The sequence below is a fragment of the Alsobacter sp. R-9 genome (assembly GCF_054612375.1).
In genome coordinates, this window is record NZ_JBTSWJ010000005.1 from 209,432 (window position 1) to 264,677 (window position 55,246).

Here is a 55,246-nt window from a genome sequence, read left to right on the forward strand (position 1 = left end):
CGAGCGGATCGGTGACGATCCCGCCGGCATGATGGAGGCGCTGCAGGCGGAGGGCCGCCTGTGGTTCGGCGGCACGGGCGGGGACGGGATGCACGTGGTGCACGTGCTGGTCGACGAGAGCCCCTCCCCGGAGCCTGCCGCCCATGCGGTCCGCACCGTGGGCGAAATCGACATCCCCGGCGGACGGCTCTGGGTGTGCGGGGCGGAGTACCTGGCGCTGGAGCCGCGGAGAGGCAGCGCCTTCACCCCCGGGGGCGGCCTCGGCCGCTACCGGATGGGCCGGAGCGTGAAGGTGCCGAAGGGGCGGTACGCGCTGGAGACGATCTTTCCCCGGGGCATCGACGGCCCGTCCCGCCCGGTCACGCGGGCCCAGTGGCTCATGACCGTTCCCGTCGTCATGGTGATGCTGGGCGCCGTCGCGGCCGTCATCCTGGGCTTCGTGACCCTCGTCCTCCTCGGCATCTCGGCGTGGCAGTACGCCACCGGGAGCCCGCTCGCGGGGCGGACGTGGAACCAGATCTGGATCATCCCCGGGCTGGCGCTGGCGGGGGCCGGCGTGTCGCTGGCGGGCCTGAAGCTCGGCAACTGGCTCGACCGGCGGCTCGGCGGGACGGCCGGGCGCGCCGACGGGGACGAGGCGCCGGACGTGATCCTGCGCCTGACACGCCTGCCGGCGGCCTGACCGCGGACGGCCTACCGGATCAGCGCGTCGCGCCTGCGCAGCTCGGGGAACAGCTTCATCCAGGTCGCCACCACCAGCAGGGTGCCCACTCCGCCGAGGACGACCGCAGCAACCGGGCCGAAGGCCGCCGCCGCCAGGCCGGACTCGAACTCGCCGAGTTCGTTCGATGCCCCGATGAAGACGGAGTTCACCGCAGACACCCGGCCGCGCATGTCGTCCGGCGTCTCCAGCTGGACGAGCGTCTGGCGCACCACCACGCTGACCATGTCGGCGGCGCCGGTGACGAAGAGCGCCGCCATCGACAAGTAAAGGTTGGTCGAGAGGCCGAACACGATGATGGCGATGCCGAAGATCGCGACCGCCATGAACATGCGCATGCCCGCCTTCCGCCGCAGAGGGAACCACGCCATCAGCATGGTCATGGCGATGGCGCCCGTCGCGGGCATGCTGCGCAGCAGGCCGAGGCCCCACGGCCCCACCTGCAGGATGTCCTTGGCGTAGATCGGCAGGAGGGCCACCGCGCCCCCGAGCAGCACGGCGAACAGGTCGAGCGAGATGGCGCCGAGGATCGCCGGCCGGGACCGGATGAAGCTCACCCCGGCGAACAACGTGGCCAGCGTCGGCGGCTCGCGCGTCGCCGGCGGGTGGTGGCGCACCTTCAGCGAGCCGATCAGGGTGGCGCCGATGGCGAACGCAGCCGCGGAGACGGAGAACACCACGCCCGGTCCCAGCGCATACAGGAACCCGCCAACGGCCGGACCCAGGATGGACGAGCTCTGCCACGCGGACGCGTTGAACGTCACCGCCGCCGGGAAGTGGGTGCGCGGCACGAGGTTCGGCAGCAGGGCCTGCGTCGCCGGATTGCCGAAGGAACGGCAGGCGCCGACCAGCATCGTCAGGCCGAAGATCGGCCAGACGGGCGTCTCCGGATGGGTGGCGAAGTAGAGGAGGCCGACATCGGCGACCGCGATCACGCTCCAGCACGTGGTGACGATCAGGCGGCGGTCATACCGATCCGCGACGACACCGGCCACGAGGGCCAGGAGCAGAGCCGGCAGGAAGGCCGCCAGACCGACGAAGCCCAGGGCGAGCGCGCTGCCCGTCCGGTCGTAGACCAGCCAGCCCAGGCCCACATTGTGGACCTGCATCGCCACCCCGGTCATGAAGCGCGCACTGAAGAAGCGTCGGAAGCCCGGGAAGCGGAACACCTCCCAGTTGGACTTCACCGCGGTGGTCATCGCCAGGGCTTCCTCGGGTCGGGCGGGAGACGACCGGTGCTATCACGGCCGGGAGCGGAGGCGAAATCCGTTCGATCCGCCAGGCGGAAGGAGGCGAGGAGCACGGGACGGACGGCACCGCCCCACGCGTCGCCTCACGCGTAGCCCGTGGACCCGTCCGGCTTGACCGGCACCTTGCGCTCCCAGTGCACGTAGTCCTCCTTGCCGAGGACCTCCATGTCCATCTCGACTCCCCAGCCGGGGCGGTCGGGGCGCAACTCCAGGTGGCCGTCCTTCGGCAGATAGGGGTCGGCGACGTACCAGGCGCCCTGCAACTTCTGGTCGGCGGTCGGCGCCTCTCCGGCGCCGGTGCCGAAGACGTAGCCCGGCCCGTGCGGGAGCCGGTACTCGAGGAAGCGGAAGTTGCTCGCCGCCGCGCAGAAATGCACGTTCACCGCCGTCGCCAGCGGCCCCATCGGGTTGTGCGGGGCGATCGAGACGAAGTGCGCTTCGGCGAGCGCATTGATCTTCTGCATCTCCATGAGACCGCCGACGACGCAGATGTCGGGCTGGATGATGTCGGCGCCGCGCACCTGCAGCAGGCGCAGGAACTCGAAGCGGCTGTAGAGGGACTCGCCGGTCGCCAGCGTGCACTGCAACCCTCGCTTGAGCTCGCCCCAGGCCTCGAAGTTCTCGGGGCGCAGCGGCTCCTCGAAGAACAGCGGGTCGTAGGGCGCCAGCGCGTTGCCGAGCTGCATGGCCTGGCCCACCTCGAAGATCTTGGCGTGGGCGTCGAAGGCGATCTCGTAGTCGGAGCGGACCGTCTCGCGCAGCGAGCGGAAGTAGTCGGCCGAGGCCTTCACCACCTCGCCCCAGCGGTTGCGGTGCTGGTCGACCCGCCAAGGCGAGAGCTTGAACGCGGTGAGGCCCCACTGCTCGTTCAGCCGGTCGAACTCGTCCTTCGCGGCGGGCGCGTCCGGGGCGGTGTAGACGCCGGCATAGACCTTCACGCGGTCGCGGACATTGCCGCCGATGAGCTTGTAGACGGGGACGCCGAGGGCCTTCGCGGAGATGTCCCACAGGCAGTGGTCGATGGCGGCGATGGCGGCGAGCCCGAGCGCGCCCGGCGGGAAGCGCGTCTGCTGCATCAGGTAGTGGACGATGTACTCGATGCGGGTCGGGTCCTTCCCCTTCAGGAAGGTCATCAGGTAGTCGAGGAGCGGCAGCAGCGCCTTGTCGGGGCCGTGGTTGTAGCACTCGCCCCAGCCCGTCAGCCCGTCGTCCGTGTCGATGGCGATGACGAGGCGCGGACGGTCCTTGTCGCGCGTCATGAAGGCGCGCAGGCGGTCGATCTTCATGGCATTCCCTTTCCCGGCGCGGCCGGCGCGCGGCTCAGCCGCGGCGCGCCTTCCAGGCCTTGTACTGCTCTTCCGTCTTCGGGTCGGTCGGCGGATAGAGGCCGAAGATGCCGCGGCCGCCCTTCACCTCTTCCATGACGAAGGTCTCGAAGAGGTCCTGCTCCCTGGCCTCCACCGCGACCTCCTCGGCGATGGCCGCGGGAATGACCACCACCCCCTCGCCGTCGCCCACCATGATGTCGCCGGGGAACACCGGCACGTCGCCGCAGCCGATCGGCACGTTGATGTCGACGGCGTGGTGCTTGATGAGGTTTGTGGGGGCCGACGGCGCCTTGCAGTAGCTCGGGAAGGGCAGCGCCGCGATCTCCGGGCTGTCGCGCAGGCCGCCGTCCGTCACCACGCCCGCCGCGCCGCGCACCATCATGCGCGTCACGAGGATCGACCCGGCCGAGGCGGCCGAGGCGTCGCCGCGGCAGTCCATCACCAGCACGTGGCCGGGCGGGATCTCCTCCACGGCCTTGCGCTGCGGGTGCGAGTGGTCGCGGAACACGCCGAGGTGGTCGAGGTCCTCGCGCGCCGGGATGTAGCGCAGCGTGTAGGCCGGCCCGACGAGCCGCGGCCCGCCCGGGTTGAGCGGCCGCACGCCCTGCAGGAAGGCGTTGCGCAGGCCCCGCTTGAACAGCAGCGTGGTGAGCGTGGCGGTCGAGACCTGCTTGTAGATCTCGCGGGCGGCGTCGGAGAGCGGCGCGGTCATGGCATGGGCCCTAAAGTGTCAGGTCTTGGGAAAATAGACGCCGCGGCGGGTGCGGGTCTGGACGTAGAGGTGCTCGCGGTAGGTGCCCGGCGCGTAGCTGCCGGAGGCCTCGGAGACGGGGATCGAGACGTTGGCCTCGCTCGGGAACTGGGCCACGAAGTCCTCGTCGATGTCGACGCCGAGCCCCGGCGCGTCCGGCACGGCGAGGTGGCCGTCCTTCTGCACGGGGTGCGGGACGATGGTCTTCGCCCGGCCGTCCCAGTCGTCCTCGATGCGCTCGAGGATGTAGCCGTTGGGGATCGCGGCCAGCACGTGCAAAGCCGCGTACTCCGCCACCGGGCCGAGCGAGCCGGAGTGCGGCGCCATCATGATGTGGTGCGCCTCGGCCATCGCAGCGATCTTCTTCATCTGCGTGATGCCGCCGGCCCGGCCCGTGTCGGGCTGGATGACGTCGACAAGCTCCTCCTCGATGAGCTCGCGCTCGCCGAAGATCGTCGCCTGCCGCTCGCCGGCTGCCAGCGTGACGCTGGAATGCTGGCGGATGCGGCGGAAGCCCTCCAGGTTGTCGGGCGCCACCGGGTCCTCGACCCACATCATGCGGTAAGGCTCCAGCGCCCGGCACACCTGCACCGCGTCGGCCGGGGTCAGCCACGGCGGGCCATGCAGGTCGATGGCGATGTCCATCTCGTCGCCCACCGCCTCGCGCAGCGCCGCGACCTTGCGGACGGGGTCGGAGACGCCGCCGCACTTGAAGGCGGTGAAGCCGCGCTCCTTCAGGCTGAGCGCCACCTCGGGCGTGTTGGCGTGGGCGTAGATGCGGATGCGGTCGCGCACCTTGCCGCCGAGCAGGTTCCACACCGGAACGCCGAGCTTCTTGCCCTTGATGTCCCACAGCGCCATGTCGAGGCCGTTGATGGCGCCGGCGCCCACCGTGCCCGTGAGCCCGTGGCCCATGATGGCGATGTGCATCTTCTGCCACAGGCGCTCGATGTGCGTCGGGTCCTCGCCCACGAGGATGCGCGAGAGGTCCTTCACCGCGGTCTCGATGACACGCGGCCAGCCCGAGCATTCGCCGATGCCCGTGATGCCCTCGTCGGTGAAGATCTTCACGAACAGCCAGTTGCGCGAGCCCGTGAGGTTCTTCGAGTAGGACTGGCTGCCGAACGAGCCGTCCGCCGCCCAGGTCTTCAGGTTGGGCGCGCCGGCGTGCATCAGGTAGGTGCGGACTTCGGTGATCTTCATCGGAACCTCGGTGGTGCTCCTTGGCAGTGTCTCGGGCAGTGTCTCGCCGTCATCCCCGGCGGCGCGAAGCGCCGGGAAGGGGATCCAGAATCGGCCGGCCGCGCCTGGATCCCCTTCCCGCCCGGCTCTGCCGGGCGCCGGGGATGACGGCGGGGCAAGTCATTCGCCTACCCCGTGTAGCGGTGGCGCTTGTGCATCGAGCGGGCGCGCGGGTCGGGCCGCGGGATCGCCGAGAGCAGGGCCTTCGTGTAGGGGTGGTCGGGGTGGTCGCAGACCTGCTCGGTCGAGCCGGTCTCCACGACCTTGCCGCGGTACATCACCGCCACGCGGTCGCACATGTAGCGGATGACGCCGATGTCGTGGCTGATGAAGACGTAGCTGAGCCCCAGCTTGTCCTGCAGGTTCATCATCAGGTCGAGCATCTGCGAGCGCAGCGACACGTCGAGCGCCGAGGTCGCCTCGTCGGCGACGATGACGCGCGGGTTCAGCGCGATGGCGCGCGCGATGCCGATGCGCTGGCGCTGGCCGCCGGAAAAGGCGTGCGGGTAGCGCTCGCGCCAGTCGGGGTTGAGCCCCACCTGCTGCATCAGGTCGGCGACGCGGTCGTCGAGTTCCCGGCCCTGGGCGATGCCGTTGACGAGCAGCGGCTCGCCGATGACCTGCGACACCGTCATGCGCGGGTTCAGCGAGCCCACCGGATCCTGGAAGATCATGCGGATCTCGCGGCGGCAGTCGCGCAGCGTCTGCTTGTCCGCGCGCACGAGGTCGACGCTGGAGCCGTCGGCGCGGCGGTAGACCATCTCGCCGCCCGTCGGCTGGTAGACGCGCAGCAGGCAGCGGCCCATCGTCGTCTTGCCGGAGCCCGACTCGCCGACGATGCCCAGCGTCTCGCCGGGGAGCACCTTCAGCGACACGTCGTCCACCGCCTTGATCGGCGCCTTCGGCGAGCCGAAGTGCATCATCAGGTTCTTCACCTCGACGACGGACGTCGCGGTCTCGTCGATCGGCGGGCGCTTCAGCCGGATCTCGGCCTTCTGCTCGAGCCGCAGCACCGAGCCGATGAGCATCTTGGTGTAGTCGTTCTGCGGCGCGTGGAAGATGGTGTCGACCGGCCCCGACTCCATCACCTTGCCGTGGTACATGACGATCACGTCGTCGGCGATCTCGGCCACCACGCCCATGTCGTGGGTGATGAACAGCACCGCCATGCCGTGCTGCTGCTGCAGCCGCTTGATGAGGTCGAGGATCTCGGCCTGCGTCGTCACGTCGAGGGCCGTCGTCGGCTCGTCGGCGATCAGCAGCATCGGGTTGCAGGCGAGCGCCATGGCGATCATGACGCGCTGGCGCATGCCGCCTGAGAACTCGAAGGTGTAGCGGTCGACCGCCTTGTCGGGGTTGGGGATCTCGACCTGGCGCAGCAGCTCGACGCAGCGCGCGCGGGCCTCCTTCTTGCCCATGCCGATGTGGAGGCGCAGCACCTCCATGATCTGGTCGCCCACCGTGTGGACGGGCGACAGCGAGGACATCGGCTCCTGGAAGATCATCGCGATCTCGGCGCCGCGGATGGCGCGGATCGCCTTGCCGCGCGGATCGAGCGTGGCGAGGTCGACGGTGCTGCCGTCCTCGCGGTGCAGGACCATGGAGCCCGAGACGATGCGCCCGGGCGCATCGACGATCTGCAGGATGGAGCGCGCCGTGACGCTCTTGCCGGAGCCGGATTCACCGACGACGCAGAGCGTCTTGCCGCGCTCGATCGTGAAGGACACGCCGTCGACCGCCTTCACCACGCCGGTGCGGACGGGGAAGTGCGTGACGAGGTCCTTCACCTCGAGGACGAGGCGGGGCGGGGCTCCGGCGGCGCCGGCCGTGCGGGGGGCGAGGTCGGTCAGCGTCATTTGTTGTACGGATCGGCGGCGTCGCGCAGACCGTCTCCCAGGAAGTTGAGGGCGATGACCGCCAGGACCACGGCGGCGCCGGGGGCGAACAGCCACGGGGCCGTCGCGATGGAACGGATGTTCTGGGCCTCGCGCAGCAGCACGCCCCACGAGATGGTGGGCGGCTGCAGGCCGAGGCCGAGGAAGGAGAGCGACGTCTCGGCGAGGATCATCGCCGGGATGGCGAGCGTGATCGACGCGATGATGTGGCTGAGGAAGCTCGGCAGCATGTGGCGGAAGATGATCCGCCCCTCGCTGCAGCCGTCGAGCCGCGCGGCGGTCACGAACTCCTCGGTGCGCAGGCTGAGGAAGCGGCCGCGCACCACGCGGGCGAGCTGGGCCCAGCCCGTCAGCGACAGGATGAGCGTGATCATGAAGTAGTTGAGCACCGCCGGCCAGTCCTGCGGCAGCGCGGCGGCGAGCGCCAGCCAGATAGGGATCGTCGGCAGGGCGAGCACGAACTCGATGGCGCGCTGGACGACGAAGTCGATGCGCCCGCCGAAGTAGCCGGAGATGCCGCCGAGCACGACGCCCAGCGTCAGCGACAGGAACACGCCGACGAGGCCGACGGAGAGCGAGATCTGCGCGCCCTGCATGATGCGCGACCAGACGCAGCGCCCGAGCCGGTCGGCGCCGAAGATGAAGAGCGGATAGCTCGGGTTCTCGGAGGCGATCAGGTGCGTCGTCGTCGGGATGAGGCCGAAGAGCTTGTACTCGTAACCCTGGCCGAAGAAGCGGATGGCGACCTTGCGAGCGGGGTCCTCGGTGTAGATCGCCGCCAGCGTCTGCGGGTCGCGCTTGAGCTGGTAGGGCCGGAAGTAGAGGCCCACCGACAGGTTGCCGTCGGCGTCGCGGTCGAACAGGTGGATGGACTGCGGCGGGTAGTAGGCGGCGCGCGCGTTCTGCCGGTTCGGGTCGTTGACCGCGAAGAAGCCGGGCACGGCCGCGATGATGTAGAGGAAGACCGTGATCACGAGGCCGATCATGGCCAGCCGGTGGCGGCGGAAGGCCCACCACATCAGCTGCCACTGGGAGGCGACGGCCAGTCGCTTCTGGTCGACGACGGCGAGGGCTGCGTCGGTCATGGGGCGCTCCTGATCCGGACTATTCGAGCCGGATCCGCGGATCGGCGAGGGCGAGGAGGATGTCGCTGATCAGCGCGCCGACGAGCGTGAGGGCACAGATCAGGAGCACGAAGGCACCGGCGAGGTACATGTCCTGGCTCATCAGCGACTGCAGCAGCAGCGGGCCGGCGGTCGGCAGGCTGAGCACGATGGCGACGATGATCGAGCCGGAGACGAGGTTGGGCAGCAGCCAGGCGATGGTGGAGATGAACGGGTTCAGCGCGATGCGGACCGGGTACTTCACCAGCAGGTGGAACTCGGAGAGACCCTTGGCCCGCGCCGTGGTGACGTAGGGCTTGGCCAGCTCGTCGAGCATGTTGGCGCGCATGACGCGGATCAGGCTCGCCGTGCCCGACACCGCGAGGATGATGACCGGGATCCACAGGTGGTGCAGCAGGTCGACGACCTTGCCCATGCTCCACGGCGCGTTGACGTACTGCTCGGAGAACAGCCCGCCCACCTCCTGCCCGAACTGGACGGCGGCGATGTACATCAGCACCAGCGCCAGCAGGAAGCTCGGGATGGCGAGGCCGAGGAAGGAGAAGAAGGTCACGATGTAGTCGCCGATCGAGTACTTCTTCACCGCCGAGAAGATGCCGATCGGCAGCGCGATGCCCCAGGTGGCGAGCAGCGTGGAGAAGGTCAGCAGCAGGGTCAGCGCCATGCGCTCCCAGATCAGCTCGGAGACCGGCTGCTGCCACTCGAAGCTGAGGCCGAAGTCGCCGCGCAGGACGATGCCCGATATCCACTTGAAGTACTGGACGATCATCGGCTGGTCGAGGCCGAAGCGCTGGCGCAGGTCCGCGGCGGTGTTCTGGTCGACCACCTCATTGGAGGCCGCGAGCGTGGCGATGTAGGTCGTCACGTAGTCGCCCGGCGGCAGCTGGATCAGCACGAACGCCATGAAGCTGACGACGAACAGCGACGGGATCATCCAGAGGGTGCGGGAGACGATGAAGCGCAGCATGGCGGCGTCCGTGGGGATGGCCCCGGTGCAGGCAAGGTGCCCGTCGCCGCGGGCGGAGGCCCGCGGTCGGTCGCGAAGCGCCCGCGCCGGGGCGCGGCGCGGGCGGTGAAGGAAGGGCCGGCGGCGACGGGAGGGGAGCCGCCGCCGGCGTTTGCTCAGGTGAAGAAGAACTGCTGCGGCAGGGCCGGACCGGGGTTCGGCCACGACCAGGCGTTCGGGTACTTCTGCGGCACGTTGTTGAGGTTGGTCTTGACGATGCCGAAGGCGTTGACGGCGAGGCAGACGCCGATCGTCTCGAAGGCGTCCGCCGTGAGGTCGAACACCTGCTTCATGATCTCGCCGCGCTTCTTCAGGTCGGCGGTGGCGAGCGCCTCGTTGAACAGCTTCATGCGCTGCTTCTGGCTCTCCGGCGGCTCCTGTCCGTCCTTGCCGTTGGACACGTACCAGAGCGTCCACGGAATGGCGTAGCGCGAGCCCTGCGGGTGCTGGGCGAACCAGTCGCGCGGGTCGAGCATCGGGTCGAGCCCGCCGGGGCCCGGCCACACCGCCGCATCGTGGTCGTTGTTGTCGCCGCGCGTGTAGTAGAGCGCGCGCTCGATGGTGTTGACCTTGATGTCGACGCCGATCTCGGCCCAGTGGCGCTTCACCAGCTCGAGCGTGTCCACGGCGTCCGGATAGAGCGTCGGGATCACGTCGATGGCGAAGAACACCTTCTGCCCGTCGGGACGCAGGCGGAAGCCCTGGGCGTCCTTCTTGTTGTAGCCGAGCTTGTCGAGGATCTCGTTCGCCTTCTTCGGATCATGGTCCGTGAACTGCGAGGAGAGCTGCTTGTGCTCCCACGGGTGGCCGGGGCGCGGACCCGTCTGCCACGGCTGCGACTGGCCGAGGTAGACGATGTCGATGATCTCCTTGCGGTTCATGCCCATCGAGAGCGCCTGGCGGAACTCCTTGTTGGCGAACATCTCCCGCATCTTCGGGTCCTTGTGCGTGATGTTCAGGTAGATCTGAACCTGCTGCGACGAGGACGCGATGAGCTCGACGAGGCGGTAGCCGCCCTTCTGCATGTTCTGCGAGAGGGTGGGCTTGTTCTGCAGGGTGTCGATGTGGCGCTCCTGGATGTCCAGGCGCCCGGAGATCGCGTCGAGCATCAGCGACTCGACGTCCTGCGAGATGTTGAACGTGAGCCGGTCGATGTAGGGCAGCTGGTTGCCGGCCTGGTCGACCTGCCAGAAGTAGGGGTTGCGCTCCATCACCACGCGGGTGGCGCCGCCGGTGTAGGGCTCCTTGATCACCCACGGGTCGAGGACCGGCTTCTCCGGGTTCGACCAGCGCGAGGGGATCTCGATGTCGCCGTTGCGGGCGCGGAAGAGGTCCGGCCAGCTCGACAGGTTTGCGGCCTTCACGAGGTCGCCGACCTTGTCGTTGTACTTCGGGTGGAACTGGCTCGCGTAGTGCTTGCAGAACAGCGTCGGGTGCTGCCCGAGCGGCGTCGCCAGGATCTCGAGGAACAGCGCATAGGGCGAGGCGAAGGTGAACTTCACCGTGTTGTCGTCGATCTTGGTCGCCGTGCCCGGCTTGCCGCCGATCACCAGCGTCGAGGGCACCGACTTGTAGAGCTCGGAGTTCTTGGCGCAGTCCTCGATCGAGAACACGACGTCGTCGGCGGTGAACGGCTTGCCGTCCGACCACTTCATGCCCTTGCGCAGGGTGAACGTGAACTCGGTCGAGTTGGCGTTGACCTCCCACTTCTCGGCGACGTTGGGCAGCACCTCGGTGAAGGCGAGGTTCCAGCGCACGAGGCCCTGGTTGCCGACGAGGCGCAGGATGCCGTTGTGGTCGGCCGAGCCGCGCAGGCCGCGGCGCAGCGAGCCGCCGTACTTGCCCACCTTCTCGGCGTTGATCACCAGCGGATTGGCGGGGAGCCGGTCCGCGAGCTTCGGCAGCTTGCCGTCGGCAGCCAGCTTGGCGAGGTCGGGCGCCTCGGCCTTCGCCGCCTGGGCGAGCGCGCTGCCCGCGAACATCGACACGGCGGCGGCGCCGGCCATGCCCTTCAGGACGTCGCGGCGGTCGACCCCGCGTCCCGTCGTCTCGTTCTTCTTCATCGTCGTCTCCTCCCAAGGACCTTGGCGGTCCGCTTGCCTGGCGGCAGCGCCCCGAGGGGTCTGCCGCCCCGTCGTCATGCTAGACCCAACCGCACCAGCCCGGCGAGGGTCTCGCCCGGCTGGAGAACCCGCGCGCCCGTGCCCTCGACCCCCGCCGCGGCGAGGTTGAAGGCGTCGGCGACGTGCGTGACCGGCTCGATGCACGCGTAAGGCGTGCCGGCCGGGACGTGCAGCACCAGGTGGTCGAAGGGCGCGCCCGTCTCGATCACCACCCGCGACCCGTCGCCGCGGGCGAGCGAGGCGATGCCGCCGAAGCCCGCGAGAAAGCGCGTGTCGCCGCCCTGCCCGAGCACCGCGTCGTGCCGCGCCTCGCGCGCCGCCAGCGCCACGGCGGCATGGCCGCAGCCGTCCGCGTCCGCCGGCCAGAGCGTGTCCGCGGTGAAGCGGAGACGGTCCCCGGGAGCCGCCGCGAGGAAGGGGTGGACGCCAAGGCCGGCCGGCATCGGCCGGTCGCCGGTGTTGGTCACGGAGAGCTCGAGCGTGAGCCCGGCGCCGTCGAGCGAAAGACGCTGCAGCGCGCGGAACGGCCATGGCCAGCCGGCCGGGGACCGTCCGTCGGGGGCGTGGATGAATGCCATGGAGAGACTGTCCGGGCCGCTCTCCACGATTTCCCACGGCATCTCGTGGGCGAAGCCGTGCAGCGCATGCGGCGCGCAGGCCGGGTGGGGCTGCAGCGCGACGGCGCCGCCTTCGGTCTGCAGTTGGGCGTTGCGGATGCGGTTCGACCAGGGGACGAGCGGGTAGATGCCGGCCTTGGGCCACGCGAGCGGGTCGAAATCGCCGTCGGGAAGGGGAACCACGACGTCGGTGCGCCGGTTCTTGGGCTCCTCGCGCCACAGCGCGGCGACCCGGCCGCCCTTCGCCGCGCGGACGGTGGCCCGCATGGGCCCCGACGCCAGGAGGCGGTCCCCGTTCGCCGCCCCCGCGGCAACGGTCTTCAAGGCAGCACTCAAGGCGCCACTCCCCCCGCCCGTTCCCGGACGGCGTTTCCCCCGAGCAGGCCGCCGGTTCTCCGGCTCCGCTCTTTTCACGTGTGGCGGAAGCTAAGGGTGGAGCGTGATGCCTGTCAACGGCGATTCTCACTATGTGCGACACAAGGGCTCATTTCGCACCTGCAGCATCGATTGTTCTCAAAATGTGAGAAAACGAGTTGCTGTCGCCTGCGGCGCGGCCGTAGTGTGCGCGCAACCAGCGGTGACGGGTTGTCATGCGACGGATCGAACAGGGGGAGACGGCCGAGGCCGCCGGGGCGCCGGGGACGGGGCTCGTGGTCAAGGCGCTGACGCTGATCGACCTCATCGCCGGCGCGCCGGGCCACCACCGCGCCCAGTCTCTGGCGGAGGAGACGGGCCTGCCGCGCAGCACGGTCTACCGCATCCTGCAGACCCTTCAGCAGCGCGGCATGGTGCGGCTGGACCCCTCGACGCAGGGGTATTTCCCGGGGTTCAAGTTCCTCGACTACGCCCAGGCCGTGTGGCCGGCGCAGGACCTGCCGCTTCTCGCCATGGCGGAGATCCGCCGGCTGCGCGAACTCACCGGCGAGACGGTCTACTTCGCCGTCCCCACCGGTGCGGACATGATCATCCTGCAGAAGGCCGAGAGCGCCTACCAGATGCGCACGGGCGCGCCGCTCGGCAGCCGCCGGCCGCTCTACTGCACCGGCATGGGGAAGGCCTACCTCGCGCAGCTGCCCGCGGCGGAGCGGGACGCGCTGATCGGGCGGATGGCGCTGGAGCCGCTGACGGCGCGCACGATCACCGACCCGGCGCAGCTGCGCTCGCAGCTCGATCTCTTCCGGCTGCGCGGCTACGCCATCGACGACGAGGAGTTCATGGAAGGCGCGCGCTGCGTCAGCGCCGCCGTCCCGGCCGAGGGCGAGGGCGCCGTCGGCGCCTTCACCGTCTCGGGCCCGATCTACCGCATGACCTCCGACCGCGCCCACCAGCTGGGACCGGAGGTGGCCGCAGCGGCCCGGCGGCTCGGCGACGCCCTGCGCCAGCGCGGCGGCGGACGCGGGCGCGGCCGGATGGAGGCGGGCAGCATCGCGACTGTCGCGCCGGAGAAGGCCTTCTACGGCAAGAGCCCGTGCTGGGACGAGGGCGCCGGGCGCCTGATGTGGCTCGACGCGCTGGCCCCCGCCGTGCTGCGCGAGGCCGACGGCGGCGCCGAGGTCCTGGCGCGCTTCGACGGCCCGGTCACCGCGATGGCTCCCGTCGGCAACGGCTGCTGGTTCCTGTCCGCCGTGGACGGCATGCGCACGATCGACCGGCAGGGCCGACAGTCGGCGCCCGTGGCGCAGGCCGGCGCCGGCCTCCTCGCCGCCGTGACCGCCGCCTGCCGCGGCCGGGGCGACGACCTGTGGATCTCGGTCGGCGAAGGCCCCGCGGCGGCAGAGCCGGCGGGCCTCTACCGCCTGCGCGAGTCCCGGCTGACGCTGGCGGCCCAGCCGGAGGGAGCCGTGACCGACGTCGCCTGCGACGCGTCGGGGCGCGTACTCTACGCTGCCGTGCCGGACCGTGGCGAGATCCTCCAGTGGGAGATCGACGGCGAGGGCCTGCCGTCCCGCCCCCGCACGGTGGCCCGGATCGACCCGATCCACGGCCGGCCGACGGCGCTGTGCATCGCCGAGACCGGACACCTGTGGGTCGCCCTGTGGGACGGCTGGGGCGTGGCGCGGCTGGCGCTCGACGGCGGCGACATGCGTTTCCTGCCTCTCCCCGTTCCCCGCCCGACCGGCCTCGCCTTCGGCGGGCGCACCGACGACACGCTGTTCGTCACCTCTAGCCGCATCGGCCTGTCGCCGCAGCAGCTGTCCGAGGCCCCCGCCTCCGGCAGCGTGTTCGCGCTGCCGGCCGACCTGCGCCAGTCCCTTCTTCGCTGACACGAAAGACCGGAGGTTCCCATGAAGCTTCTCATCACCGGCGGGAGCGGCGGCGTCGGCCGCAAGCTGCGCAAGGAATTCGCCGGCGAATTCGACCTCATCCGAATCCTCGACCGCGTGACGCCCGACGACCTGCGCCCGGGCGAGGAGATGGTCGTCGGCGAGATCGCCTCGATGGCCGACGTCTCCGCCGCGATGGAGGGGATGGACGCCGTCATCCATCTCGCCGCGATGCCGGTGGAGGGCGCGTGGGAGGATATCCTCCAGTCCAACATCATCGGCACCTGGAACGTCTACGAGGCGGCCTATCGCAAGGGGACGAAGCGGGTGATCTTCGGGTCGTCGAACCACGCCGTCGGGTTCTACACGCGCACCGACAAGATCGACGTGAACGCGATCTGCCGCCCCGACAGCCGCTACGGGCTGAGCAAGTGCTGGGGCGAGGACGTGGGCTCGCTCTATGCCGACAAGTACGGCGTGAAGAGCATGCACATCCGCATCGGCAACGCCTTCGACCTGCCGGCCAGCGAGCGCGCGCTCGCCATCTGGATCAGCGCGCGCGACCTCGCCCAGCTGGTCCGGATCGGCCTCACGCATCCGGCGATCCACAACACGATCGTCTTCGGCGTCTCCAACAACTCGCGCTGCTGGTACGACAACGCGGCGGCGCTGGCGCTCGGCTACAAGCCCCAGGACAGCGCCGACGACCACGTGGCCCACGCCATGGAGGCGGAGAAGTCCGTGAAGCTCGACGCGGTCGGCAAGTACTACCAGGGCGGGCCGTTCTGCTCCATCGAATACGACGGCGCCCCCGTTCCCGGCGCCTGACCCGCGCAGCGCGACCGGTGCCGGGCGCCCCGCACCGACGAGACCACCGCCACCCGTCCGAGGACCCGCCATGCGCATCGCCGACGTCCGCGTCACCCCCATCGCCTTCCGCGACCCGCCCTTGCTCAACGTCGCCGGCGTCCACGAGCCGTGGGCGCTGCGCTCGATCATCGAGGTCGAGCTCGACGACGGACGGATCGGGCTCGGCGAGAGCTACGGCGACCTCGAGACGCTCGGCAACATGGCGAAGGTGCAACCGAGCCTTGTCGGGCTGTCGCCGTTCGACCTGAACGGGCTGACCCGCTGCGTCTACGCGGCGGTGGGCGGCGACCCTGACACCGGCGCGACGTTCCCGCCGAAGGGCGACAAGGCCCGCGCCTCGGCGCTGGCCGCCTTCGAGGTGGCGTTCCTCGACCTGCAGGGCCAGGTCCTCGGCCTTCCGCTGTACGAGGTGCTGGGCGGGGCGGTACGCGACCGCGTCCCCTACTCCGCCTATCTCTTCTACAAGTTCGAACGCCACAAGGACGACCCCGGCTACCCCGCCGACGACTGGGGCGAGGTGCTCACGCATGACCAGATGGTCGGCGAGGCCCGCCGGATGGTGGAGGAGTACGGGTTCGGCTCGATCAAGCTGAAGGGCGGCGTGTTCGAGCCCGACTTCGAGATCGAGACGCTGCGCGCGCTGCGCCGCGCCTTCCCGTCGGCGCCGTTGCGGATCGACCCGAACGGCGGGTGGAGCGTTGCGACCACGCGCCGCGTGATGCCCCAGCTCGCCGAGAACGGCCTGCTCGAGTACCTCGAGGATCCCTGCGGCACGCTGGAGGAGATGGGCGAGGTCGCCGCCTTCGCGCCCATGCCGCTCGCGACCAACATGGTGACGATCGCCTTCGGGCACATTCCGAAGTCGGTCAGGCTCAATTCCGTGCAGGTGGTGCTGTCGGACCACCACTACTGGGGCGGGCTGCGCGCCACGCAGCACCTCGCCATGATCGGCCGCACCTTCGGCCTCGGCATCTCGATGCATTCGAACTCGCACATGGGAATCAGCCTGGCGGCGATGACCCACGTGGGCGCCACCATCCCCAACCTCCGATACGCCTGCGACACGCACTACCCGTGGCAGGAGGACGAGGTGATCGAGGGCGGAAAGCTCGCCATCGCCGACGGCTGCGTGGCCCTGCCGAAGGGTCCCGGCCTCGGCGTGCGGCTGGACAGGACGGCGCTCGCGGCACTGCACCGGAACTACCTCGAGTGCGGCATCCGGGTCCGCGACGACGCCAAGGAGATGCGCAAGTATCGCCCCGACTGGGATTCCACCCGGCCCCGCTTCTGAGCCCGCCTCCCGCGGCTCGGTCCCCCTGCCCGCCGCCCGCCCGACGCCTTCGCGGAGACCCCGATGCCCATCCACCCCGAAGCCCGCGCGCTGATGGCCATGATCGCGGCGTGGCAGGAGACGCAGGGCCTCCCGCCGCGCGCGGAACAGACGCTCGCCCTGCAGCGCGACGTCGGACGCCGCATGGCGGCCATCCGGCGGCGCGGCCCGGTCGAACCGATGGCGGCCATCGAGGAGCTGGCGTTGCCGACCCGGGGCGGGCCCCGGCGCGCCCGGCTCTACCGGCCGCCCGGAGGCCCCGGGCGCTTCACGCTCGTCTACATCCACGGCGGCGGGTACGTGGTGGGAGGCATCGACGACACGGAGCACGAGTGCCGACGGCTCGCGGCGTCGCTCGGGGTCGACGTGGTGGCGATCAGCTACCGGCTGGCGCCGGAACATCCGTGGCCGGCGGGGTTCGACGATGCCGAGGACGCGGTCCGGGCGCTGGCGTCCGGGGCCATTCCCGGTCTCGCGCCGCGATTCGTGCTCGCGGGCGTCAGCGCCGGGGCGGGACTGGCGGCCGCCGCCACGCGGCGCCTCGTCACGGCCGGGGAGAGCCCGGTCGCGCTGCTGGTGCTGATGAGCCCGTGGCTCGACATGACGATGACGTTGCCGGCGACCGAGCTTTTCGCGCGCGGCTACATGCTGGAGCGCGACTCGCTGGTGGGCTTCTGCCGGGTGACGATCCCGCCCGACGTCGCGGCGGACCATCCCGAGCTTTCGGCCGCGCGGCACCCGGTGCCGGCCGGATGGCCGCCGACGATGCTGTTTGCGGCGGAGTGCGATCCGCTGGTCGACGACACCGCGCTCTTTGCGCGCCGCCTCGCCGAGGCCGGCGTGGAGCACGACGTGCGTTTCGTGCCGGGAATGCTGCACGGCTTCCATGGCTGGTGGGACCACCTGCCGGCGATCGCCCCCGACATCGCGTGGCTCGACGCGACGATCGGGCGGCGGATGGGCCTCTGAGGCGCCTCAGGCGTCTTCGTCGGCCGCGATCCGCGAGCGCCGGCGGCGGCGCGTCCGGGCCGGGCGCTGGCTTCGTCCCAGCCCGCCCTGCGTGTACCAGGTCATGATGAGGTGCCGCAGCTCCGCCGCCACGCGGGGCTGACCCTCGCGCTCGATCGCGTCCACGCCGAGCAGGACCAAGCCCAGGATGTGGTCCCGCGTCCAGGCGCCCGGGGCGCCGGCCGGAGTCCTGCCCGGCCGGACCGCGCGCCGCTCGTCCAGAACCTGTTCCATCTCGTGTCTCCCTTGTTGCAGTGCGACAAGAATGCTGCCGCCCGCCGCGCGCCGCACCGGCCGCTCCTCCATGGCGGGCGCGACGGGGCGGGGACGCCGTGGCGCCGGCGCCCCGGCGAATCCGACGATGCGGGCCTGCCGCGCCCGGTGAAGCCTCTGGTCCACGGACAACCCGAACCGGAGACCACCGCCATGATCCTCAAGCTCCATGCCTTCGAGCTGGCGCAGCGCCCCGACCTCGCCGAGCAGATGTTCCGGCTGCGGGCCAGGGTGTTCCACGACCGGTTGCGCTGGGACGTCTGCGTGCAGGACGGCCTCGAGCGCGACGTCTACGACGACTGCGATCCGCTCTACGTGCTCTCGGTCGACGAGGACACCGGCGTCGTCCGCGGGGCGGCACGCCTGCTGCCGACGACGGGCCGCCACATGATGCGGGACATCTTCAACGGCTTCTTCGACGAGCCGTTCGAGATCGAGAGCCCGCTGATCTGGGAGTGCACCCGGTTCGGCGTGCTGCCCGACCTGGGCTCCGAAGGCGGCGCCGCCGGCCTCAACGTCGCCACCTGCGAGCTCCTGACCGGCGTGTGCGAGGCGGCCCTGGTCTCCGGCGTCACCCAGATCCTCGGCGTCTCGGAGATCCCGATGCTGCGGATCTACCGGCGCTCCGGCTGGATCCCGGAAGTGATCGGCCGCTCGGCCCGACCCGGCAGCGTGCCGGTGTTCGCGGGGCTCTGGGACGTGTCGCCCGAGGTCGGCCGCATGCTGCGCCACCGCTCCGGGCTCCCCGCGGCCGACGCGGCCGCGCTTTCGATGGCGGCGTGACCATGGGCCAGCACATGCGCGCTCCGCCCGCCGCGCGGCTCGGCGACGAGATCGTCGGCGCCCCGACCCCCTCGCGGGACCTCTTCCTCCGCGCGGTCGCGATGTGCCGCCGCGATCCCGCCGATTGCCCCGTCCCGCTGGTGCGGGCCCTCGACTCGGAGGCGTGGGTCGACGCGGCGCTGGTGCTGCTCGACCATTCGCTGCCCGGCACGGCCCACATGGCGGGGCGCCTGCCGGACGGTTCCGCCCACGTGCGGCTGATGCTGCAGTGCGGTCCGAGGAAGGTGGCTCCCCTCGACACGTTCCGCGAGGACGGCGACATCGCGCTGGCCCTGCTCGAGGCGATCGTCAGGGCCGTCGAAACGCCGCTGCATTGATCTACCTGAAGTTGTGCCGCGTCGATCTTCGTTGACGCGGCCCTTTTCGTGATTCACGCTGGCGCATTGTTCTTTCCTTTCCATTGGAACAACGTGATTTCAGGGGCGATCATGTTTCCAGGGGCCAGCACACCCGAGCTGATCGAGCGCATCGACCGAGCGAAAAGCATCACGAATCTTCGTGTTGCGCTGCTCGACTTTCTGCCGCGGCTGGACATTCAGCACGCCGCCTATTGCGGGGTGCCGCCGCTGGAGGAGAGCGACACGGGGGAGTGGATCGTGCTCGTCACGTATCCCGACTCGTGGGTGCGGCACTACACGCAGCACGATTACTTCCGGGAGGATCCGGTCATCCAGACGGCCATGAAGCAGATCATGCCGATCGACTGGAGCGACCTCAGCCTCGCCAACCCCACGAGCCGCCGGATCATCGAGGAGGCGGCCGAGTTCGGGATCGGGCGGCAGGGGCTCGCCTTTCCGATCCGCGGCCCGAGCGGAGACTTCGCCCTGTTCAACGTCACGGCCGACTGCGACGACGCCAGTTGGGCGCGGCTGAAGGAAAAGCGGACCGGAGAGTGGATGACGCTGGGCCACTACATCCACCGGCGGCTGCTGGAGATCGCCGGCACGAAGATGACGGGGGGCGTGGCGAAGCTGTCACCACGCGAACGGGAGACGCTGCAGCTCACCGCGAGCGGGCTCACGTCGGACGAGGTGGCCGAGCGGATGGAGATCTCGGAGCGCGTGGTGCGCGCCCACCTGCAGACCTGCCGCTACAAGTTGAACGCCCTCAACACGACGCACGCGGTGGCACGGGCCGTGAAACTGGGCCTGATCCACAGCTGAGGCGCCTGGGCGGCGCGGGTTGCGCGCGCCGCGGCGTCAGGCGCGCAGCGGTTCGCCGAAGCGGGCGATCGGAGCGCCGGGGACGTCCACCTCGAACCGCAGCAGGGTGCCGGGCTCCTTCGGCCCGAGCCGGTCGGTGGTGAGCGAGGTGACGTAGAGCGTCTTCAGGTCGGGACCGCCGAAGCACGGCATCGTCGGCGCGGCCACGGGCAGCACGACCTTTCGGTCGATCCTGCCGTCCGGCGCGATGCGGTTGAGGACGCCGGCCGAGACGCCGGCCGACCAGTAGAAGCCCTCCGCGTCGCAGGCGGCGCCATCGGGGCGGCCGTCCTCCTCCTCCATCACGCGGATGGTGCGGCGGTTGGCGATGGCGCCGGACACCGAATCGAAATCCCACGTGTCGATGAACCTCTGCCGGCTGTCCGAGTGGAACATCGTGCGTTCGTCGGGGGTCCAGGCGAGGCCGTTGGAAACGGTCAGGCCGGTGATGATGCGGTCACAACTCCCGGTGGTGTCGATGCGGTAGAGGGAGGCCGTCGCCTCCTTCTGCGGGCGGTCGTCCATGCTGCCGACGTAGAAGCGGCCGTCCGGGCCGACCTTTCCGTCGTTGAGGCGATTGATCGGCAGGTCGGGCTCGGGCCGGCAGATGAGCGTGAGCGCGCCGGTGCGGGGGTCGAACCAGTGGACGCCGTCCCTCAACGCCACCACCAGCCGCCCGTCCGTGCCGAGCCCGAAGCTGCCGATGGCGCTCGGCATGGGGAAGCGCGTGATCGCGCCGCTCGCCACGTCGAGGCGGAAGAGCGCGGGCGCGGGGATGTCGACGAACCAGAGCGCGTTGTCCTGCGCCGACCAGGTCGGCCCTTCGCCGCAGCCGAGCGGGATGTCGGTCAGCTTGGTGACAGCGGGGGTGTCGGTGCGCATCGGCGTCCTCCGTGGCCCTTCGCCGCGGCGAAGGGGGTCTTTGACTCTTCTGAGATTTGATATATCAAGTTTCTCCGGCACCGCAATCCGTCGGGGGACGTCGCGGTGCCACCGGCGACCTTCGCGCGGCACGGGGCTCCGTGACAACGGTTCCCGCAGGTCTCGCGGAGCCGCAGCGCCCGGCGCGTGGATCAACGCAGCCGGGTCTGTCGGTCGTCCCCGCGATGCAGGAACGGCACTTGCGCCCGCGTCTCGAACCCGTCGACCCGGCCTACCTGAAGGGGCTGCGCGAGCACGTCCACGAGACGCTGCGGCGCGCCATCATCGCCGGCGACATCCCCTCGGGCACGGTGCTCAACGAACGGAAGGTCGCGACCGAGCTCGGGGTCAGCACGACGCCGCTCAAGGAGGCCTTGCGACGCCTCGAGGGCGAGGGGCTCGTCCTCACGGAGCCGCGGCGCGGGGTGCGTGTCACCTTCGACGCGGAGCAGGCGCACGAGATGGCGCTGGCCCGCGCCGCGCTGGAAGGGATGATCGCCCGCACCGCCGCCGAGCGGATCGACGACGCCGGCGTCGCGACCCTGCGCGGAACGGTCGCGCAGATGGCCGAGGCGACGGCGACCGGCGACACCGAGCGGCTCGTCGTGCTCAACGAGGCGTTCCACGACGCCATCCATGCCATTTCGCGCTGCCGCTACCTGCAGCGCATCCTCGTCGGGCAGCGCGTCTACGTGCACACCGCCCGCATCCTCATCCTCAGCGACGCCGCCGAGCGGGCCCGCGCCCTCGCCGAGCACACCGCCATCTGCGAGGCGCTGGCACGCCGCGATGCCGACGCCGCCGAGCGGGCGATGCGCGAGCACGTCGTGCGCTCCGCCCAGGAACACGTCAGAACCGCCTTCGAACGCCGCAGGGAGACTGCCCCATGACCGCTTCATCCATTCGCGCCGCCCTGGGCGGCATCTCTGGCGTGCATGTCACGCCCTACGGCGTCGATGGCCTGATCAACACGACGCTACTCGGCAAGGTCATCGACCGGATCGCCGTGGCCGGCATCCACAACATCGTGTCGGCCGGCAACACCGGCGAGTACTACGCGCTGACGCCCGACGAGGTGCGCCTCGTCCACGACACGGCGATCGAGGCCAATGCGGGCCGCTCGAAGCTGACGGCGGCCGTCGGCCGCTCGCTCAAGGAGGCCGTCGAACTCGGCAGGCGGGCCAAGGCGCAGGGTGCGGACGCCATCATGGCGCACCAGCCGATGGATCCGTTCGCGGCGCCGCAGTCCCAGGCGGCCTATTTCCGCACCATCGCCGACGAGGTCGACCTGCCCCTCGTCGCCTATGTCCGCTCCGATGCCATGAGCCTGAAGGACCTGCTCGGCATCGCCAACCATCCCAACGTCGCGGGCGTGAAGTTCGCCACGACGAACCTGATGATGCTGGCGGAGGCGATCCGCGCCTCCGGCCCCGGCACGGCGCTGTGGGTCTGCGGCCTCGCCGAGGGCTGGGCCGCGCCGTTCTACGCGGTGGGCGCGCGCGGCTTCACGTCGGGCCTCGTCAACGTCGACCCGGCGCGGTCGCTGGCCATCCACGCCGCCCTCGAATCGGGCTATCTCGACCGGGTGCGCGACCTCGTGTCGACCATCGCGCGCTTCGAGACGATGCGCACGAAGTTCGGCAACGGCGCCAACGTGACCGTGGTGAAGGAGGCGCTCTCGCTGATCGGCTTCCCGGTCGGCCCGGTGCGCCTGCCCGGCCTGCCGGCGCTCGACGACGAAGACCGCGCCATTCTCGCCGACGTGCTGCGCGGCTGGGGCCTCCTCCCCTCCCGCGCCGCCGCCGAGTAAACTGACGACGCCTTCCCGAAGACCCGCAAGAAAACACCGGAAACGCCCGCCATGACCGCCCGCAAGAAGACCCCCGAAACGCTGCGCAGCCACCGCTGGTTCGGCGCCTCCGACCTGCGCGCCTTCGGCCACCGCTCGCGCACGTTGCAGATGGGCTACCGCTACGAGGACTTCGTGGGGCGGCCGGTCATCGGCCTCATCAACACGTGGAGCGACATCAATCCCTGCCACACGCATCTTCGCCAGCGCGCGGAGGAGGCGAAGCGGGGCGTCTGGCAGGCGGGCGGCTTCCCGATCGAGCTGCCGGCGATGTCGCTTGCCGAGGTCATGGTGAAGCCCACCACCATGCTCTACCGAAACTTCCTTGCGATGGAGACGGAGGAGCTGCTGCGCTCGCACCCCATCGACGGGGCGATCCTGCTCGGCGGCTGCGACAAGACCACGCCCGGCCTGCTGATGGGCGCGATCAGCATGGACATCCCGGCCATCTTCCTGCCCGCCGGCCCGCTGCTGCGCGGCAACTGGGGCGGCAAGGTGCTCGGCTCGGGATCCGACGTCTGGAAGTACTGGGCCGAGAAGCAGGCCGGGCGCATCACCGAGAAGGACTGGCAGGAGATGGAATCGGGCATCGCCCGCTCCTTCGGCACCTGTATGACGATGGGCACCGCCTCCACCATGGCGGGCATCGTCGAGGCGATGGGCATGATGCTGCCCGGCGCCGGCTCGATCCCCGCCGCCGACAGCGGCCACTCGCGCATGGCGATGGACTGCGGCAGCCGCATCGTCGACATGGTGTGGGAGGACCTGCGCCCGAAGCAGATTCTCACCCGCAACTCGTTCCACAACGCCATCGTGGCGCTGATGGCGATGGCCGGCTCCACCAACGGCATCATCCACGTGCTGGCCATGGCCCGTCGTGCCGGGATCAACCTCACGCTCGACGATTTCGAGGCGCTGTCGAACGAGGTCGGCGTCATCGCCAACCTGCGGCCGTCGGGCGAGTGGCTGATGGAGGACTTCCACTACGCCGGCGGCTTCAAGGCCTTCTTCAAGACGCTGGCGCCGCACCTGAAGCTCGACGAACTGACGGTGACCGGCAGGACGATGGGCGAGAACCTCGCCGACGCGAAGGTGTGGAACGACGACGTCATCCGGCCGCTCGACAAGCCCATCGCCAAGGGCGGCGGCATCGCCGTGTTGCGCGGCAACCTGGCGCCCAAGGGTTGCATCATCAAGCCGACCGCCGCCGAGCCGCGCCTGCTGAAGCACACCGGGCCCGCCATCGTCTTCGACAGCTACGACGACATGTCGAAGGCGGTGAACGACGAGACCCTGGACGTCACGCCGGACCACGTGATGGTGCTGCGCAACGCCGGCCCGGTCGGCGGCCCCGGCATGCCGGAATGGGGCATGCTGCCGATCCCCAAGGTGCTGCTGAAGCAGGGCGTGCGCGACATGGTGCGCATCTCCGACGCGCGCATGAGCGGCACCAGCTACGGCGCCTGCATCCTGCACGTGGCGCCCGAGGCCTATGTCGGTGGACCGCTGGCGGCGGTGCGAAACGGCGACATGATCACGGTCGACGTCGCGGCCCGCACGATCCGCCTCGAGATCTCGGACGAGGAGCTCGCCACCCGCCTCGCCGCCTTCAAGCCGAAGCCCCGGCCCGAGATGCGCGGCTACGTGAAGCTGCACGCGGCGCACGTGAAGCAGGCCGACGAGGGCTGCGACTACGACTTCCTCGAGGGCACCGACCCGCTGCCGGAGCCGGAGATCCACTGAGGGGCGGCGAAGGTTCGCCTCTCTCCGTCATCCCCGGCCGGAGCGGCCATGCCGCGGAGGGGAAGGGGACCCAGACGGCCTTCGGCACGGTCCGCCACAATGAATCCCCTTCCCGACCGGCTTCGCCGGTCGCCGGGGATGACGGCGCAGGCATTTCGTGGAGGGCGTAGCGCTCCCGCCTCACATCTCCAGGTCGAAGACGAGGATCCCGTCGATGCCCCCCTCGGCGACGGCGACGAGGGCGGCGCCGGCCTTCTGGTGCTCCGGATGGGGCAGGTACGCGTCGCGCGCCGCCGCGTCGGCGAAGTCGACGACGAAGCCCATCGCGTAGCCGCGACCAAGGCCTTCCGGGCTGACGTCCGGACCGTGCCGCACGTCGAGGATTCCCGGGATGACGCCCTTCAGCGCCGCCACCTTCTCCATGGCGGCGGATACGTCCCGTGCGGTGGCGGAGGCCGACGGGCGGATGAGGACGACGTGCCGGATCATGCCGCGACCTTCCGGAGCAGGGCGGGGATGTCGCGAACGGTGAGGTAGCGCGGCGTGGCGTCCTCCTCCACGGCGGCGGCCGGCGGCAGGGCGGGGATGAAGTGGTTGTCGGTGGCGTCGTCGTTGACGAGCGACACCTCGCCGGCCAGCACGGTGCCGCCCTCGGCCCAGAAGGCGTGGGCGACGAAGGGATCGAGCTGGATGCTCTCGCCCGGCTCGAGCACCACGCGGCCGCGCGGCGGAACGCGCACGACCGCGACGTCCTTCACGACGTCGATCGGCTCGTCCTTCGGCCGGCCCGTTTCGTCGACCGCCAGCAGCTCGACGACGAAGCGCCCGCCGCCGCGGTTGATGATGTCCTCGGTCTTGACCACGTGGTAGTGCAGCGGGGTCACCTGCCCGTCCTGCGCGATCAGCACCTTCTCGCCGTAGAGCTTGCCGCTGCGGCTGCCGACCAGCGACGGCTCGCCCATGCGCAGCGTGAAGACGGTGAGACCGTGCGTGGCGAAGCGGCCCGGCTCGAACTCCGCGATGGCCCAGCCGAGCCCGCACGCCGCCATGCGGCGCAGCGCATCGGGCTCCTCGAGCGCGTCCTGCGGCGACCAGTGGGCGAAGGGCGGCAGCACGGTGCCGAACCGCCGGCAGGCCTCGCGGCCCCGGTCGATGATGCGATCGATGTCGCTGCGGCGCATGGCGGTCTCCGTTCAGGCGGTCTGGAGGGCGCGACCGGGGTCGAGCGCGTTGGGCAGGGTGGCGAGGAGCGGCGCGCGGCCGCGGATGATGTCCGAGCCCTTCTCGCCGATCATCACGGTCGGAGCATTGGTGTTGGACGACACGAGCAGCGGCATCACCGAACTGTCGCACACGCGCAACCCTTCCAAGCCGCGGACCTTCAGATCGGTTCCCACCACCGCCATGCGGTCCGTGCCCATCTTGCAGGTCCCGGCCGGATGGTGGTCGGTCTTGCAGGAGCGGAAGGCGTAGCGGGCGAGGTCCTCGTCGCTGTCGTGGCCCGGGCCGGGCAGGCGCTCGGCCAGGATGAACGGCGCGAGCGCCGGCTGCTGCATGATCTCGCGCGCCATCCTGAGGCCGGCGAGTCCGATCTCCCGGTCGTAGGGGTCCGACCAGTAGTTGGGGTCGATGAGCGGCATCGCCGTCGGGTCGGCGCTGGCGAGCCGCACCGTGCCGCGCGAGCGCGGGCGCAGGAACGCGGTGTTGAGCGTGACACCGGCGTTCTTCAGCTTCGCCACGCCGGCCTCGATGCCGGAGCCGAGGCCGAGGTGGAACTGGATGTCGGGGGAGCGGGCATTGCGGTCCGCGTACCAGAAGCCGCCCGTCTCGAACAATGTCGACGCCACCGGGCCCTTGCGGAACAGCAGGTACTGCAGCCCCGCCCAGGCGCTGCGGTGCGGCCGGGCATAGCCGTCATAGGTGTGGTCGCCCGTGCACTCGGCGATGACGTAGAGGTCGAGGTGGTCCTGCAGGTTGCTGCCGACACCCGGCAGATCGTGGACCACCGGCACGCCGACGGCGCGCAGGTGGTCCGCGGGGCCGATGCCCGACAGCTGCAGCAGCCGCGGCGAGCCGATGGCACCCGACGAGACGATGACCTCGCGGTCGGCCCGCACCGTCTCGGTGCCGGCGCCGGCCGCCAGCTCGACGCCGATGGCGCGGCCCTTCTCGACGACGACCCGCAGCACCTGCGCGTCGGTGCGCACCGTCAGGTTGGCGCGGTCGCGGATCGGCCTTAGGTAGGCCACCGCCGCCGAGGAGCGGCGGGCGTTCCGCACGGTCACCTGGTAGTGGCCGATGCCACTCTGGCGGGCGCCGTTGAAGTCGGGGTTGTAGGGGATGCCGTACTCCTGCGCGGCGCGCAGGAAGGCCTCGCTGATCGGCAGCGGGTTGATCGGCACGCTCACCCCGATGGGCCCGCCCGTGCCATGGTAGGCGTCGGCGAACCGCTGGTTGTCCTCGGCCCGGCGGAAGTAGGGCAGCACGTCGCGGTAGCCCCAGCCTTCGCAGCCGGCCTCGGTGACCCAGGCGTCGTAGTCCTTCGCGTTGCCGCGGGTGTAGATCTGCGCGTTGATGGACGAGCCGCCGCCGACGACGCGGGCCTGCGTGTACCAGAGCACGCGGCCGTCGAGGTGCTTCTGCGGCACGGTCGACCAGCCCCAGCTGGCGATGCCCTTGGTCATCTTGGCGAAGCCGGCCGGCATGTGGAACAGGGGGTGCGTGTCGCGCCCGCCAGCCTCCAGCAGCAGGACCTTCACCTCCGGGTCCTCGGACAGCCGGTGCGCGAGCGCGCAGCCCGCGGGTCCGGCGCCGCAGATGATGTAGTCATAGGCCATCGGGGTCTCCCCGCCTGGGATCTTCGTTGCGCATCATCGTCTTCCGCGAGACGGGTCCACCTGGCGGGATGATGCCCTAGAGCCGCGGCAGGCTGAGCCCGCCGTCGACGTTGACGATGCTGCCTGTGGCGAAGGAAAGCCGCCCGGAGGCGAGCGCCGCCACCGTGGCCGCCACGTCCTCCGGCTCGCCCCACCGCCCCGCCGGGACGAGGCCGTCCGCGATGCGCGCGTCGTAGCGGCCGGCGACCGGCGCGGTCATGGGCGTGCGGATGATGCCGGGCCGCACCTCGAACACGGAGATGCCCTCCGGCGCGAGGCGCAGCGCGAGGGCCTTCACCGCCATCGAGAGGCCGGCCTTGGAGATGCAGTAGTCCGTGCGCTCCGGCGAGGCGAGCTCGGCCGAGACGGAGGTGATCGTGATGACGCTGCGCGGATGACCGGCGTGGCCGTGCGACATCATCTCCCGCAGGCAGGCCTGGGTGAAGAACAGCGTGCCGCGCAGGTTGACGCCCATCACCGTGTCGAAGTTCTCGGGCGTGAGGTCGAGAAGGTCGCCGCGCTGGGGGGCGCCGATGCCGGCGTTGTTGACGAGGCAGTCCAGCCGGCCGAAGCGCGAGACGATGGCGCGCGCGGTCGAGCGATGGCCTTCCACATCGGCGAGGTCGAAGGTGAGGAGGTGCACGGCGGCGCCGCGTTCGCGCACCGCGGCCTCGACCGACTCGGCGTCGGCATCGCCGGTCTTCAGCAACGGCAGGGCGAGGTCGTAGCCCGCGGCCGCGAGCTCCAGCGCGACGGCCCGGCCGATGCCGCGGCCCGCGCCGGTGACGACGGCGACGGGCCGGCTCACGACGCGGCCTCCGCGGTGACGGCGAGGCCGGTGCCCGCCGCCCCGCGCAGGTGGGCGGCGACCCGAAGGGCCTGCGCGGCGATGGTCAGCGACGGATTCACGGCGGCCGAGGTGGGCAGGAACGAGGCGTCGACTACGTGAAGGTTCGGATGATCGTGGGCGCGGCCGTGGAGGTCGAGCGCCGACGTCGCCGGATCGGTGCCGAAGCGGACCGTGCCGCACTGGTGCGACGGCGTCCGCCGGTCGAACGGCCGGGAGAGCACGATGGGGAAGCCGGCGGCCCGGAACACCTCGCGCATGCGCGCCACGAGCCTGGCGTGGCCGGTCTCGTTGCTGCGCCGCCAGTCGAACACGATGCGCGAGCCGTCGAGGCGCACGCGGCTGTCGGGGTGCGGCAGGTCCTCGCTCATCAGGTACCAGTCGAAGCTCCAGCGGGCGAGGGCGGCGAGCAGCGGGCGCGGCATGCGCGGCAGCTGCGCCTGCAGGATCGGGGTGGTGATCTTTCCCAGCAACTGCACGTTGCCGAGCGGCGGGCCGCCGGCGCCGTCGTCGCAATAGAAGTCATTTAGGCCTAGCGTCTTCTGGTAGACGCTCGGGTTCGGCAGCCGCGGGTCGATGGCGAGCATCGCCGTGCAGTTGTGGTTCATGAAGTGCCGGCCGACGACGCCCGAGCGGTTGGCGAGGCCCGCCGGGCAGGCGTCCGTGGCCGAGGCGAGCAGCAGCACGGCGGAGTTCACGGCGCCCGCCGCCAGCACCACCGTTCCGGCCCGCAGGACCTTTCGCTCGCCGCCCTCCTCCACCTCGACGCCCTCGATGCGCCGGCCGTCCGGCGCGGCGAGGAGGCGCAGGACGCGGACGCCCGTCCGCAGCGACACGCCGGGATCGCGCAGGGCGGCCGCGAGCGCGGCGGTCTCCGCGTCGAGCTTGCCGCCGGTCGTGTCCGGATAGGCGTCCCACGGCGTCGCGCCGCGGGCGAGCCAGCGGTCGAGATCGACCGCGAGCGGCAGCGAGAAGGGGTGCAGCCCCTGCCGGCGCAGCCGCTCGCGGACGGCGGCGACGGGCGCCTCGTCGGGCACGGGCGGATGCGGGTAGGGCGTGGAGCGGGGCGGCTCGGTCGGATCCTGCCCGGCGGCGCCGCGCACCTGGAACAGCCTCTCGGCCGCGGCGTACCACGGTTCGAACTCCGAATAGGGGAGCGGCCAGGCCGGGGACACGCCGTCGGCGTGCTGCACCGCCTCGAAGTCGCGCTCGCGGTAGCGGATCAGCACGGCGCCGTAGAGCTTCGTGTTGCCGCCGACCACGTAGTAGTTGCCGGGGTTGAAGCCGTGGCCCGCGGGGTCGAACCACGTCTCCTTCGGCCGGAAGACGCCGTCGCGGAAGATCGCCGCCGTGTCGCGCGCCTGCGGCGTATCGGGGATGCGGTGGCCGCGCTCGAGGATGGTGACGCGGGCGCCCGACCCCGCCAGCCCGGCGGCGAGCGTCGCGCCGCCCATGCCGGAGCCGATGACGAGGATGTCGGGCGACCCGCTCACGCTCAGATCCTCTGGCCGGTTCCCGGATCGAACAGCACGGCCTTGTCGAGGTTGAAGGCGAAGGGCACGCGGGTCCCGGCCTTCACGTCGGCATCGGCCCGCATGCGCGCCGTCACCTCCTTGCCGGCGATGTGGGTGACGACGAAGGTGTCGGAGCCCGCCGGTTCCACGACCTCGACGTGCGACTCAACGATCTCCAGCGCCCCGGAGTTGCGGTCGGCGCCGTCGCGGTCGGTGATCGCCTCGGGGCGGATGCCGAGGATGACCTTGCGCCCGTCGAGCCCGGTGGAACCCGCCGAGCGCGGCACCGGCAGGCGGATGTCGCCGTCGCCGGCGCGGGTGAGGGAGAGCAGCGTGCGGCCGCCGTCGCTCACCACCTGCGCCTCGATGAGGTTCATCGCCGGGTTGCCCATGAAGTCGGCGACGAAGAGGTTCGCGGGCCGGTTGTAGATCTCGGCCGGCGTGCCGACCTGCTGCAGCGCCCCGTCCTTCAGCACGGCGATCTTGGTGGCGAGCGTCATCGCCTCGATCTGGTCGTGCGTCACGTAGACGATGGTGGCGCCCGTCGTCTGGTGCAGGCGCTTGATCTCGGTGCGCATGTCGACGCGCAGCTTGGCGTCGAGGTTCGACAGCGGCTCGTCGAAGAGGAAGATGCGGGGATTGCGCACCAGCGCCCGGCCCATGGCGACGCGCTGGCGCTGGCCGCCCGAGAGCTGGCTCGGCTTGCGGTCGAGCAGGTGGTCGATCTGCAGCGTCTTGGCGACGCCGGCGATCGCCGCGTCGCGCTCCGCCTTGGGCACGCCGCGCATCTCGAGCGCGAAGCCGATGTTCTGGGCCACCGTCATGTTGGGGTAGAGCGCGTAGCTCTGGAACACCATGGCGATGTCGCGCTTGGACGGGTGCAGCCCGTTGATCGGCGCCCCCTCCACGCGAATTTCGCCCTCGGTGATCGTCTCCAACCCGGCAATGGTGTTGAGCAGCGTGGACTTGCCGCAGCCCGACGGCCCGACCAGCACCAGGAAGCCGCCCTTGTCGAGCGTGATGTCGATGCCCTTGAGGATCTCGACGTTGCCGAAGCGCTTCTTCAGCCCGGCGATCTCGAGGAATGCCATTGTCCGTCCCTCCCGTCCGTCGCTGTCCTCAACCCTTCACCGCGCCCGCCATCAGCCCGCGCACGAAATAGCGGCCGGCCACGATGTAGACGAAGAGGGTGGGAAGGGCGGCGATGATCGCCGCCGCCATGTTGACGTTGTACTCGACGACGCCCGTCGACGTATTGACCACGTTGTTCAGCGCCACCGTCATCGGCATCACGTCGCCCGAGCCCGCATAGGCCGAGGCGAAGAGGAAGTCGTTCCAGATGTTGGTGAACTGGTAGATCACGGTCACCACGAAGATCGGCGCCGAGTTGGGCAGCAGGATCCGCGTGAAGATCTGGAAGAAGCTCGCGCCGTCGACCTGGGCGGCCTTCACCAGTTCGGTCGGGAAGGCCTCGTAGTAGTTGCGGAAGAACAGCGTCGTGAAGCCGAGGCCGTAGACCACGTGGACGAAGACGAGGTTCACCGTGGGGTTGCCGAAGCCGAAGGAGTAGCCGGTCAGGTCGCGCAGCTCGTTGCCGAAGCGGCCCAGCGAGCCGAGGATCGTTGCCATCGGCAGCAGCACGGCCTGGAACGGGATGAAGCAGGCGAAGAGCATCAGCCCGAAGACGAGCTTGTGGCCGCGGAAGCGCCACTTGGTGAGGACGTAGCCGTTCAGCGCGCCCAGCACCGTGGAGATGAGCACCGCCGGAACCACCATCTTGATGGAGTTCCAGAAGTAGCCCTTGATGCCCGCGCAGGTGAGGCCGACGCAGGCCTCTCCCCAGGCCCGCGCCCACGGGTCGAAGGTGGGAGCCTGCGGGAGGGACAGCATGTTGCCGCCCTGGATTTCGTCCATCGTCTTGAAGGACGTGATCAGCATGACGAACAGCGGGATCAGGTAGACCGCCGCGAAGAACAGCAGCAGCCCGTAGATCACGACGCGGTTGAGGACCGAGGCCCCCGCTGCGGGATTGGATGCGGAGGCGGCGCTCATCGACCCTTCTCCTTCAGCTCGGAGTAGAGGTACGGCACGATGATCGCGGTGATCGTCATCAGCATGATCACCGCGCTGGCCGAGCCCACGGCCATCTCGTTGCGCTTGAAGGTGTACTCGTACATGAAGTTCGACGGCAGCCAGGCGGAGCCGCCGGGCCCGCCGGAGGTCAGCGCGACCACGAGGTCGTAGGACTTGATCGCCATGTGTGCGAGCACGATGAACGCAGACAGGAACACCGGCCGCAGCATCGGGATGACGATGCGCCGGTAGAGCTGCACCGTGGTGGCGCCGTCGATCTGCGCCGCCTTCATGATCTCGCCGTCGATGCCGCGCAGGCCGGCGAGGAACATGGCCATCACGAAGCCCGAGGCCTGCCACACGCCGGCGATGACGACGGTGTAGATCACGCGGTCCTTGTTCTTGATCCAGTCGAAGTGGAAGCTCGTCCAGCCCCAGGCGTGGAGCGTCTTCTCGAGGCCGAGGCCCGGGTCCAGGAACCACTTCCACGCCACGCCGGTGACGATGAAGGACAGCGCCATCGGGTAGAGGTAGATCGGCCGCAGCATGCCCTCGCCGCGGATCTTCTGGTCGAGAAGGATCGCGAGCAGGAGGCCGAGCGCGAGGCAGATGCCGATGTAGAGGACGCCGAAGGTGCCGAGGTTGGTGATCGAGGTGTACCAGCTCGACGGCGGGTCGCTCTCGAAGGTCCAGTTCCACAGCCGCTCGTAGGCGCGCGCGCCGGTGAGCGTGTAGTTCGGGAACGTCTTGGAGTTCGTGAACGACAGGTAGATCGTCCACAGGATGAAGCCGTAGACGAAGACGACGACGGCGGCGAAGCTCGGCGCCAGCACGATCTTCGGCAGGGCGTCCTGCAGGCGCTCGCGGATCGACGTCTCGCCCGTGGTGGGCGCCGCCCGCGCCCCTGCGCGGTCTGGCATCGTCGTGATGGTCACGGGTCCCTCCATCGGCATGGCGGGGAAGGTCCCCGCCGCTCGCCCCGCCCCAGCCCGGGGAGGGGACGCCGGCATGCGTCCAGGCTCGATCCTCCATCCGTCCTCCCTTCTGCGGGGAGGCCCGGGGAGCGCGGGGCGGCGGGACCCCGGAAGGCCCCGCCGCCGTCACGTCACTTCGCGTCGTTGATGGCCTTCACCAGCTGCTTCACCGCCTCGTCGGACGTCTTGATCTGGTCGTGGACGAACTTCGTCACGACGTCCTTGTAGGCGTTGGCGACGGCCGGCGGAGCACCGTAGCCCTGGGCGAGCGAGCCGAACAGCGTGCCCTTCTCGTTCGAGGCCTTGAGGTCGCCGATGGCCTTCTTGCCGCAGGCATCGAACTCCGCGTCGGAGACGTCGACGCGCGCCGGCGCCGAACCCTTCACGATGTTGAAGGCGACCTGGAAGCTCTTCGACATCGTCGCCTTGGCAAGCGCCTCCTGGGCGGCCTTGCGGTCGGCCGGCACGTTGAACATGCCGAACATGTCGGAGTTGTAGATCACCGTGCCGTCGGTGCCCGGGAAGCGGTAGCAGAGGTAGTCGGTGCCCGGGGTCTTCTTGGCGGCGACGAACTCGCCCTTGGCCCAGTCGCCCATGACCTGCACGAGGGCGTCGCCCTTGATCACCATGGCGGTGGCCAGGTTCCAGTCACGGCCCGAGAAGTTCGGGTCGACGTAGGTCTTGAGCTTGGCGAGGTTGTCGAACGCCTTCTTCATCGTGTCGGACTTCAGCGCCGACTCGTCGAGGTCGTTGAAGGCCTTCTTGTAGAAGTCGGCGCCGCCCGTCGACAGCACGACGCTGTCGAACATGGTGGCCTCCTGCCAGCTCTGGCCGCCGAGCGCCAGCGGAACGACGCCCGCCGCCTTCGCCTTGTCCAGCAGCTTGACGAGGTCGTCGAAGGTCTTGGGCTCGGTGCCGCCGATCTTGTCCATGACGGACTTGTTGATCCACAGCCAGTTGACCGAGTGGACGTTCACCGGCGCCGCGACCCAGTTGCCCTTGTACATGGCGAACTTCTGGAGCGGCTTCGGAACGGCCGCGTCCCAGCCCTCCGCCTTGGCGACGGCATTGAGGTTGCCCATCACGCCGGCGCCGGCGTAGTCGAGCACCGTGTAGCCGAGCATCTGCGAGGCGGTCGGGTAGTTGCCCGCGGCGACCATGGCCTTGAGCGCGGTCATCGCGGCATCGCCGCCACCGCCGGCCACCGGCACGTCCTTCCAGGCGAAGCCTTCCTTGGCGAGGTCCTGCTTGAGGACGTTCAGCGCGGCCGCCTCGCCGCCCGAGGTCCACCAGTGCAGCATCTGCACTTCCTTCGTCTGCGCCATCGCGGCGCCGCCGAGGACCGTCGTCGCGAGCAGCGCGCCCGCGAGGCTTTTCGTCAGGGTCTTCATGAGTCCAATCCTCCCATTGGGTGGTCATGCCGGATTCGTCCGGCGGCGTTTTCGACTGCTCGGCCCCCGGCACCGGCACGCGCCAGGCGAACCGCGAACGGCAGTGAAATCGACGTCCGGCCCGTCCCGGCCACGACGGCCGGCGGGTCGGCGAAACGGATGCGGAGGGGGCCGAGGGTCATCTCAGCGGCCTCCATAGACGGGCGGGCGCTTCTCGCGGAAGCTCGCGACGCCCTCGGCGCCGTCCTCGGTGAAGGCGGCGAGCGACCCGGCGAGGCCTTCCAGCGTCGCGGCCTCGTCGCCCTCCCCCTCGGCGGCATTGATCAGCTGCTTGGCAATTGCGGTGGCCGCCGGGCCGCGGGCGGCGATGCGCGCCGCGATCTCCCCCGCCCGGGCGAGAGCGCCGCCGGTGGGGACAACCTCGTCGACGAGGCCCATCGCCAGTGCCTGCTCCGCCGTCACGATCTCGCCCGTCAGCGCCAGGCGGCGCACGACGCCGGCGCCGAAGCGGCGGACGAGGCGCTGCGTCCCGGACCAGCCGGGCACCATGGCGATGCCGGTCTCGGGCAGGCCGAACTTGGCCTGCTGCTCGGCGATGCGGATGTCGGCCGTCCCGGCGAGCTCGAGGCCGCCTCCCAGCGCGTGGCCATTGAGGGCGGCGACCAGCGGCACGCGCAGGCGTGCCAGCGCGTCGAAGGCGCGGTGCCCGGCCCGCGTCCAGCTGCGCCACATCTCGAGCGGCGGCAGGCCGCCCCACGCGGCGATGTCGCCGCCGGCGCAGAAGCCCTTGCCCTCGCCGGTCAGGATGGCGACCCGGACGGCCGGGTCCGCCTCGATCCGCGACACGGCGTCCGCCAGCGCGGCGATCATGCCGGCGTCGAGCGCATTCAGCTTCTCGGGGCGCGCCAGCGTGACCGTCGCGCACGCGCCCTCCACCGCGAGGCGGACCGCGTCGCTCATGATGAGCGTCCCTCCCTGAGCCGCAGGCCGACCGGTTCCGGCCTGAAGAGAGCCCCATTCATCACCGACGGCGGCGCCGGGACCAAGAGCGGGAACTCCGCCTGCGCGAGAATGTCGCGCTCGAGATCCACGCCGGGGGCGATCTCGGTGACGACGATCCCGTCGCGGGTGAGCTTCATCACGCAGCGCTCGGTGACGTAGGTGACGTCCTGCCCCTGCGCGACGGCCCGCCGGCCCGAGAAGGACACGTGCTCGACCGCGTTGACGAGCTTCTTCACCTTGCCCTCGCGCCGGATCGACAGGGCGCCGTTCTCGACGGCGAGATCGGCGGCGGCCGAGAAGAAGCCCGAGAACACGATCTTGCGGGCCCGCGCCGTGATGTCGACGAACCCGCCCGCGCCGGCCGTGACGTGCGGGCGCACGCCCAGCTTCGACACGTTGACGCAGCCGTCGCGGTCGATCTGCAGGAAGGAGAGGAGCGAGGCGTCGAAGCCGCCGCCCTGGAAATAGGTGAACTGGTAGGGCGAGGGGACGATGCACTCGGCGTTGGAGGCGCAGCCGAACTGGAAGTCGATGAGCGGCACGCCGCCCACGGCCCCCTGCTCGATGACCCACGTCACGTCGCCGTGGCGGCCCTCCTCGATCAGGATGCGCGGCACGTTGGCCGAGATGCCGAAGCCGATGTTCACCGCGTCGCCGCGGGTGAGTTCCTGCGCGACACGCCGGGCGATGACCTTGGAGACGTCGAAGGCCGGCACCTCGAAGGACGAGAGCGGGCGGAACACCTCGCCGGAGATCGCGGGCTCGTAGACGGTCTGCGTCGTCTGCATCTGGTCGGGCGCGACGACGATGGCGTCGACGAGGATGCCGGGCACGAGCACGTCGTGCGGCTTGAGCGTTCCCGCCTGGGCGAGGCGCTTCACCTGCGCGATGACGATGCCGCCGTTGTTGCGGACGGCCAGCGCCTGGTCGAGCGGGCCGAGATAGCCGCCCTCGTGCTCGTAGCTGAGGTTGCCGCGCTCGTCGGCGGTCGTGGCGCGGATGATAGCGACCTGCGGGACGATGGCCGGGAAGAAGAGCCACGTGTCGCCGGCGAACTCCACCTTGCTGACGACGGGCTCGGCCGCGGCGCGGGCGTTCATCGCGCAGCCCTCGCGATCGGGATCGACGAAGGTGTCCATGCCGACCTTGGTCAGCACGCCCGGCCGGTGCGCCGCCGCCTCGCGGTGCATGTCGAAGAGGATGCCGGAGGGAATGTTGTAGGCCGGGATGGCGTTGCCGGTGACCATCTGCCAGATGGCCGGCGGGGTCGCCGAGGAGGGGCCGGACGGGTAGGAGCCGGCCAGGACCTTCTTCAGCATGCCCTCGCGGGCAATGTGGTCGATGCCCTTGATGCCCCACATGTCGCCGGCCGCGATGGGGTGGAGCGTGGTCAGGTCGCGGGGATGGCCGCTCGCCTCGAAGCGGCGGCCGAGGGCGGCGAGCACGGCGTCCGGGCAGCCGAGGCCGGAGGAGGACGACACGGTGACGACGGCGCCGTCCGGCACTAGCGCGGCGGCCTCGTCGGCGGTCATGATGCAGGGGAAAGCCATCGGGAACGCTCCGTCAGAGACCGGGCCGGACGGGCGCCGTGCGCCCGGTCCTGGCGGATTCGAGGGCCGCGAGGGCCAGGGCCATCGACCGGACGCCGTCCTCACCCGTGGCGGAGGGGGCGCGCTCGCCCCGGATCGCGGCGTGGAAGGCGGCGAGTGCCCGCTCGTAGAGATTGGTACGGTCGACGGACAGGGACCCCTCGCCGGCCGCCGTGCGCAGCACCACGTCGCCGACCGGCTTCTGCGTCATGCAGTTGGTGCCGATGAGGGACCCCTCGGTGCCGTGCACCTCGAAGCCCGTGGTCGCGAACCGCGTCGTGAAGGCGTCGTGGAACTGGGCGAGCAGCCCGGACTGGAAGCGGACGGTCCCCATGACGCCGTCCTCGATGCCGGCGGCGCCCATGCCGCCCTCCTGCACCATGGCCGTGACCTCGACCGGCTCCTCGCCGAGCACGAAGCGCAGCGTGTCCGCGTCGTGGACGGTGATGTCCATGACCACGCCGGCGCCGGCGTCCGGCGTCGTGATGCGCCAGCCCTGCAGGTGCGGCGGCAGGAACACGGCGTGGAACACGCGGGCGAAGAGCGGCCGGCCGATGCGCCCGGCCGCAATGGCCTCGCGCATCGCGCGATGCGTGCCGGCGTTGCGCAAGTGGTGGTTGGTGCCCATGACGACGCCGGCGCTCCGGCAGGCGGCGACCATCTCCCGGGCGCCGTCGAGCGCGAGGTCGAGCGGCTTCTCGCAGAGCACATGCCTGCCGGCCTTCGCGGCGGCGAGCGTCTGCGGCCGGTGCAATTCGTTGGTCGTGGAGATGTAGACGGCGTCGATGCCGCTGCCGAGCAGGGCGTCGAGGTCCGTCGTGCTGCGGGCGATGCCGTTGTCGCGCGCATAGACCTCGCCCCGCGCGGCGTCGCTCGACATCACGGACACGACCTCGCCGCCCGTGGCGCGGATCGCCCCGATCACCCATTCCCGCGCGATGGTGCTCGCGCCGATCAGGCCCCAGCGGACGGTCATGCGTACTCCCTCGTGCGGGCGGCGAAGGGCGCCCCGCAGCTCTCGCGCACTACGAGGCGCGTTTCGCCGGTGTAGGACATGGCGGACGGATCGCCGCCGCGGATGATGCCGAGGAGGCTGTCGGCGCAGCGCGCGCCCATGGCGCGGGTGTCGGCGCTGACGGTCGTGAGCGGCGGCGCGTTGTGCTCCGCCTCGTCGATGTCGTCGAAGCCGACCACGGCGACGTCGCGGCCGGGCCGGATGCCGCGCATGGCCAGCGCCCGCGTGGCGCCCATGGCGACGATGTCGTTGTAGCAGAACACCGCCGTCGGCGGCTCGGACACGGCGAGCGCCTCCTCCATCGCGCGTTTTCCACCCTCGCGGGTGGGCATCGACTCGAAGATCAGGCCATCGTCGAACGGCAGGCCGGCGGCCGCCAGCGCGTCCCGCCAGCCGGCGATCCGCTCCTGCTGCGTGGTCATGGTGGCGTAGCCGCCCATGAAGGCGATGCGGCGGTGCCCGAGCCCGATCAGGTGCTCCACCGCCTTGCGCGCGCCGGCCTGGTTGTCCGGCCCGACATAGGGCAGGGGGCTGCCGAGGATGCGGCGCATGGTGATGACCATGGGCATCCCGCGCGACGGCATGTTGGCGAGCGTCCAGGCGTCGGTGCCGCGCGCCGGGCTCATGATGATCCCCGCGACGCCGTGCTCGCGCATCGAGCGCAGGACGTGGGCCTGCCGGTCGAGGTCCTCGTTGGTGTTGGCGAGGATCGGCACGAAGCCGAGCTGGTAGAGCCCCTCCTCGATGCCGACGGCGAGCTCGGCGAAGAAGGGGTTGGTCAGGTCGCTGATCAGCATCCCGACGAAACTGGAGGTGGCCGTGCGGAGATTGGCGGCGCCGCGGTTGTAGACGTAGCCGAAGCGGCGGATGACGTCCTCGACGCGCTCGCGGGTCTCGGCCTTGACGAGCGACGAGCCCTTGAGAACGAGCGACACGGTCGACTTCGACACGCCGGCGGCGCGCGCGATGTCGACGATCGTCGTCGGACGGCCAGTGCCGGTCCTCGGGTCGCCCATCCTGTCGTTCCTCACTCAGTCGCTCTTGGCGACGCTCTCTTGGAACGGTCCAGACAACCTGAAGCAGGAAAAGCCGCTCGACTTTGCAACTATCTGATCTAGCTCAGATTATTGCGCGGCAGATCTGCTGTCGCTTGACTTTGGAACGTTCTAATGCAGAAGTTGCCGTAACGCTCAGCCCCTGTCAAGCAGGCGACTGGCGAGGGACAAGGGGCCGCAGCGCCCCGGGGAAACGCGAGAGGACGAGGCGATGACCAGCATCATGCTGCCGACCGCGGCGGGAACGCGCGAACCGTTCCGGCTTGCCGAGGCGTCACCCTATCCGTCGCGGCATACGGGTGGCTTTCCCCGCACCGTCTATGCCGCTGCCCACGTCGTCGCCGACCCCCTGCGCCAGACGGATCCCTGGCGCACGCCTGTGGTCGACTGGGATGCCACGCTCGCCTTCCGCCGACACCTCTGGGGGCTCGGCTTCGCCATCGCCGAGGCCATGGACACCTCCCAGCGTGGCATGGGGCTCGACTGGGCCGGCGCCCGCGAGCTGATCGCCCGCTCGCTGGCCGAGGCCCGGACGGTTCCCGGCGCCGACCTCGCCTGCGGCGCGGGAACCGACCAGCTCGACCCGGCACAGACCCGCTCGCTCGACGACGTGATCCGCGCCTACGAGGAGCAGATGGAGCACGTCGAGGCGCATGGCGGGCGGATCATCCTGATGGCCAGCCGCGCGCTGTGCCGACTGGCAAAGGGCCGCGACGACTACCTCGCCGTGTACGGCCGCCTGATCGCGCAGGCCCGCCAGCCGGTGATCCTCCACTGGCTGGGCGAGATGTTCGACCCGCAGCTCGCCGGCTACTGGGGCTCGACCGACGTCGACCAGGCCATGGCGACGTGCCTGTCCCTCATCGACCGGCACGCCGCGAAGGTCGACGGCATCAAGATCTCGCTGCTGGAGCGCACGCACGAGGAGCGCATGCGTCGCATGCTGCCGGCGGGCGTGAAGATGTACACCGGCGACGACTTCAACTACGCCGACCTCATCGCCGGCGACGGCGAGCACCTCTCTCACGGGCTGCTCGGCATCTTCGATCCCATCGCGCCGGCCGCCGCCGCAGCCTTCGACCGCCTCGCGGCGGGGGACCTCGACGGCTACCACGCCATCCTCGGGCCGACGGTGCCGCTGTCGCGGCGCATCTTCGAGGCGCCGACGCAGTTCTACAAGGCGGGCGTCGTGTTCATGGCCTGGCTCAACGGCCACCAGGACCACTTCCGCATGGTCGGCGGCATGGAATCGGCCCGAGGGCTGGTCCACTATGCCGACGTCTTCCGTCTGGCGTCGCAGGCGCGGCTGTTCACCGACCCGGACCGCGCCGTGGCGCGCATGCGCGCCTTCCTCGCCGTCAACGGCGTCTCATGACGGCAGGCCGGCGCGCCGGCCCGCTCAGTCCGGGACGACGGCAGTGGCCTGGATCTCGACGAGGGCCTCGTCCTCGATGAGGCCGGAGACCTGCACCGCCGCCATCGCCGGGTAGTAGCGCCCGATCACGTCGACATAGGCGCGGCCGATGGCGCTGCGCTTGGCGATGTAGTCCTTCTTGTCGACCAGGTACCACGTCATCGAGGTGATGTGGCGCGGCTCGGCGCCGGCCTCGGCCAGCACCGCGACGATGTTCTGCAGCGTCTGGCGCACCTGCCCGACGAGGTCATGCGCCTCGAAGCGGCACTCACCCGTCCAGCCGACCTGGCCGCCGACGAAGATCGTGCGGCCGCGCGCGGCGACGCCGTTGGCGTAGCCGATGGGCTTGGCCCAGCCGGCCGGCTGCAGGATGTCGTGCACCGGCTCGGGCTTGGCGGGCGGGCTGCGCCGCGGCGTCTGGTCGTTCATCGGGCTCCCCATTCTTCAGCATCCCGCCTTGAGCATCTCGCGTGCGATGATGAGCTTCTGCACTTCCGTCGCGCCCTCGTAGATGCGCAGGGCGCGAATCTCGCGGTAGAGCCGCTCGACGATCTCTCCCGAGCGGACGCCACGTCCGCCGAACATCTGGACGGCCCGGTCGATGACCTGCTGCGCCGTCTCGGTCGCCGTCATCTTGGCCATCGCCGCCTCGCGGGTGGTCGGCAGGCGCTGGACGTCGCGGCGCCACGCGGCGCGGTAGGTGAGCAGGGCGGCGGCGTCGACGCCCGCCGCCATCTCGCCGATGGCGGCCTGCGTCAGCTGCAGGTCGCCCAGCGTGGCGCCGAACATCCTGCGGTTGCGGGCGTGAGCGAGGGCCTCGTGCAGCGCACGCCGGGCGAAGCCGAGCGCGGCCGCGGCCACCGACGCGCGGAAGATGTCGAGCGTGCGCATCGCGATCTTGAAACCCTCGCCGGGCGATCCCAGCAGATGCGAGGCCGGGATGCGGCAGCCGGTGAAGCGGATGCGCGCCAGCGGATGGGGCGCGATGACGTCGATGCGCTCGGCGATCTCGAAGCCGGGCGTGTCGGCGAAGACGACGAAGGCGGAGATGCCGCGCGTCCCCGGCGCCTCGCCCGTTCGGGCGAAGACGGTGTAGACGTCGGCGATGCCGCCGTTGGAGATCCACGTCTTTTCGCCGTCGAGGACGTAGTGGTCGCCGTCGCGGCGCGCGGCGCAGGCCATGGCCGCGACGTCCGACCCGGCGTCGGGTTCGGACAGGGCGAACGCCGACACCATCGCGCCCTCGCCCACGGCCGGCAGGACCCGCGCCTGCAGGGCGGGATCGCCGGCGAGGCTGATTGCGCCCGTGCCGAGGCCCTGCATCGCGAAGGCGAAGTCGGCGAGCCCGTCGGCGAAGGCGAGCCGCTCGCGCGCGATGCACAGCAGCCGGGAGTCCAGCACGTCCGAGGCTCCGCCGAAGGCTGCCGGCACGCAGGGCTCGAGGAAGCCGGCCTCGCCGAGCCTCACCACGAGACCCTTGCACGCCGCGTCGGTGTCGCCGTGGTCGATGCCCTCGAGGCCGCCCTCGGCGATCCAGTCGTCGAGCCGTCGCGCGAAGACGCGATGGCGCTCCTCGAAGAACGGCCAGTCGAGATGGCCGAGGTCGCCGCGCGGGGTGGAAAGGCCGGCCACGTCAGTTGCCCTCGAACACCGGCTTCGCCTTGGCGGCGAAGGCCTCGAAGGCGCGGCGGAAGTCCTTGGTCATCATGCAGATGGCCTGGGCCTGCGCCTCGGACTCGATCATCTCCTCGAGACCCATCGCCCATTCCTGGTTGAGCATCGTCTTGGTGATGCCGTGCGCGAACCAGGGACCGTCGGCCAGCCCCCGGGCCATCGCACGGGCCTGCTCCGGCAGGGCCTCGGGCGCGTGCAGCGCGTTGTAGAAGCCCCAGGCGGCGCCTTCCTCGGCGGTCATGGCCCGTCCGGTGAAGAGCAGCTCAGCGGCGCGGCCCTGCCCGATGAGGCGGGGCAGGATGCCGCAGGCGCCCATGTCGGCGCCGGCGAGCCCGACGCGGGTGAAGAGGAACGCCGTCTTCGTGCGCGGCGTCGCGAGGCGCAGGTCGGACGCCATGGCGAGGATCGCGCCGGCCCCGGCACAGACGCCGTCCACCGCCGCGATCACCGGCTGCGGGCAGCGGCGAATGGCCTTCACGAGGTCGCCGGTCATGCGGGTAAAGGCCAGCAGGTCGGGCATCGACATCCGCGTCAGCGGCTCGATGATCTCGAACACGTCGCCGCCGGAGCAGAAGTTGCCACCCTCGCCCGTCAGGACCACCGCGCGCACGTCGCTGGCGTAGGCGAGGTCGCGGAACAGGTCGCGCAATTCCGCGTAGCTCTCGAAGGTAAGCGGGTTTTTCTTGTCGGGGCGGTTCAGCGTCAGCGTCGCCACGCGCCCGTCCGTATCGGTCTCCCACCGGAAGTGGCGGGCGTGGTAGTCGCGGAAGGGCCGCAGCGTCTCGCGCATCGTGTCCATGGTCTCACCCCGCCATCACTTCGCCGCCGGCGACCGCGATCGCCTGCCCCGTCACCGCCGACGCGCCGTCCCCCGCCAGCCAGAGCACCGCGTCCGCCACTTCCGCCGGGGCCACGAGGCGGCCCTGCGGGTTGGAGCGGGCGAGCGTCCTGCGGGCATCCTCGGCCGAGCGACCGGTCTTGGCGACGATCGTCTCCACCGCCTGGTCGATCAGCGGCGTGTCGGTGAAGCCCGGACACACCGCGTTGACCGTCACGCCCGACGTCGCCAGCTCCAGCGCCAGCGCCCGCACGAGCCCGACGACGCCGTGCTTCGCCGCCACGTAGGCGGAGACGTAGGGGTAGCCGACGAGCCCCGCCGTGCTGGCGACGGCGATGATCCGGCCCCGGCCTCGCGGCTGCATCCCCGCCGCCGCGGCGCGGAAGCAGTGGAACGTGCCGGTGAGGTTCAGCGCCAGCGTCGCATCCCAGAGGGTGCGATCGGTCTTCGCAAAGGGGGCGCTCGGCGCCGCGCCGGCATTGGCGACGAGGATGTCGAGCGGACCCCGTTCGGCTTCGGCGGCGGCGAAGGCATGCCCGACCGCAGCCTCTTCGGTGACGTCGAACACCGCGGTGCCGTGCCGCGCCGCATCGGGCAGTGCGGCGCGCACCGCCTCCAGGGCGCCGGCCCGGCGCCCTGCCAGCGTCACCCGCGCACCCTCGGCGGCCAGCGCGGCGGCGATGGCCGAGCCGATGCCGCCGGCGGCGCCGGTGACGAAGGCGTGCCGCCCGGCGAGGCGCCCGGCGCCGCTCATTTGCCGGCCGCCGCGCGGGCGAGGTTGGTCTCGTACTGGCCGCGGCCGGAGAGGTACTGCTTCGGCCATGCGACGCCGCCGTAGCCGATCTTCGCCGCCTCGTGCAGCGTCCACGCCGGGTCGGCGAGGTGCGGGCGGGCGACCGCGCAGAGGTCGGCGCGGCCGGCGGCGATGATCGAGTTGGCGTGGTCCGCCTCCGAGATGGCCCCGACGGCGACCGTCGCGATGCCCACCTCGTTGCGGATCTTGTCGGAGAACGGCGTCTGGTAGAGGCGGCCGTAGACGGGCCTGTCGCCCTTCAGCGTCTGGCCGGACGAGCAGTCGATCATGTCGGCGCCGGCCTCCTTGAAGAGGCGCGCGAAGATTGCTGCGTCGTCGGGCGTGTTCCCGCCCGGATACCAGTCGTGGCAGGAGATGCGCACCGTGATCGGCCGGTCCTGTGGCCACACCGCCCGGATCGCCTTGAACACCTCGACGGGGTAACGGGCGCGGTTCTCGTGCGAGCCGCCGTAGTCGTCCGTCCGCACGTTGGTGAGCGGCGACAGGAAGCTCGCCAGCAGATAGCCGTGCGCGCAGTGCAACTCGAGGATGTCGAAGCCCGCCTCGGCGCCGTAGCGCGCGGCGCGGACGAAGTCGTCGCGGACGCGGTCCATGTCGTCGCGCGTCATCTCGCGTGGCACCTGCGAGTGCGGGAGATAGGGGATCGGGGAGGCCGAGATCAGCGGCCAGTTGCCGCTCTCCAGCGGCTCGTCGATGCCTTCCCAGCCGAGGCGGGTCGAGCCCTTGCGGCCGGCATGGCCGAGCTGCAAGCCGACTTTCGCGTCGGAGTTGGCGTGCACGAAGTCGACGAGGCGCTTCCATCCCGCCGCCTGCTCGTCGTTCCACAGGCCGAGGCAGCCGGGCGTGATGCGGGCGTCGGGCGAGGTGCAGGTCATCTCGCCGAAGACGAGGCCGGCGCCGCCGATGGCACGGCTGCCGAGGTGCACGAGATGGAAGTCGTTCGGCACGCCGTCCTTCGCCGAGTACATGGCCATCGGGGAGACGACGATGCGGTTCTTCAGCGTCAGGCCGCGGATGGTGAAGGGCGTGAACATCGGCGGCGGCGGACCCATGTTGCCGCCGACGGGAACGCCGGAATGGGCGGCGAACCAGCGCTCGTAGCCTTCGAGCCAGGTCTTGTCGCGCAACCGCAGGTTTTCGTGGCTGATGCGCTGCGAGCGCGTCAGCAGCGAGTACATGAACTGCTCGGGCTCCAGCGTGTCGCAGTAGCGGTCGCCCACGACCTCGAACCACTCCATGGCGTTGCGCGCCGCGTTCTGGATGCGGGCGACGTCGACGCGGCGCACCTCCTCGTAGGCGTCGAGCACGGCCGGGATCCTGTCGGCCGTGTCGCCGAGGATCTTGAACTGGCGCACGAGCTCGATGGCGTCCTCGAGCGCCAGCTTGGTGCCGGAGCCGATGGCGAAGTGGGCGGTGTGCGCCGCGTCGCCCATCAGCACGACGTGGCTGCTGCCGTTGAAGGTCGACCAGCGGTCGCAGATGAGGCGGCCGAAGTTGAGCCAGGCCGACCCGCGCAGGTGCCGGCTGTTGGTCATCAGCCGGGCGCCGTCCAGCGTTTCGGCGAAGAGCGCCTCGCAGAAGGCGACGGACTCGTCCTGGTCCGCCTTGTCGAGGCCGTGGGCGAGGAAGGTGTCCTCCGTCGTCTCGACGATGAAGGTCGAGGTGTGCTCGTCGAACTTGTAGACGTGCGCCTGGAACCACCCGTGCTCGGTGCGGCGGAAGTCGAAGGTGAAGGCGTCGAAGGACTTGTCCGTGCCGAGCCAGATGTAGCGGTTGGGCCGCATCTGCATGTCGGGGCGGAAGATGTCCTCGTACTTGCGGCGCACCTTGGAGTTGACGCCGTCCGACGCGATGACGAGGTCGGCGTCGGGGAAGTCGAGGTCGCTGTCGACCTCGGTCTCGAACTGCAGCTCGACGCCGAGTTCCTCGCATCGCGCCTGCAGGATGTTGAGCAGGCGCTTGCGGCCGATGCCGACGAAGCCGTGGCCGCTGGTGCGCATGCGCTTGCCGTGGATGACGACCTCGATGTCGTCCCAGTGGTTGAAGGCCTGTTCGACCTCGGCGGCGGTCTTGGGATCCCAGACGCGCATGTTCTCCATGGTCGCGTCCGAGAACACGACGCCCCAGCCGAACGTGTCGTAGGGCCGGTTGCGCTCGACCACGGTGACTTGGTGGGCGGGGTTCAGCAGCTTCATCAGCAGCGCGAAGTAGAGCCCCGCGGGTCCCCCGCCGATGCACACGATTCTCATGACGCTCTCCTTGGCCGGCTCAGGACGAGGCCTGGGTCGCGGCCCGTTCCCGCAGCACGGACCGGCGCAGCTTGCCGGTGTCGGTGCGCGGCAGTTCCGACACGAACTCGATGGATCGGGGGTACTTGTAGGGGGAGATCTCTGCCTTGACGTGGTCCTGCAGCGCCTTGGCGAGGTCGGGGCCCGGCTCGGCGTCCGGGGTCGGCACCACGAAGGCCTTCACGATCATGCCGCGGTCGGCGTCGGGCTGGCCGACGACGCCGCACTCCTTCACCGCCGGGTGGGTGAGGAGGGCCGCCTCCACCTCCGGGCCGGCGATGTTGTAGCCGGCCGAGATGATCATGTCGTCGTTGCGGGCCTGGTACCAGAAGTAGCCGTCCGGATCCCGGATGTAGGTGTCGCCGGTGATGTTCCACCCGTTGCGGACATAGACCGTCTGGCGGTCGTCGGCGAGGTAGCGGCACCCCGTGGGGCCGCGCACCGCGAGGCGCCCGGGCGTGCCGTCGGGAACGTCGTTCATCGCCTCGTCGACGACGCGGGCCTCGTAGCCGGGCACGGGTCGTCCTGTCGCGCCGGGACGGATGTCCTCGGGCGAGGAGCCGATGAAGATGTGGAGCATCTCGGTGGCGCCGATGCCCTCGGTGATGCTGATGCCGGTCGCTTCCTTCCAGGCCTCGAAGGTGGGCTTGGGCAGCGCCTCACCGGCGGAGACGCACAGGCGCAGGCTGGAGATGTCGCGCCCCTTGAGCAGCGGAATCATCGCCCGGTAGGCCGTGGGCGCGGTGAAGGACACGGTGGCGCGGTAGGTCTCGATGCCGTCGAGGAGCTCGGGCGGGGACGCCTTCTCCAGCAGGATCGTGGAGGCGCCGACGCGCAGCGGGAACAGCACCAGCCCGCCGAGCCCAAAGGTGAAGGCCAGCGGCGGGGAGCCGATGAAGCGGTCGTCGGGGCGGGGCTTCAGCAGATGGCGGGCGTAGCCGTCGCAGATCGCGAGCATGTCGCGGTGGAAGTGCATCGTGCCCTTGGGCACGCCCGTCGTGCCCGAGGTGAAGCCGATGAGGCACACGTCGTCGCTCGCCGTGTCGCAGGCCGCGAACGTATCCGGGGCAGCGGCGGCCAGCGTTTCGAGGCTGCCCGGCGCGCCGTCGCCGAAGGCCACCACGGTCTTGAGCGAGGGCGCGGCCGGCCGCGCCTTCCCCAGCTCGTCGAGGAGACGGGCGTCGCAGACGGCGAGCGCGATCCGCGCCTTCTCGACGATGGTGGCGAGTTCCTTCGCGCGCAGCAGCGGCATCGTCGCCACGACGACGCCACCGGCCTTGATGACGGCGAGGTAGGTGGCGACCATCAGCGGGTTGTTGGGCGCGCGCAGGAGCACCCGATTGCCGGAGACGAGGCCGAAGCGCTGCGTCAGGACGTTGGCGATGCGGTTCACCTGCGCCTGAAGGTCGGCATAGGTCCAGCGCGTGCCGGGCGCGACGATGCAGTCCCGGTCGCCGTCGCCGGCCGCAACCCGGTCATCGACGAAGGAGACGGCGCAGTTGAGGCGCGGCGGGTAGCGGAACTCGGGCCGGTCGAGCAGGAAATCGGGCCACTGCTCGCGCGGCGGAAGGTTGTCCCGCGGGAAGCTGTCGACGTGGCCTGACCGCTCCATGCATCGCCTCCGCTCGCCGCCCCGGCGGGTCGTCCCTGCCGGTCGTCCGCATCGCCGGCGCGACCTGCGCATCGGCGGCAGATATTTAACATCTAAAATAATTGGAGCCGTGCTTGTCAAGCGACACGCGGTCGCTCCGCGCCGGCATGCGCGGCCTGCGGCGTCCGTTGACAGCCCCCGAATTATTTCATTCCTTAACTGCATACGATATTCGGTTTGCGGCGTCCGTCCGCGGGCCGGACGGGTCGGTGCCGGGAGGCGCGGGCCTGCCATTCCCCGCCGCCGCCGGTTTCTCACAGGTGCGCGGCGACGCATGTGAGGACGAGACCATGGACCGGCGCAACGCGCGCTCCGACGACGCCCTGAGGCACGCCCGCCCGCAAATCCAGGATCTCTCCACGGAGAACATCGCAGAGCTCGCCGTGCGGGCCCGCGAGCTGGGTGACGTGATCCCGCTGTGGTACGGCGAGGGCGACCTGACGACGCCCGCCTTCGTGCGCGACGCCGCCAAGTCGGCGCTGGACGCCGGCATGACGTTCTACATCCCCGACATGCACGGCCATCCCCCGCTGTCGGAGGCGATCGCGGCCTACCAGTCCCGCCTGCACGGGGTCCCGATCGAGCGGCGGCGCTCGACCGTCGCGCCCGGCGGCATGCACGCCCTGCTGCTCGCCATGGAGCTGGTGGCCGACATGGGCACCAACGTGGTCTATGTCGAGCCGCAGTGGCCCAACATCCGCAACCTGATCCACCTCGTGGGCGCGGAACCGCGCGCCGTGTCTCTCGACTTCGTCGACAACGACTGGCGGCTCGACCTCGACAAGCTGTTCGACGCCTGCGACCACCGCACGCGCGCCATCGTGTTCTCGACCCCGTCCAATCCCTGCGGGTGGGTCGCGTCGCGCGACGAGATGCGGGCCATCCTCGAGTTCGGCCGCGAGCGCGGCATCTGGATCGTCTCGGACGAGGTCTACAACCGCCTGTGGTTCGGCGAGGGCGAGGCCGCGCCGTCGATCCTCTCGATCGCCGATCCGGAGGACCTCGCGCTGTCGGTCAACAGCTTCTCGAAGGCTTGGGCGATGACCGGCTGGCGCTGCGGCTGGCTGACGCACCCCCTGTCGGTGGCGCCCCAGCTGGCGCAGATGACCCAGCTGATGAGCAGCGGCACCTCCGGGCCGATCCAGGCCGGCGCCCACGCCGCGATCACGCAGGGCGAGGAGCTGGTGACGACCATGCGCGAGCGCTGCCGGACGGGAATCGATCTCGGCTACGAGCGGCTCAAGGACGTCGCCCGCATCCACCTGCCGAAGAAGCCGCGCGGCGGCATGTACATCTTCTTCTCGCTCCCCGACACGCCGAACTCCCGCGACGCCTGCATGAAGGTGCTCGAGGGCGCACGCGTCGGCCTGGCGCCGGGCTCGATGTTCGGGCAGCCCTCGGCGAGCTTCCTTCGCATGTGCATGTGCCGTGACCAGGCGCAGCTGACCGTGGCGCTCGACCGGATGGTCGACGCCCTGTCGTGACGGATTTCGGGGCCCGATCCACGGGCTCCGCACGCAGACCGGGTGAAACCGGGGAGGGAGAGAGGACAATGATGAGGATTGCACGTCGCACGATGCTGGTGGCCGCATCCCTGGCGATGGGCGCGGCCCTGGCCGGGCCGGCGCTGGCGCAGGAGAAGCTGGCGGTCGGCGCCTACCCGGCGAACCCGCCGTGGCAGTTCAAGAACGAGAAGGGCGAGTTCGAGGGCTTCGAGGTGGAGATGGTCCGCGAAATCTCCAAGCGCCTCAACCTGACGCCCGAGATCTCGGACATGGGCTTCCAGGCCCTGTTCGCCGCGACCAGCTCCGGCCGTATCGACATGGCGATCTCCTCGATCACCATCACGCCCGAGCGCCTGAAGAGCCAGTCCTTCACGCAGGCCCACTACGACAGCGACCTCGGCATCGCCTCGCAGAAGGCCAAGCCGATCAAGTCGCCGGAGGAGCTGAAGGGCAAGACGGTCGGCGTGCTCTCCACCTCCACGGGCGACAAGTGGACCAAGGAGAACCAGGCCAAGTACGGCGTCGCCACGATCCGCGGCTACAACCAGCAGACCGAGATGCTGCTCGACCTCGCCGCCGGTCGCGTCGACGCGGTGATCAGCGACGTGCCGGGCATGGACTACTCCTTCACCAAGATGAAGGACCTGGCCGTCACCTCCCGCATCAAGACGGGCGAGCAGTACGCGCTGATGATGCGCAAGAACCATCCGCTGCTCGAGAAGGTGAACGCCACCGTCACGGCGATGAAGAAGGACGGCACGCTGCCGGCGATCCACAAGAAGTGGTTCGGCACGGACGCCCCGGCCGACAGCTCGACCGCGCAGGAGCGCCCGCTCCCCAAGGAGTGAGGCGCCAGCCGGCCGAACGTTCCCCGGCGCCGGAGCCATCCGGCGCCGGTCTTGCATGACCGCCTGCGGACCCTGTCCGCCGCCCGGGTCCGGGCACCCCGCCCCGTTTCCCTTCCCCACGCCCCCGACCGCGGCGCCGCGCCGGAGCGAGGCTTGCGATGTCGCTGCTCGAGACCTTCTTCAACGTCGAGGTGCTGCTCTCCAGCCTCCCGGCCCTGTTCCGGGGACTGATGACCACGCTGGCCCTCGGCATCGCCAGCATCGTGGTGGGGACGGTGGTGGGGCTGGGCGTGACGCTTCTGCGCCTCTACGCGCCGCGGCCGCTGCAGCTTCTCGCCATCGTCTACGTCGACGTGTTCCGCGCGCTGCCGATGCTGGTGGTGCTGATCGTCATCTACTACGCCCTGCCGTTCGTCGGCATCCGCCTCTCGGCATGGGCCTCGGCGATCACGGCGCTGTCGATCGTGCTCTCCGCCTATTCCTCGGAGGTGTTCCGTGCCGGCATCGAGGCCGTGCCGAAGGGCCAGTTCGAGGCGGCCGCAGCGCTCGGCATGCACTTTCCGCTGATCCTCGCGAAGGTGGTGCTGCCGCAGGCGATGAAGATCGTCATCCCGCCGCAGACCAGCAACTTCGTCTCGATCATCAAGGAGACCTCGCTCGCGTCCGTGGTCGCCATGCCGGAACTGCTCAAGGAAGCGACGGATGCACAGGCGCTGAACGCCAATCCGACGCCGCTCATCGGCGCCGCCATCATCTACCTCGTCCTGCTGTGGCCGCTGGTGCGCCTCGTCGGCTGGCTGGAGGCCCGCGCCGCGAACCAGCGCGGCCGCTGACCAACGACGAGCCTGTCCTCGGGCGTCTTGCGCTCGCCGCCGCGTGGGCTATAAGACGCGCCTTGCTGCGTCCGGCGTGTCCGCGACGAAGCCCGCGTCGGCCTTCGGGCGGACGCCGCGGAGGGGTGGCCGAGTGGTTGAAGGCGCACGCCTGGAAAGTGTGTATACGGGAAACCGTATCGCGGGTTCGAATCCCGCTCCCTCCGCCACCTACTCTCTGTAATATTCTGTATTATCAGCGGTTTTCTGTTTTATCCTGCTACCTTTCCCATCCTGTTCCCCACCTTTTGGCGTGAAGCTTTCCGGATTGGCGTGGCTGCCGTCCAGATTGATTGGCACCTAGGCCGGTGGGCGAACGGTCCTGCTTCAGGCGCCCGCCGAGACATGCCCTAACTCAGCTGCTAGAGTTCAGCTGCATTCAATTGGACCGCCGTGATGCCCGAGCGTCGACTGAACTTGGTGCGCCAGCTTAGGGTTCATAAAACAGGTCGTATTCTCGTTGTTTGAACGCGACCTGTTTCAGTGTAGGGCGACCCGAAATGGTGTCTCGGCCAAAATACAGATACATTCTAGTTATCGTTATACTAGCTTTATTGCTAGTTGTCGCTTTGAATGCGCGAGAAATATTCTGGCTTATAGCAGAACATGGTTCGGGCGTTAGTGTCAGCCGCCCATGAAGTGCTGTCACGACGGCAGGCGGGTGCTGGACAACGATTGTCGATGACGCAAGCCGCAGCCGACAGACAACGGCTACGCCGCCATGAGGCTTTGCAGCGGAGGGCTGTAGAGGCTGCCGCCGGACCCGTTACCTGCGACCGTGTTGGGAACTCGACGGTCTGCTTCTGACCCGACACCTAGACGGCTCCTAGATAGCTGTACCTATACCTCTGTCGGGCGACTCCACGGCTGCGTAGAGCGGCGCGGGTGTCATCGCCCTAAGCCGCTTAATCCCCAATAGAAAACGGCACTAACGCCTGCGGTCTATCCAACGCGTGTAGCGCCTCAGTGTCCCCGAAGGCGGACTGTGGTGTCCCTCTCTGCGAACCGTTGAGTTTCAGCAGAGGGACGGCTTCGACGACGGGTTGTTCGCGGGTTAGCGGAGACGTGTAGGTAGTCCCTCGTTGGCGGAGATTGGTCGAAATCCTCGTACATGGTGAGGCGATAGCGGCTGCCGCGCGCCTTGCATCCAAACCTGCCGACCGCGGTCACGGCAATCCAGCCGTTCGCTTCAAGCTCGTTCAGCGCGCGCGATGCGGTGGCCTTTGAAACCTGAATTGCATCGGCCACGCGTCTAACGGACCACGACAGCCGACCGTTCTCGTTCGGACGGTAATTGGCAAGCATATGAGTGAGCAACGCCTGAGCGGCGAGGGACAAGGCACGGTATGCTGGCAGTTCCAACCAATCGAAGTAAATGCGGGCGTGTGGCCGGTCGCGAGTGTTTGCGGACCTAGGCATTCTTTCGTTCCTGGAGTTGGGTGGGGGCGGCCACGGGACCGCCCCTCTGTCCTCACGCGGCGCGACGCACAACGTCGATGATTTCTACGCGGGAGCGCAGGACGTACCGCCCGTGACGCCCGCTGTATGGACCGCCGTGCGGCTCCATGATGGTCTCGATACAAAGCCCGTACCGGTCACGGAGTTGGTCCACATATCCCGACCAACGAGGTGCTGGCCGTTCAATGGGCGTCACGCCTCTTTCACCAGCAAGAACAAGCTGGGCGAGGCACCATGCCAGGCGGCCAGAGGCTTCCTTGACGTCACCGCCGTCGATGCGGAAGCGGAGCTTTACGACGTCATCCATGACGCACCTCGCCATAGACGAGGTCTGCGACAAGCAGAGCCGTCTCACGGGGCAAGCCGAAACGTCGCGCCAGACGGCGTGCGGCATGGTCGAGATTGAAGGGAACGAACGTGCGCTCGGCACGCGGATTGTTGCCGTTTAGGGCATCAGGTGCGATAACCATCGCGTTTGTCCTTGATTTCGCGGTCATGGGAAACACGGCCCGGTGTCGCGTTGCAGCGCGACCCGGGCTCCACCTTCAGACACGGGGAAGGCTCGACAGCCAGCGCGAGAATTCGCTGACAAGAACGAGCGTCCGGCGCCCAACCTTCACTGCACTGAGCTTTCCAGCCGCAAGTTGGGCGTAGACGGTCGAGCGACCGATGCCCGCCGACTGCGCTACTTGCTTTATGGAAAGTGCTCCGACCTGCTTACCGTCTGCCATCGCAGACCTCCGATGTTTCACCTGAACGACTCAGGCATGAACATCTGTGGCAGGCCACGAACCTCTATGGGGCACGAAAACTCGGGCGGAGTTTTTTTTCAGTCCCCGCGAAGCAATTTGCTCAGGACGCTGTTGCTCATGCCAGCCTTAAGGCGCGCTCTGAGCCGCTTTCGATGTGGGTCAACACTTTGGAATTCTTGGTTACCCCATCGCCCCTCAACTTGAAAATCGTTCACCACGGATTTGAGGATGGACGACTGCGACTTCTTGGGGTTCTTGAGGGTGCGCCGCCAAATCTCCGCAATGGCCTCGTCGTCGACCTCGTATTTGTGCGTTCCCGGCGGACGTCCAGGCCGCTTTCTCGGACGCGCTTCTTCATGCTTTACGACCAACGCCAGCGCGAGCGTTGCGAGGGTCCAAAGCGTTGTCCCATCGGTTTCAAAGATTGGCGTCACCTTGTTGCGTCGGCAGACTCCAGCCAAGGCCTCCAAGAGCGCTTTGTTCTCGGGTGTAACCCAGTAAGGCGTTCCCTTACTGCGTCCAGCGCTGACGGCCTGTAACTCGTCGAGCGAAAGGCGTCCTAAGCTGAATAGACCACTGGTCTTCGACATCGCTGCACCTCGCGATGGCACCCGGCAAGGCGCGGGAAGCAGGAGGTGCAGTCCTGCTTGTCGGGTGGCCGCCCTATCCCGCGTCGTGAAGCCTATCGTGACCGTGACGCCTTGGTCAGGGGCACGACGTTGGCGGAATTCGCCTGTGCACAGAAGCGGTGCCACGCGTCCATCAGCTTCCGCCGCTTCTCCAAGGCATCGCCGCGCCTGTAGGCCCGCTCGACGTCGTCGCCGACAAGGTGGGCAAGGGCAGCTTCCGCCACTTCGCGAGGGAACGTGGTCCGCTCGCCGCACCAATCGCGGAAGGCGCTCCGGAAGCCGTGCGTCGTGACGTCCACCTTGGCGCGCCGCAGGACCATTTCCAGCGCCATCACAGACAGGGGCTTTCCGATACGACCGCCAGGAAAGACAAAGGCGTCAGGCTGCGGCTTAGCGTCGTCGCCCTGCCCCTCAGTCGCCCGAGCCCGCATATCTTCTAGAATAGCGACGGCACCCGGCGACAGCGGCACCCGATGCTCCCGTCCGGCCTTCATTCGGTTCGCCGGTATCGTCCAGACGTTCGTCTTGAAATCGAACTCCCGCCACGTGGCACCGCGAACCTCGCCAGTTCTCGCAGCCGTCAGTATCAGGAATTGCAGGGCGAGCGCAGAAACGCCCTCGGTGCCGCTCAGAGCCGCCATGAACGCGGGGACGTCATCGAACGCCATCGCGGCGTGATGCCCGCGTGCGAGCTTCTGAGGCTTCGGCAGGATGGCGTCCAAATGTCCGCGCCAACGAGCGGGATTCTCGCCGCTCCGCATGCCCTTGGCCTTTGCGAAGTCGAGCACGCGTTCGATTCGCCCACGAAGCCGCGATGCCGTCTCCGCCTTCGTCTGCCAGAGGGGCTTCAGCACCCGCAGCACGTCCTCGGTGGAGACGTCCGCCACGGGGCGAGAGCGGATGGCTTGGCAGTAGGTCGTGAGGGTCATCGTCCATTGCGCGCGGTGCTTGTCGTTCCGCCACGAAGGGGACTTGCTGGCGATGAGGGCGTCAGCGGCGTCCCCGAAGGACATTGCCTTCCGATGCTCGCGCGCAGTGATGGGGTCAACGCCGGCACGCACCTGCTTGCGAGCCGTCTCCGCAGCACTGCGGGCATCGGAGAGCGGAACGTCACGGACCGGGCCGAGACCCATTTCACGACGCCGGCCTCCGACCTTCCACATGAACACCCACGACTTCGCGCCGCTGTCGGTGACATTGAGATAGAGGCCATCGCCATCAGCGTGACGTCCGGCTTCCGTGACCGACTGAACGAACCTCGCGCTCAGCCTCTTCACCTGCTTTCCCATCGCCGTCCCCACCTTGTTCCCCACCCGACGACGTGGATTGTAGCAAACATGGGTGAACGGTGATAGACGAACACCGCTGATTTTTCGATGCTTTTCCTAGGTTCGCTGGTCGGCAATAGACGTCTGTGGAAATTAGTTTGGCGGACGCTCCCTCCGCCATCATCTCCTGATCCAGAGCATCGAGGCCGCGGGCGCGGTGACACGGCCTGCGGCGTGGCAGGTGCGGCTTCGATTTGACTTACCGCCTAGCTCCGGCTGGCCGACGCTGCTAGCGTGTTGACCTTGCCATTCGTTGACGAGGTGAAGTCCGATGCGCAGCGCTCTCCTGTCCCTCGTGGCCCCTGTCCTGCTGGGCGGCCTCGTGTTCGTTGCCTCCGGCCTGTCCACGCCGTCGACCGCCGAGGCGGTCGTGTGCGCGAAGGGCGTCTATCGCGCGGGTTGCGCCGGGCCGAACGGCGCGGTGACGACGACGAAGCGTCCGCCGCCCGCCGCGGCCGGGTGCCGCTACGTCAACGGCC

General features: G+C 69.7%; 52 protein-coding genes and 1 tRNA gene (2 of these 53 cut by a window edge). 18 read left to right on the forward strand and 35 right to left on the reverse strand.

The features are described from left to right. Positions 1-682 carry the 3' portion of a hypothetical protein gene (locus tag ACX9GQ_RS10580; protein WP_459629493.1) on the forward strand. The gene continues 80 nt to the left of window position 1, outside the view, so the window shows 682 of its 762 coding nt (coding positions 81-762); its start codon lies beyond the left edge, outside the window; it ends in the stop codon at positions 680-682. Positions 683-693: 11 nt separating this feature from the next. Here ACX9GQ_RS10580 and ACX9GQ_RS10585 read toward each other — a convergent pair whose 3' ends face one another. From ACX9GQ_RS10585 to ACX9GQ_RS10625, 9 genes are all read right to left on the reverse strand, one after another. Further along, a complete protein-coding gene (locus tag ACX9GQ_RS10585; RefSeq protein WP_459629494.1) occupies positions 694-1,920 on the reverse strand; it encodes an MFS transporter in 1,227 nt (408 codons plus the stop codon). 134 nt (positions 1,921-2,054) lie between these two features. Next, a complete protein-coding gene (locus ACX9GQ_RS10590) occupies positions 2,055-3,257 on the reverse strand; it encodes a mandelate racemase/muconate lactonizing enzyme family protein (RefSeq protein WP_459629495.1) in 1,203 nt (400 codons plus the stop codon). Between the two features lie 34 nt (positions 3,258-3,291). Then, a complete protein-coding gene (locus tag ACX9GQ_RS10595; protein ID WP_459629496.1) occupies positions 3,292-4,011 on the reverse strand; it encodes a ribonuclease activity regulator RraA in 720 nt (239 codons plus the stop codon). Between the two features lie 18 nt (positions 4,012-4,029). After that, positions 4,030-5,253: a mandelate racemase/muconate lactonizing enzyme family protein gene (locus tag ACX9GQ_RS10600; RefSeq protein WP_459629497.1), complete on the reverse strand. Its 1,224-nt coding sequence runs from the start codon at positions 5,251-5,253 to the stop codon at positions 4,030-4,032. A 167-nt stretch (positions 5,254-5,420) separates the two neighbouring features. After that, positions 5,421-7,148 (reverse strand): ABC transporter ATP-binding protein, encoded by a 1,728-nt coding sequence (locus tag ACX9GQ_RS10605; protein ID WP_459629498.1) that lies wholly within the window; start codon positions 7,146-7,148, stop codon positions 5,421-5,423. Further along, on the reverse strand, positions 7,145-8,272 hold the full coding sequence (locus ACX9GQ_RS10610; RefSeq protein ID WP_459629499.1) for an ABC transporter permease: 1,128 nt from the start codon (positions 8,270-8,272) through the stop codon (positions 7,145-7,147). The genes ACX9GQ_RS10605 and ACX9GQ_RS10610 overlap by 4 nt, the downstream gene beginning before the upstream one ends. Before the next feature lie 19 nt (positions 8,273-8,291). Continuing rightward, entirely contained in the window at positions 8,292-9,278 is a 987-nt protein-coding gene (locus ACX9GQ_RS10615) for an ABC transporter permease (RefSeq protein ID WP_459629500.1), read from the reverse strand. A 155-nt stretch (positions 9,279-9,433) separates the two neighbouring features. Further along, positions 9,434-11,380: an ABC transporter substrate-binding protein gene (locus ACX9GQ_RS10620; RefSeq protein WP_459629501.1), complete on the reverse strand. Its 1,947-nt coding sequence runs from the start codon at positions 11,378-11,380 to the stop codon at positions 9,434-9,436. A 74-nt stretch (positions 11,381-11,454) separates the two neighbouring features. Beyond that, a complete protein-coding gene (locus ACX9GQ_RS10625; protein WP_459629502.1) occupies positions 11,455-12,393 on the reverse strand; it encodes an aldose 1-epimerase in 939 nt (312 codons plus the stop codon). A 254-nt stretch (positions 12,394-12,647) separates the two neighbouring features. Between ACX9GQ_RS10625 and ACX9GQ_RS10630 the strand changes: the two genes are divergently transcribed. The 4 genes from ACX9GQ_RS10630 to ACX9GQ_RS10645 all read left to right on the forward strand — a co-directional run bounded on the left by ACX9GQ_RS10630 (position 12,648) and on the right by ACX9GQ_RS10645 (position 17,490). Beyond that, complete coding sequence (locus ACX9GQ_RS10630) at positions 12,648-14,321, forward strand: IclR family transcriptional regulator domain-containing protein (RefSeq protein WP_459629503.1); 1,674 nt, start codon at positions 12,648-12,650, stop codon at positions 14,319-14,321. Positions 14,322-14,342: 21 nt separating this feature from the next. Beyond that, complete coding sequence (locus tag ACX9GQ_RS10635) at positions 14,343-15,149, forward strand: NAD-dependent epimerase/dehydratase family protein (protein ID WP_459629504.1); 807 nt, start codon at positions 14,343-14,345, stop codon at positions 15,147-15,149. A 70-nt stretch (positions 15,150-15,219) separates the two neighbouring features. Next, complete coding sequence (locus tag ACX9GQ_RS10640; protein WP_459629505.1) at positions 15,220-16,482, forward strand: glucarate dehydratase family protein; 1,263 nt, start codon at positions 15,220-15,222, stop codon at positions 16,480-16,482. Between the two features lie 63 nt (positions 16,483-16,545). Then, on the forward strand, positions 16,546-17,490 hold the full coding sequence (locus ACX9GQ_RS10645) for an alpha/beta hydrolase fold domain-containing protein (RefSeq protein WP_459629506.1): 945 nt from the start codon (positions 16,546-16,548) through the stop codon (positions 17,488-17,490). A 6-nt stretch (positions 17,491-17,496) separates the two neighbouring features. On the opposite strand, the gene ACX9GQ_RS10650 is transcribed toward ACX9GQ_RS10645, so the two are convergent. Further along, positions 17,497-17,763 carry a hypothetical protein gene (locus ACX9GQ_RS10650; protein WP_459629507.1) on the reverse strand — a complete coding sequence of 89 codons (267 nt, stop codon included), beginning with the start codon at positions 17,761-17,763 and terminating at the stop codon, positions 17,497-17,499. A gap of 192 nt (positions 17,764-17,955) precedes the next feature. On the opposite strand from ACX9GQ_RS10650, the gene ACX9GQ_RS10655 reads away from it, so the two are divergent. The 3 genes from ACX9GQ_RS10655 (at position 17,956) to ACX9GQ_RS10665 (ending at position 19,808) form a co-directional block, all read left to right on the forward strand. Beyond that, on the forward strand, positions 17,956-18,585 hold the full coding sequence (locus tag ACX9GQ_RS10655; protein ID WP_459629508.1) for an acyl-homoserine-lactone synthase: 630 nt from the start codon (positions 17,956-17,958) through the stop codon (positions 18,583-18,585). Beyond that, positions 18,582-18,962: a hypothetical protein gene (locus ACX9GQ_RS10660; RefSeq protein WP_459629509.1), complete on the forward strand. Its 381-nt coding sequence runs from the start codon at positions 18,582-18,584 to the stop codon at positions 18,960-18,962. Before ACX9GQ_RS10655 ends, ACX9GQ_RS10660 begins: the two co-directional genes overlap by 4 nt. A 111-nt stretch (positions 18,963-19,073) precedes the next feature. Beyond that, positions 19,074-19,808: a helix-turn-helix transcriptional regulator gene (locus ACX9GQ_RS10665; RefSeq protein ID WP_459629510.1), complete on the forward strand. Its 735-nt coding sequence runs from the start codon at positions 19,074-19,076 to the stop codon at positions 19,806-19,808. A 36-nt stretch (positions 19,809-19,844) separates the two neighbouring features. Here the strand turns inward: ACX9GQ_RS10665 and ACX9GQ_RS10670 are convergent, their stop codons facing one another. Then, a complete protein-coding gene (locus ACX9GQ_RS10670) occupies positions 19,845-20,729 on the reverse strand; it encodes an SMP-30/gluconolactonase/LRE family protein (protein ID WP_459629511.1) in 885 nt (294 codons plus the stop codon). Positions 20,730-20,968: 239 nt separating this feature from the next. Between ACX9GQ_RS10670 and ACX9GQ_RS10675 the strand changes: the two genes are divergently transcribed. Genes ACX9GQ_RS10675 through araD form a run of 3 tightly spaced genes read left to right on the forward strand, consistent with a single transcriptional unit; the run spans position 20,969 to position 24,360 of the window. Further along, the gene (locus tag ACX9GQ_RS10675) at positions 20,969-21,658 is read left to right on the forward strand and encodes a GntR family transcriptional regulator (RefSeq protein WP_459629512.1); all 690 of its coding nucleotides are present in this window, start codon (positions 20,969-20,971) and stop codon (positions 21,656-21,658) included. Further along, positions 21,655-22,578 carry a dihydrodipicolinate synthase family protein gene (locus ACX9GQ_RS10680; RefSeq protein WP_459629513.1) on the forward strand — a complete coding sequence of 308 codons (924 nt, stop codon included), beginning with the start codon at positions 21,655-21,657 and terminating at the stop codon, positions 22,576-22,578. Before ACX9GQ_RS10675 ends, ACX9GQ_RS10680 begins: the two co-directional genes overlap by 4 nt. A gap of 51 nt (positions 22,579-22,629) precedes the next feature. Further along, a complete protein-coding gene (gene araD, locus ACX9GQ_RS10685; RefSeq protein WP_459629514.1) occupies positions 22,630-24,360 on the forward strand; it encodes an L-arabinonate dehydratase in 1,731 nt (576 codons plus the stop codon). Positions 24,361-24,540: 180 nt separating this feature from the next. Here araD and ACX9GQ_RS10690 read toward each other — a convergent pair whose 3' ends face one another. The 13 genes from ACX9GQ_RS10690 to ACX9GQ_RS10750 form a co-directional block, all read right to left on the reverse strand. Continuing rightward, a complete protein-coding gene (locus ACX9GQ_RS10690; protein WP_459629515.1) occupies positions 24,541-24,849 on the reverse strand; it encodes a Dabb family protein in 309 nt (102 codons plus the stop codon). Beyond that, positions 24,846-25,541 (reverse strand): D-lyxose/D-mannose family sugar isomerase, encoded by a 696-nt coding sequence (locus tag ACX9GQ_RS10695; protein ID WP_459629516.1) that lies wholly within the window; start codon positions 25,539-25,541, stop codon positions 24,846-24,848. Before ACX9GQ_RS10695 ends, ACX9GQ_RS10690 begins: the two co-directional genes overlap by 4 nt. Before the next feature lie 12 nt (positions 25,542-25,553). Then, positions 25,554-27,197: a GMC family oxidoreductase gene (locus tag ACX9GQ_RS10700; protein WP_459629517.1), complete on the reverse strand. Its 1,644-nt coding sequence runs from the start codon at positions 27,195-27,197 to the stop codon at positions 25,554-25,556. A gap of 76 nt (positions 27,198-27,273) precedes the next feature. Continuing rightward, positions 27,274-28,044 carry a 3-ketoacyl-ACP reductase gene (locus tag ACX9GQ_RS10705; protein ID WP_459629518.1) on the reverse strand — a complete coding sequence of 257 codons (771 nt, stop codon included), beginning with the start codon at positions 28,042-28,044 and terminating at the stop codon, positions 27,274-27,276. Then, the gene (locus ACX9GQ_RS10710) at positions 28,041-29,576 is read right to left on the reverse strand and encodes an FAD-dependent oxidoreductase (RefSeq protein WP_459629519.1); all 1,536 of its coding nucleotides are present in this window, start codon (positions 29,574-29,576) and stop codon (positions 28,041-28,043) included. The genes ACX9GQ_RS10705 and ACX9GQ_RS10710 overlap by 4 nt, the downstream gene beginning before the upstream one ends. Positions 29,577-29,578: 2 nt before the next feature. Next, entirely contained in the window at positions 29,579-30,688 is a 1,110-nt protein-coding gene (locus ACX9GQ_RS10715) for an ABC transporter ATP-binding protein (RefSeq protein WP_459629520.1), read from the reverse strand. A gap of 28 nt (positions 30,689-30,716) precedes the next feature. Next, positions 30,717-31,649 (reverse strand): carbohydrate ABC transporter permease, encoded by a 933-nt coding sequence (locus tag ACX9GQ_RS10720; RefSeq protein WP_459629521.1) that lies wholly within the window; start codon positions 31,647-31,649, stop codon positions 30,717-30,719. Next, positions 31,646-32,590, reverse strand: coding sequence for a carbohydrate ABC transporter permease (locus ACX9GQ_RS10725; protein ID WP_459629596.1), 945 nt, complete (start codon positions 32,588-32,590; stop codon positions 31,646-31,648). Before ACX9GQ_RS10725 ends, ACX9GQ_RS10720 begins: the two co-directional genes overlap by 4 nt. A 185-nt stretch (positions 32,591-32,775) precedes the next feature. After that, entirely contained in the window at positions 32,776-33,969 is a 1,194-nt protein-coding gene (locus ACX9GQ_RS10730; RefSeq protein ID WP_459629597.1) for an ABC transporter substrate-binding protein, read from the reverse strand. Positions 33,970-34,218: 249 nt separating this feature from the next. Further along, positions 34,219-34,995: an enoyl-CoA hydratase/isomerase family protein gene (locus ACX9GQ_RS10735; protein ID WP_459629522.1), complete on the reverse strand. Its 777-nt coding sequence runs from the start codon at positions 34,993-34,995 to the stop codon at positions 34,219-34,221. Then, a complete protein-coding gene (locus ACX9GQ_RS10740) occupies positions 34,992-36,587 on the reverse strand; it encodes an acyl CoA:acetate/3-ketoacid CoA transferase (RefSeq protein ID WP_459629523.1) in 1,596 nt (531 codons plus the stop codon). The genes ACX9GQ_RS10735 and ACX9GQ_RS10740 overlap by 4 nt, the downstream gene beginning before the upstream one ends. 13 nt (positions 36,588-36,600) lie before the next feature. Further along, positions 36,601-37,602, reverse strand: coding sequence for a Gfo/Idh/MocA family protein (locus tag ACX9GQ_RS10745; protein WP_459629524.1), 1,002 nt, complete (start codon positions 37,600-37,602; stop codon positions 36,601-36,603). After that, positions 37,599-38,657, reverse strand: coding sequence for a LacI family DNA-binding transcriptional regulator (locus tag ACX9GQ_RS10750; RefSeq protein ID WP_459629525.1), 1,059 nt, complete (start codon positions 38,655-38,657; stop codon positions 37,599-37,601). The genes ACX9GQ_RS10745 and ACX9GQ_RS10750 overlap by 4 nt, the downstream gene beginning before the upstream one ends. Before the next feature lie 250 nt (positions 38,658-38,907). Between ACX9GQ_RS10750 and ACX9GQ_RS10755 the strand changes: the two genes are divergently transcribed. Beyond that, on the forward strand, positions 38,908-40,071 hold the full coding sequence (locus ACX9GQ_RS10755) for a dihydrodipicolinate synthase family protein (protein WP_459629526.1): 1,164 nt from the start codon (positions 38,908-38,910) through the stop codon (positions 40,069-40,071). A gap of 24 nt (positions 40,072-40,095) precedes the next feature. Here the strand turns inward: ACX9GQ_RS10755 and ACX9GQ_RS10760 are convergent, their stop codons facing one another. From ACX9GQ_RS10760 to ACX9GQ_RS10785, 6 genes are all read right to left on the reverse strand, one after another. After that, positions 40,096-40,491, reverse strand: coding sequence for a RidA family protein (locus ACX9GQ_RS10760; protein ID WP_459629598.1), 396 nt, complete (start codon positions 40,489-40,491; stop codon positions 40,096-40,098). Positions 40,492-40,554: 63 nt separating this feature from the next. Continuing rightward, on the reverse strand, positions 40,555-41,742 hold the full coding sequence (locus ACX9GQ_RS10765; protein WP_459629527.1) for an acyl-CoA dehydrogenase family protein: 1,188 nt from the start codon (positions 41,740-41,742) through the stop codon (positions 40,555-40,557). A gap of 1 nt (position 41,743) precedes the next feature. After that, positions 41,744-42,583, reverse strand: coding sequence for an enoyl-CoA hydratase family protein (locus ACX9GQ_RS10770; protein WP_459629528.1), 840 nt, complete (start codon positions 42,581-42,583; stop codon positions 41,744-41,746). 4 nt (positions 42,584-42,587) lie between these two features. After that, entirely contained in the window at positions 42,588-43,376 is a 789-nt protein-coding gene (locus tag ACX9GQ_RS10775; RefSeq protein ID WP_459629529.1) for an SDR family NAD(P)-dependent oxidoreductase, read from the reverse strand. Beyond that, entirely contained in the window at positions 43,373-45,685 is a 2,313-nt protein-coding gene (locus tag ACX9GQ_RS10780; protein WP_459629530.1) for a bifunctional salicylyl-CoA 5-hydroxylase/oxidoreductase, read from the reverse strand. Before ACX9GQ_RS10780 ends, ACX9GQ_RS10775 begins: the two co-directional genes overlap by 4 nt. 19 nt (positions 45,686-45,704) lie before the next feature. Then, entirely contained in the window at positions 45,705-47,336 is a 1,632-nt protein-coding gene (locus ACX9GQ_RS10785; RefSeq protein ID WP_459629531.1) for a benzoate-CoA ligase family protein, read from the reverse strand. A gap of 329 nt (positions 47,337-47,665) precedes the next feature. Here ACX9GQ_RS10785 and ACX9GQ_RS10790 point away from each other — a divergent pair, with 329 nt between their 5' ends. The 4 genes from ACX9GQ_RS10790 to ACX9GQ_RS10805 all read left to right on the forward strand — a co-directional run bounded on the left by ACX9GQ_RS10790 (position 47,666) and on the right by ACX9GQ_RS10805 (position 50,770). Continuing rightward, a complete protein-coding gene (locus tag ACX9GQ_RS10790; protein ID WP_459629532.1) occupies positions 47,666-48,859 on the forward strand; it encodes a pyridoxal phosphate-dependent aminotransferase in 1,194 nt (397 codons plus the stop codon). Positions 48,860-48,930: 71 nt separating this feature from the next. Further along, positions 48,931-49,728 (forward strand): ABC transporter substrate-binding protein, encoded by a 798-nt coding sequence (locus ACX9GQ_RS10795; protein ID WP_459629599.1) that lies wholly within the window; start codon positions 48,931-48,933, stop codon positions 49,726-49,728. 158 nt (positions 49,729-49,886) lie between these two features. Next, positions 49,887-50,561, forward strand: coding sequence for an amino acid ABC transporter permease (locus ACX9GQ_RS10800; protein ID WP_459629533.1), 675 nt, complete (start codon positions 49,887-49,889; stop codon positions 50,559-50,561). 119 nt (positions 50,562-50,680) lie between these two features. Then, positions 50,681-50,770, forward strand: a tRNA-Ser gene (locus tag ACX9GQ_RS10805). A gap of 793 nt (positions 50,771-51,563) precedes the next feature. Here the strand turns inward: ACX9GQ_RS10805 and ACX9GQ_RS10810 are convergent. Further along, positions 51,564-52,019 (reverse strand): helix-turn-helix domain-containing protein, encoded by a 456-nt coding sequence (locus tag ACX9GQ_RS10810; RefSeq protein WP_459629534.1) that lies wholly within the window; start codon positions 52,017-52,019, stop codon positions 51,564-51,566. 52 nt (positions 52,020-52,071) lie between these two features. Beyond that, positions 52,072-52,365: a winged helix domain-containing protein gene (locus ACX9GQ_RS10815; protein ID WP_459629535.1), complete on the reverse strand. Its 294-nt coding sequence runs from the start codon at positions 52,363-52,365 to the stop codon at positions 52,072-52,074. On the opposite strand from ACX9GQ_RS10815, the gene ACX9GQ_RS10820 reads away from it, so the two are divergent. Then, the gene (locus tag ACX9GQ_RS10820) at positions 52,364-52,507 is read left to right on the forward strand and encodes a hypothetical protein (protein WP_459629536.1); all 144 of its coding nucleotides are present in this window, start codon (positions 52,364-52,366) and stop codon (positions 52,505-52,507) included. The two genes, ACX9GQ_RS10815 and ACX9GQ_RS10820, sit on opposite strands and share 2 nt — an antisense overlap. A 96-nt stretch (positions 52,508-52,603) precedes the next feature. Here ACX9GQ_RS10820 and ACX9GQ_RS10825 read toward each other — a convergent pair whose 3' ends face one another. The 3 genes from ACX9GQ_RS10825 to ACX9GQ_RS10835 all read right to left on the reverse strand — a co-directional run bounded on the left by ACX9GQ_RS10825 (position 52,604) and on the right by ACX9GQ_RS10835 (position 54,728). Next, positions 52,604-52,789 carry a helix-turn-helix domain-containing protein gene (locus ACX9GQ_RS10825; protein ID WP_459629537.1) on the reverse strand — a complete coding sequence of 62 codons (186 nt, stop codon included), beginning with the start codon at positions 52,787-52,789 and terminating at the stop codon, positions 52,604-52,606. Between the two features lie 98 nt (positions 52,790-52,887). Then, on the reverse strand, positions 52,888-53,400 hold the full coding sequence (locus ACX9GQ_RS10830; protein ID WP_459629538.1) for a hypothetical protein: 513 nt from the start codon (positions 53,398-53,400) through the stop codon (positions 52,888-52,890). Positions 53,401-53,492: 92 nt separating this feature from the next. Next, entirely contained in the window at positions 53,493-54,728 is a 1,236-nt protein-coding gene (locus ACX9GQ_RS10835; protein WP_459629539.1) for a tyrosine-type recombinase/integrase, read from the reverse strand. A gap of 310 nt (positions 54,729-55,038) precedes the next feature. Here ACX9GQ_RS10835 and ACX9GQ_RS10840 point away from each other — a divergent pair, with 310 nt between their 5' ends. Beyond that, positions 55,039-55,246, forward strand: the 5' portion of a protein-coding gene (locus tag ACX9GQ_RS10840; RefSeq protein ID WP_459629540.1) for a hypothetical protein. The gene runs 26 nt beyond the window's last position; the window shows 208 of its 234 coding nt (coding positions 1-208); the start codon lies at positions 55,039-55,041; its stop codon lies beyond the right edge, outside the window.

Bases quoted from the DNA above. Each gene is read 5' to 3' on its own strand.
- ACX9GQ_RS10585 (WP_459629494.1), bottom strand. From the start codon at position 1,920: ATGACCACCGCGGTGAAGTCCAACTGGGAGGTGTTCCGCTTCCCGGGC.
- ACX9GQ_RS10590 (WP_459629495.1), bottom strand. From the start codon at position 3,257: ATGAAGATCGACCGCCTGCGCGCCTTCATGACGCGCGACAAGGACCGT.
- ACX9GQ_RS10595 (WP_459629496.1), bottom strand. From the start codon at position 4,011: ATGACCGCGCCGCTCTCCGACGCCGCCCGCGAGATCTACAAGCAGGTC.
- ACX9GQ_RS10600 (WP_459629497.1), bottom strand. From the start codon at position 5,253: ATGAAGATCACCGAAGTCCGCACCTACCTGATGCACGCCGGCGCGCCC.
- ACX9GQ_RS10605 (WP_459629498.1), bottom strand. From the start codon at position 7,148: ATGACGCTGACCGACCTCGCCCCCCGCACGGCCGGCGCCGCCGGAGCC.
- ACX9GQ_RS10610 (WP_459629499.1), bottom strand. From the start codon at position 8,272: ATGACCGACGCAGCCCTCGCCGTCGTCGACCAGAAGCGACTGGCCGTC.
- ACX9GQ_RS10615 (WP_459629500.1), bottom strand. From the start codon at position 9,278: ATGCTGCGCTTCATCGTCTCCCGCACCCTCTGGATGATCCCGTCGCTG.
- ACX9GQ_RS10620 (WP_459629501.1), bottom strand. From the start codon at position 11,380: ATGAAGAAGAACGAGACGACGGGACGCGGGGTCGACCGCCGCGACGTC.
- ACX9GQ_RS10630 (WP_459629503.1), top strand. From the start codon at position 12,648: ATGCGACGGATCGAACAGGGGGAGACGGCCGAGGCCGCCGGGGCGCCG.
- ACX9GQ_RS10635 (WP_459629504.1), top strand. From the start codon at position 14,343: ATGAAGCTTCTCATCACCGGCGGGAGCGGCGGCGTCGGCCGCAAGCTG.
- ACX9GQ_RS10640 (WP_459629505.1), top strand. From the start codon at position 15,220: ATGCGCATCGCCGACGTCCGCGTCACCCCCATCGCCTTCCGCGACCCG.
- ACX9GQ_RS10645 (WP_459629506.1), top strand. From the start codon at position 16,546: ATGCCCATCCACCCCGAAGCCCGCGCGCTGATGGCCATGATCGCGGCG.
- ACX9GQ_RS10650 (WP_459629507.1), bottom strand. From the start codon at position 17,763: ATGGAACAGGTTCTGGACGAGCGGCGCGCGGTCCGGCCGGGCAGGACT.
- ACX9GQ_RS10655 (WP_459629508.1), top strand. From the start codon at position 17,956: ATGATCCTCAAGCTCCATGCCTTCGAGCTGGCGCAGCGCCCCGACCTC.
- ACX9GQ_RS10665 (WP_459629510.1), top strand. From the start codon at position 19,074: ATGTTTCCAGGGGCCAGCACACCCGAGCTGATCGAGCGCATCGACCGA.
- ACX9GQ_RS10670 (WP_459629511.1), bottom strand. From the start codon at position 20,729: ATGCGCACCGACACCCCCGCTGTCACCAAGCTGACCGACATCCCGCTC.
- ACX9GQ_RS10680 (WP_459629513.1), top strand. From the start codon at position 21,655: ATGACCGCTTCATCCATTCGCGCCGCCCTGGGCGGCATCTCTGGCGTG.
- araD (WP_459629514.1), top strand. From the start codon at position 22,630: ATGACCGCCCGCAAGAAGACCCCCGAAACGCTGCGCAGCCACCGCTGG.
- ACX9GQ_RS10690 (WP_459629515.1), bottom strand. From the start codon at position 24,849: ATGATCCGGCACGTCGTCCTCATCCGCCCGTCGGCCTCCGCCACCGCA.
- ACX9GQ_RS10695 (WP_459629516.1), bottom strand. From the start codon at position 25,541: ATGCGCCGCAGCGACATCGATCGCATCATCGACCGGGGCCGCGAGGCC.
- ACX9GQ_RS10700 (WP_459629517.1), bottom strand. From the start codon at position 27,197: ATGGCCTATGACTACATCATCTGCGGCGCCGGACCCGCGGGCTGCGCG.
- ACX9GQ_RS10715 (WP_459629520.1), bottom strand. From the start codon at position 30,688: ATGGCATTCCTCGAGATCGCCGGGCTGAAGAAGCGCTTCGGCAACGTC.
- ACX9GQ_RS10720 (WP_459629521.1), bottom strand. From the start codon at position 31,649: ATGAGCGCCGCCTCCGCATCCAATCCCGCAGCGGGGGCCTCGGTCCTC.
- ACX9GQ_RS10725 (WP_459629596.1), bottom strand. From the start codon at position 32,590: ATGCCAGACCGCGCAGGGGCGCGGGCGGCGCCCACCACGGGCGAGACG.
- ACX9GQ_RS10730 (WP_459629597.1), bottom strand. From the start codon at position 33,969: ATGGCGCAGACGAAGGAAGTGCAGATGCTGCACTGGTGGACCTCGGGC.
- ACX9GQ_RS10735 (WP_459629522.1), bottom strand. From the start codon at position 34,995: ATGAGCGACGCGGTCCGCCTCGCGGTGGAGGGCGCGTGCGCGACGGTC.
- ACX9GQ_RS10740 (WP_459629523.1), bottom strand. From the start codon at position 36,587: ATGGCTTTCCCCTGCATCATGACCGCCGACGAGGCCGCCGCGCTAGTG.
- ACX9GQ_RS10745 (WP_459629524.1), bottom strand. From the start codon at position 37,602: ATGACCGTCCGCTGGGGCCTGATCGGCGCGAGCACCATCGCGCGGGAA.
- ACX9GQ_RS10750 (WP_459629525.1), bottom strand. From the start codon at position 38,657: ATGGGCGACCCGAGGACCGGCACTGGCCGTCCGACGACGATCGTCGAC.
- ACX9GQ_RS10755 (WP_459629526.1), top strand. From the start codon at position 38,908: ATGACCAGCATCATGCTGCCGACCGCGGCGGGAACGCGCGAACCGTTC.
- ACX9GQ_RS10770 (WP_459629528.1), bottom strand. From the start codon at position 42,583: ATGGACACGATGCGCGAGACGCTGCGGCCCTTCCGCGACTACCACGCC.
- ACX9GQ_RS10775 (WP_459629529.1), bottom strand. From the start codon at position 43,376: ATGAGCGGCGCCGGGCGCCTCGCCGGGCGGCACGCCTTCGTCACCGGC.
- ACX9GQ_RS10780 (WP_459629530.1), bottom strand. From the start codon at position 45,685: ATGAGAATCGTGTGCATCGGCGGGGGACCCGCGGGGCTCTACTTCGCG.
- ACX9GQ_RS10785 (WP_459629531.1), bottom strand. From the start codon at position 47,336: ATGGAGCGGTCAGGCCACGTCGACAGCTTCCCGCGGGACAACCTTCCG.
- ACX9GQ_RS10790 (WP_459629532.1), top strand. From the start codon at position 47,666: ATGGACCGGCGCAACGCGCGCTCCGACGACGCCCTGAGGCACGCCCGC.
- ACX9GQ_RS10795 (WP_459629599.1), top strand. From the start codon at position 48,931: ATGAGGATTGCACGTCGCACGATGCTGGTGGCCGCATCCCTGGCGATG.
- ACX9GQ_RS10800 (WP_459629533.1), top strand. From the start codon at position 49,887: ATGTCGCTGCTCGAGACCTTCTTCAACGTCGAGGTGCTGCTCTCCAGC.
- ACX9GQ_RS10810 (WP_459629534.1), bottom strand. From the start codon at position 52,019: ATGCCTAGGTCCGCAAACACTCGCGACCGGCCACACGCCCGCATTTAC.
- ACX9GQ_RS10820 (WP_459629536.1), top strand. From the start codon at position 52,364: ATGACGCACCTCGCCATAGACGAGGTCTGCGACAAGCAGAGCCGTCTC.
- ACX9GQ_RS10815 (WP_459629535.1), bottom strand. From the start codon at position 52,365: ATGGATGACGTCGTAAAGCTCCGCTTCCGCATCGACGGCGGTGACGTC.
- ACX9GQ_RS10825 (WP_459629537.1), bottom strand. From the start codon at position 52,789: ATGGCAGACGGTAAGCAGGTCGGAGCACTTTCCATAAAGCAAGTAGCG.
- ACX9GQ_RS10830 (WP_459629538.1), bottom strand. From the start codon at position 53,400: ATGTCGAAGACCAGTGGTCTATTCAGCTTAGGACGCCTTTCGCTCGAC.
- ACX9GQ_RS10835 (WP_459629539.1), bottom strand. From the start codon at position 54,728: ATGGGAAAGCAGGTGAAGAGGCTGAGCGCGAGGTTCGTTCAGTCGGTC.